41 protein-coding genes (1 of these 41 running past the window's edge) are annotated in these 57,671 nt (G+C 73.1%); 18 read left to right on the plus strand and 23 right to left on the minus strand.

The annotated features are described in order from the left end of the window. Positions 1–107: 107 nt before the first annotated feature. Together hpf and QOZ89_RS05185 are read right to left on the minus strand one after the other, a co-directional pair. Positions 108–989 carry a ribosome hibernation-promoting factor, HPF/YfiA family gene (hpf, locus tag QOZ89_RS05180; RefSeq protein WP_071050343.1) on the minus strand — a complete coding sequence of 294 codons (882 nt, stop codon included), beginning with the start codon at positions 987–989 and terminating at the stop codon, positions 108–110. Positions 990–1,300: 311 nt separating this feature from the next. Next, on the minus strand, positions 1,301–2,287 hold the full coding sequence (locus QOZ89_RS05185) for a phosphoribosyltransferase family protein (RefSeq protein ID WP_071050344.1): 987 nt from the start codon (positions 2,285–2,287) through the stop codon (positions 1,301–1,303). A gap of 337 nt (positions 2,288–2,624) precedes the next feature. Here QOZ89_RS05185 and QOZ89_RS05190 point away from each other — a divergent pair, with 337 nt between their 5' ends. The 6 genes from QOZ89_RS05190 (at position 2,625) to QOZ89_RS05215 (ending at position 9,712) form a co-directional block, all read left to right on the plus strand. Then, positions 2,625–3,812, plus strand: a complete 1,188-nt coding sequence (locus tag QOZ89_RS05190) for a hypothetical protein (protein ID WP_312623122.1) — start codon at positions 2,625–2,627, stop codon at positions 3,810–3,812. Further along, a complete protein-coding gene (locus QOZ89_RS05195; protein WP_312623123.1) occupies positions 3,812–4,498 on the plus strand; it encodes a DUF4129 domain-containing protein in 687 nt (228 codons plus the stop codon). The genes QOZ89_RS05190 and QOZ89_RS05195 overlap by 1 nt, the downstream gene beginning before the upstream one ends. Beyond that, on the plus strand, positions 4,495–5,964 hold the full coding sequence (locus QOZ89_RS05200; protein WP_071050346.1) for a DUF4350 domain-containing protein: 1,470 nt from the start codon (positions 4,495–4,497) through the stop codon (positions 5,962–5,964). Before QOZ89_RS05195 ends, QOZ89_RS05200 begins: the two co-directional genes overlap by 4 nt. Positions 5,965–6,365: 401 nt before the next feature. Next, on the plus strand, positions 6,366–7,334 hold the full coding sequence (locus tag QOZ89_RS05205) for an AAA family ATPase (protein ID WP_312623147.1): 969 nt from the start codon (positions 6,366–6,368) through the stop codon (positions 7,332–7,334). A 7-nt stretch (positions 7,335–7,341) separates the two neighbouring features. Beyond that, on the plus strand, positions 7,342–8,637 hold the full coding sequence (locus QOZ89_RS05210; RefSeq protein ID WP_312623125.1) for a DUF58 domain-containing protein: 1,296 nt from the start codon (positions 7,342–7,344) through the stop codon (positions 8,635–8,637). Between the two features lie 187 nt (positions 8,638–8,824). Further along, positions 8,825–9,712: a hypothetical protein gene (locus tag QOZ89_RS05215; protein WP_071050350.1), complete on the plus strand. Its 888-nt coding sequence runs from the start codon at positions 8,825–8,827 to the stop codon at positions 9,710–9,712. A gap of 287 nt (positions 9,713–9,999) precedes the next feature. On the opposite strand, the gene QOZ89_RS05220 is transcribed toward QOZ89_RS05215, so the two are convergent. From QOZ89_RS05220 to QOZ89_RS05230, 3 genes are all read right to left on the minus strand, one after another. Further along, positions 10,000–10,371 carry a hypothetical protein gene (locus QOZ89_RS05220; RefSeq protein ID WP_071050351.1) on the minus strand — a complete coding sequence of 124 codons (372 nt, stop codon included), beginning with the start codon at positions 10,369–10,371 and terminating at the stop codon, positions 10,000–10,002. After that, positions 10,368–12,923, minus strand: coding sequence for an AAA family ATPase (locus QOZ89_RS05225; RefSeq protein WP_312623126.1), 2,556 nt, complete (start codon positions 12,921–12,923; stop codon positions 10,368–10,370). Before QOZ89_RS05225 ends, QOZ89_RS05220 begins: the two co-directional genes overlap by 4 nt. Positions 12,924–13,002: 79 nt before the next feature. After that, on the minus strand, positions 13,003–13,668 hold the full coding sequence (locus QOZ89_RS05230) for a hypothetical protein (protein WP_312623128.1): 666 nt from the start codon (positions 13,666–13,668) through the stop codon (positions 13,003–13,005). Positions 13,669–13,939: 271 nt separating this feature from the next. Between QOZ89_RS05230 and QOZ89_RS05235 the strand changes: the two genes are divergently transcribed. From QOZ89_RS05235 to QOZ89_RS05250, 4 genes are read left to right on the plus strand one after another with little or no spacing between them, the layout of a single operon-like run. Next, positions 13,940–16,333 (plus strand): hypothetical protein, encoded by a 2,394-nt coding sequence (locus QOZ89_RS05235; protein ID WP_312623129.1) that lies wholly within the window; start codon positions 13,940–13,942, stop codon positions 16,331–16,333. A 54-nt stretch (positions 16,334–16,387) separates the two neighbouring features. Further along, the gene (locus QOZ89_RS05240; protein ID WP_071050355.1) at positions 16,388–18,082 is read left to right on the plus strand and encodes a class I SAM-dependent DNA methyltransferase; all 1,695 of its coding nucleotides are present in this window, start codon (positions 16,388–16,390) and stop codon (positions 18,080–18,082) included. Next, entirely contained in the window at positions 18,075–19,202 is a 1,128-nt protein-coding gene (locus tag QOZ89_RS05245; protein ID WP_083419035.1) for a restriction endonuclease subunit S, read from the plus strand. The genes QOZ89_RS05240 and QOZ89_RS05245 overlap by 8 nt, the downstream gene beginning before the upstream one ends. Next, entirely contained in the window at positions 19,199–22,432 is a 3,234-nt protein-coding gene (locus tag QOZ89_RS05250) for a type I restriction endonuclease subunit R (RefSeq protein ID WP_198543352.1), read from the plus strand. The genes QOZ89_RS05245 and QOZ89_RS05250 overlap by 4 nt, the downstream gene beginning before the upstream one ends. 9 nt (positions 22,433–22,441) lie before the next feature. Here the strand turns inward: QOZ89_RS05250 and QOZ89_RS05255 are convergent, their stop codons facing one another. The 3 genes from QOZ89_RS05255 to QOZ89_RS05265 form a co-directional block, all read right to left on the minus strand. Next, positions 22,442–23,527, minus strand: a complete 1,086-nt coding sequence (locus QOZ89_RS05255; RefSeq protein WP_312623130.1) for a DUF1152 domain-containing protein — start codon at positions 23,525–23,527, stop codon at positions 22,442–22,444. A 25-nt stretch (positions 23,528–23,552) separates the two neighbouring features. After that, positions 23,553–23,702 carry a hypothetical protein gene (locus tag QOZ89_RS05260; protein ID WP_312623131.1) on the minus strand — a complete coding sequence of 50 codons (150 nt, stop codon included), beginning with the start codon at positions 23,700–23,702 and terminating at the stop codon, positions 23,553–23,555. Between the two features lie 302 nt (positions 23,703–24,004). Continuing rightward, positions 24,005–24,538: an SRPBCC family protein gene (locus QOZ89_RS05265; protein ID WP_312623132.1), complete on the minus strand. Its 534-nt coding sequence runs from the start codon at positions 24,536–24,538 to the stop codon at positions 24,005–24,007. Between the two features lie 261 nt (positions 24,539–24,799). Here QOZ89_RS05265 and QOZ89_RS05270 point away from each other — a divergent pair, with 261 nt between their 5' ends. Then, a complete protein-coding gene (locus QOZ89_RS05270) occupies positions 24,800–27,256 on the plus strand; it encodes an alpha-amylase family glycosyl hydrolase (protein ID WP_312623133.1) in 2,457 nt (818 codons plus the stop codon). 82 nt (positions 27,257–27,338) lie between these two features. On the opposite strand, the gene QOZ89_RS05275 is transcribed toward QOZ89_RS05270, so the two are convergent. Beyond that, a complete protein-coding gene (locus QOZ89_RS05275) occupies positions 27,339–28,346 on the minus strand; it encodes a stage II sporulation protein M (protein ID WP_071050762.1) in 1,008 nt (335 codons plus the stop codon). A gap of 361 nt (positions 28,347–28,707) precedes the next feature. Between QOZ89_RS05275 and QOZ89_RS05280 the strand changes: the two genes are divergently transcribed. Beyond that, complete coding sequence (locus QOZ89_RS05280; RefSeq protein ID WP_071050754.1) at positions 28,708–29,631, plus strand: RDD family protein; 924 nt, start codon at positions 28,708–28,710, stop codon at positions 29,629–29,631. Positions 29,632–29,838: 207 nt separating this feature from the next. On the opposite strand, the gene ahcY is transcribed toward QOZ89_RS05280, so the two are convergent. Next, positions 29,839–31,149 carry an adenosylhomocysteinase gene (ahcY, locus tag QOZ89_RS05285; RefSeq protein ID WP_312623134.1) on the minus strand — a complete coding sequence of 437 codons (1,311 nt, stop codon included), beginning with the start codon at positions 31,147–31,149 and terminating at the stop codon, positions 29,839–29,841. Between the two features lie 333 nt (positions 31,150–31,482). Between ahcY and QOZ89_RS05290 the strand changes: the two genes are divergently transcribed. Further along, a complete protein-coding gene (locus QOZ89_RS05290; protein ID WP_083419139.1) occupies positions 31,483–31,896 on the plus strand; it encodes a MerR family transcriptional regulator in 414 nt (137 codons plus the stop codon). Positions 31,897–32,450: 554 nt separating this feature from the next. Next, positions 32,451–35,042, plus strand: coding sequence for a transglycosylase domain-containing protein (locus QOZ89_RS05295; RefSeq protein WP_071050756.1), 2,592 nt, complete (start codon positions 32,451–32,453; stop codon positions 35,040–35,042). A 197-nt stretch (positions 35,043–35,239) separates the two neighbouring features. Here the strand turns inward: QOZ89_RS05295 and QOZ89_RS05300 are convergent, their stop codons facing one another. The 4 genes from QOZ89_RS05300 to QOZ89_RS05315 form a co-directional block, all read right to left on the minus strand. Then, positions 35,240–36,394 (minus strand): SIS domain-containing protein, encoded by a 1,155-nt coding sequence (locus tag QOZ89_RS05300; protein WP_071050757.1) that lies wholly within the window; start codon positions 36,392–36,394, stop codon positions 35,240–35,242. A 78-nt stretch (positions 36,395–36,472) separates the two neighbouring features. Next, on the minus strand, positions 36,473–36,676 hold the full coding sequence (locus QOZ89_RS05305) for a Trm112 family protein (protein WP_071050758.1): 204 nt from the start codon (positions 36,674–36,676) through the stop codon (positions 36,473–36,475). Positions 36,677–36,684: 8 nt separating this feature from the next. Then, positions 36,685–38,043, minus strand: a complete 1,359-nt coding sequence (locus QOZ89_RS05310) for a phosphomannomutase/phosphoglucomutase (RefSeq protein ID WP_071050759.1) — start codon at positions 38,041–38,043, stop codon at positions 36,685–36,687. A gap of 281 nt (positions 38,044–38,324) precedes the next feature. Further along, positions 38,325–38,747: a DUF3499 domain-containing protein gene (locus tag QOZ89_RS05315; RefSeq protein ID WP_312623137.1), complete on the minus strand. Its 423-nt coding sequence runs from the start codon at positions 38,745–38,747 to the stop codon at positions 38,325–38,327. A 264-nt stretch (positions 38,748–39,011) separates the two neighbouring features. Here QOZ89_RS05315 and QOZ89_RS05320 point away from each other — a divergent pair, with 264 nt between their 5' ends. Together QOZ89_RS05320 and manA are read left to right on the plus strand one after the other, a co-directional pair. After that, positions 39,012–39,512, plus strand: a complete 501-nt coding sequence (locus QOZ89_RS05320) for a metallopeptidase family protein (protein ID WP_241841958.1) — start codon at positions 39,012–39,014, stop codon at positions 39,510–39,512. Further along, entirely contained in the window at positions 39,509–40,915 is a 1,407-nt protein-coding gene (gene manA / locus QOZ89_RS05325) for a mannose-6-phosphate isomerase, class I (protein WP_312623138.1), read from the plus strand. Before QOZ89_RS05320 ends, manA begins: the two co-directional genes overlap by 4 nt. A 56-nt stretch (positions 40,916–40,971) precedes the next feature. Here the strand turns inward: manA and QOZ89_RS05330 are convergent, their stop codons facing one another. The 5 genes from QOZ89_RS05330 to QOZ89_RS05350 form a co-directional block, all read right to left on the minus strand. Beyond that, positions 40,972–42,942: a DUF5719 family protein gene (locus QOZ89_RS05330; RefSeq protein WP_312623139.1), complete on the minus strand. Its 1,971-nt coding sequence runs from the start codon at positions 42,940–42,942 to the stop codon at positions 40,972–40,974. Then, positions 42,939–46,277: a glycosyltransferase gene (locus QOZ89_RS05335; protein ID WP_312623140.1), complete on the minus strand. Its 3,339-nt coding sequence runs from the start codon at positions 46,275–46,277 to the stop codon at positions 42,939–42,941. Before QOZ89_RS05335 ends, QOZ89_RS05330 begins: the two co-directional genes overlap by 4 nt. Before the next feature lie 147 nt (positions 46,278–46,424). Next, complete coding sequence (locus QOZ89_RS05340; RefSeq protein ID WP_198543480.1) at positions 46,425–46,640, minus strand: WhiB family transcriptional regulator; 216 nt, start codon at positions 46,638–46,640, stop codon at positions 46,425–46,427. Between the two features lie 1,102 nt (positions 46,641–47,742). After that, complete coding sequence (locus QOZ89_RS05345; protein ID WP_312623141.1) at positions 47,743–50,475, minus strand: bifunctional FO biosynthesis protein CofGH; 2,733 nt, start codon at positions 50,473–50,475, stop codon at positions 47,743–47,745. A gap of 283 nt (positions 50,476–50,758) precedes the next feature. Then, positions 50,759–51,076, minus strand: a complete 318-nt coding sequence (locus tag QOZ89_RS05350; RefSeq protein WP_198543479.1) for a hypothetical protein — start codon at positions 51,074–51,076, stop codon at positions 50,759–50,761. 420 nt (positions 51,077–51,496) lie between these two features. Here QOZ89_RS05350 and QOZ89_RS05355 point away from each other — a divergent pair, with 420 nt between their 5' ends. Then, positions 51,497–52,033 (plus strand): TetR/AcrR family transcriptional regulator, encoded by a 537-nt coding sequence (locus QOZ89_RS05355; protein ID WP_071052117.1) that lies wholly within the window; start codon positions 51,497–51,499, stop codon positions 52,031–52,033. 595 nt (positions 52,034–52,628) lie between these two features. Here QOZ89_RS05355 and QOZ89_RS05360 read toward each other — a convergent pair. From QOZ89_RS05360 to cofD, 3 genes are read right to left on the minus strand one after another with little or no spacing between them, the layout of a single operon-like run. Continuing rightward, positions 52,629–53,390: a thioredoxin-like domain-containing protein gene (locus tag QOZ89_RS05360; protein ID WP_312623142.1), complete on the minus strand. Its 762-nt coding sequence runs from the start codon at positions 53,388–53,390 to the stop codon at positions 52,629–52,631. Positions 53,391–53,416: 26 nt separating this feature from the next. Beyond that, positions 53,417–54,772: a coenzyme F420-0:L-glutamate ligase gene (locus QOZ89_RS05365; protein WP_312623143.1), complete on the minus strand. Its 1,356-nt coding sequence runs from the start codon at positions 54,770–54,772 to the stop codon at positions 53,417–53,419. Then, positions 54,765–55,739: a 2-phospho-L-lactate transferase gene (gene cofD, locus QOZ89_RS05370; protein WP_071052120.1), complete on the minus strand. Its 975-nt coding sequence runs from the start codon at positions 55,737–55,739 to the stop codon at positions 54,765–54,767. Before cofD ends, QOZ89_RS05365 begins: the two co-directional genes overlap by 8 nt. A gap of 267 nt (positions 55,740–56,006) precedes the next feature. Between cofD and QOZ89_RS05375 the strand changes: the two genes are divergently transcribed. Next, positions 56,007–56,447, plus strand: coding sequence for a nitroreductase family deazaflavin-dependent oxidoreductase (locus QOZ89_RS05375; protein WP_312623144.1), 441 nt, complete (start codon positions 56,007–56,009; stop codon positions 56,445–56,447). Positions 56,448–56,771: 324 nt separating this feature from the next. On the opposite strand, the gene manB is transcribed toward QOZ89_RS05375, so the two are convergent. Continuing rightward, positions 56,772–57,671: the 3' portion of a mannose-1-phosphate guanylyltransferase gene (manB, locus tag QOZ89_RS05380; protein WP_312623145.1), read on the minus strand. Its footprint extends 174 nt past the window's final position; 900 of the gene's 1,074 nt are visible here — the last part of the coding sequence; its start codon lies off the right edge, out of view — the gene reads right to left on this strand; its stop codon occupies positions 56,772–56,774.

A 57,671-nucleotide genomic window follows, 5' to 3' on the forward strand; every position in this document is an offset into this window, starting at 1 on the left:
GAAGCCGGACACGAGCCGGCCCCCTGGGCAGCCCCGACCGGGCACTCCAGCGGGCCGGCGCGGCGGGCCGGCCAGGCCGGCCCGCCGCGGGCGTTCCGTGGGACCTCCTACGACGTCGTTCCCATGGGCTCACGCTCCTCGTCCGAGGCCGCCGCCGGGTCCTCCGGGCCGATCAGGTGGATGACGCCGTAGTCGTAGCCTCGCCGGCGGTACACGACACTCGCCTGCCCGGTCACCTGGTCCTGGAAGAGGTAGAAGTCGTGACCGACGAGCTCCATGTTCGACAGCGCGTCGTCCAGCGTCATCGGCGCCGCCCGGTGCGTCTTGGTACGCACGATCATGGGCGAGCGGTCCGGCTGCTCGTAACGGTCCACGTCGATGCCCTCCAACTCGCGCTCGAACTCGCGCTCGCCGCCGGCGGGCCGGGCGCCGTTCGAGGCACCCGGGGATCGCTGGCCGGTGCCAGCCGTGCCGCGCCTGCCCACGGCGGCCGCGACGTCGGCCGGGGTGACCACGCCACCGCCGGAAGGTGCCGGTGCGCCCGTCGTCGCCGAGCCCTGCCCGGGCAGGGCGGACGCCGCCCGGCGCTCGTTCTGCTCCGACGCGGCGGGGCCACGGTCCCCGCGGCCAGTCAGCGGCGGCCCGACATAGGCGCGCCCGTGGCCCTGACCGTGGTTACCGTGCTGGTGGTCGGCGCGGCGCTCGGCCGCCCGGCGCAGCCGTTCGGCGAGCTTGTTCGTCGCCCCGTCCAGCGCGGAGTAGGGGTCGGCGGCGGCGGCCTCGGCGCGGATCACCGGACCACGGCTGTAAAGAGTGAGCTCGACCCGCTCGCGGACGTCCGACATGCGGGGGTTGCGCTCCCTGGACAGCTCGACGTCGACCCGGATGACCTTGCCGTCGTACCGTTCGAGCTTCGCGAGCTTGCTCTGGACGTGCGTACGGAACCGTTCTGGAACCGCCGTGTGCCGGCCCTTGACCACGATGTCCACGCGATCCACCTCCCGTTCGCCGGCCGGGTGTCCCGTCCGCGGTGCGGCGGCTTAGCTCCGCATCCGGGACGGAGCCCGGCGCTCCGGTGCTGGCACGGGCCCGAGCGGGCCCGACCGAACCGGGTCTCGTCGTCGTACTGGCTGTCCCCCATCTCAGGAAAAACGCGCGCCTGTCGCCGCTGTGCGGTCTCGATCGGTCCTGCCTGTCGGTCCGCTCCTCTCGTCTCGCCTGGTGTGGCGGATGTCGGCGCCCGCCTACCGGAGCGCGGGTGGTCGGACGACCCGCCCGTTCACCGGTAGGCCATCTAGTTTCACCCATCCGGTACCCGCGTGGTGGGCAATCGGACACGTGGGCGTGCCGGAGTGCCGCCGGCCGCCGCGATGACGGCCGTGGCCAGCACCGGCACCCCGGCCTGGCGAAGCGCCCGTACCGCCTCGGCGAGCGTGGCGCCGGTGGTCGCCACGTCGTCCACCACCACGACGTCGACCCTGTCGGTCGGAACTCGGCCCGGCCGGCCGCCGGCCGGGCCGGGCTGGCCTCCGCCCGCGCGCAGGCCACCGTCTGGCCCGCCGGCCCGGGACGGCCCGTCGGCGGGCCCGGTCCGAACGGGCCAGACAGGGCCGCGTCCCTCCTGACCGGCGGGACCGGCCTCCCGGCAGGCCGCCGCCACCCGGGCCGCCACCGCCGGCCGCGCCGCGAACGCCCCGGCGACGTTCGCGGCCCGCGCGCGGGCCCCGAGCCCGGCCTGGTCGGCCGTCCGGCGGACCGGGCGCAACAGCGGCGCGACCCACGTCGGCATGCCGGCGCGGGTCGTCACCCGGGCGGCGGCCGCCGCCACCCTGGCGACATGGTCGAACCCTCGCTGGCGCAGCGCCGCCCCGCTTGCCGGCACCGGTACGAGCAGGACCACTCCGGTGCCCGGCCCGACAGGCGGGCGCGTGACGGCGAGGGCCGCGCTGACCGCGGAGGCCAGCGCACCGCCGAGCGGGCCGGTGAGATCCAGGCGGCCACGCTCCTTGTACGCGATCACCAGCGAGCCGGCCGGGCCGGCGTAGCGGGCGGCCGCGACGCATGGCGGCGGGCCTCGCCGCCCCGGGGTGGCCGCACTGCCCGGGGCGGCGAGAATCGGGGGACCGGCCAGCACCGCGGCGCAGGCCGCGCACACCGCGGCGCCGGCGCGCCCGCAGCCGGCGCAGGCCCGCGGCAGCACCAGGTCGGCCAGGGTGCCGAGCGCCGAGCGCGCCGGCCCACGAGCGGTCTGGTGCACCCACGCGCCGCGGCGCCGTGATCCGGTCACCCGCGCAGCATCGGCCAGCGCCCTCGCCCGCGCCAGCCCCGGCGTCCGCCCTGTGGACAACCCACGCCGGCGGGCTGTCTCCGGCCCGGCCTCCCGGGATGAGCACGGAGTGTCCGCGGCGTCGGCCGCCCGACGGCGCCGGTACCGCTCCGGCCCGGCTCTGAAAGGATGAGCCCGATCATTCGGGACGACGGGAGCGCGCATGGCCGTAGGTGGGCCGGTCACTGGCCCGTATCCGCCGCCGCCCCCATACGGTCCCGGCCAGCCCCCGCCGCCCCCCTACGGCCCTGGCCAGCCCCCGCCGGGCCCATGGGGACCCGGTCAGTGGGGGCCCGCCGTGCCGGCGGGGCCGGCGGGCCCGGCACCGGGAGCGGCGGGATGGAGCCCGGTACCCGCGCCGAGCCCGGGCGGGCAGGGACAGCACGCTCCCGGGGCCTCGACGGCTGGCTGGTCGGCTCCGGGTTCCGAGCTCGCCGGTGGTGGCGGCGCGGGCGGCGGCGCCCGCCGCGGCGCCTTCCGCCGGCCGGCGGGGCGACCGGTCGGCGCCGCGACGAGCGTGGTGCCGTTGCGGCCGCTGAGCGTCAGCGAGATCCTTGACGGCGCGTTCGTCACGATGCGGACGAACCCGGGCGCGACGCTCGGGCTCACCCTCGTAACCGGAGCCGTGTTCGAGACCGTGGGCGCGATCGTGACGCTCGCCGCCCAGGACGCGTCGTTCGCCTTCTACACGCTGCTGCAGGTCGTGCTGCGCGGGCTCGACTTCATGCTGGTGATCCTGCTGGCCGGAGTGCTCGCGGTCGTCGTCGCCGAGGCGAGCCTCGGCCCGGGGCCCGCCGGCAGGTCCCGGATCGGCCTCGGGGCGGCGGTCCGCCGGGTCGCGCCCCGGTTGCCGGGGCTGGTGAGGCTGGCCCTGCTGCTCACGTTGCTGATGGTCCTCGGCCTGGTCACGCTCGGCGCGGTGTCGATCTGGCTGGGGGTGCTGTTCTGCTTCGCCACCCCGGTGTACGCGTTGGAGGGCGGGACGGTCACGGGCGCACTGCGCCGGTCGCGTTACCTGATCCGGGGCACCTGGTGGCGAACGTTCGGCATCCTGCTACTCGCTGGGGTAATCGCCGGAACGCTGGTACTCGTCGTGAGCGTGCCGGTCGCCCTGTTCACGGCGCCCGCATCGTCGTCGCTCACCGAGTCGTCCGGGAATCCAAGCACCACCGGCCTCGTCGTCCAGGCCCTGGGGAGCCTTCTGATCGTCACGATCGTCACCCCGGTGCTCGCCGGCGTCATCGCGATCCTCTACATCGACCGGCGGATCCGCAGGGAGGCCCTCGACGTCACCCTCGCGCGGGCGGCGGCCACCGGCGCCACTGACGCCGTCGCCGCGGCGGCCGCCCCGCCGGCCGCCGGCTTCCCCACGGCTGGCTTCCCTGCCGCGGGCATCCCGGTTCCTGGTTTTCCGGCGGCCGGTGCCCGCCCGCCGGCGCCGCCGCCGGGCCAGAGCGGATGGCCGCACCAGGGCGGGTGGTCCTGATGGCGACGCTCGGCGGCGCGGTCACCCGCGAGGGCGCCCAGGACGAGGCACGCCGGGAGCTCTCACGCGACATCTACGGCCGTCAGGACGGGCGCCACTCGCCGGGCTGGCTACACCGGGCCGTCGACTGGATCAACCACAAGTTGAGCCAGCTCTTCGACTGGCTCGACCCCAACGTCCACCAGCCTGGTGGGAACTACACCGGGCTCGGCATCCTCGCCGTGCTGCTGGTGCTGGTCGCGCTGGCGATGGTGCTGCGGCTGTGGCTCGGCCCGGTCCGCCGCTCGGCCAGGGACCGCTCGCAGGAGACCGACCTCGCGAGCGCCCTGTCCGCACGGGCGCTTCGCGCCGAGGCGGAGGGGCACGCGGCTGCCGGCCGCCACGCCGAGGCGGTGCGCTCCCGGCTGCGCGCCGTGGTGCGGATGCTGGAGGAGAAGGGTGTCCTCGACCCGAGGGCAAGTCGCACCGCCGGCGAGCTGGTCATGGAGATGACGGCGGTCACGACGACCGGCATCGGCGAGCTGCGCGTCGCGGTGGCCGTGTTCAGCGATATCTGGTACGGCGGCCGTCCGGCCGGCCCCGAGTCGTACCAGGCGGTCGTGCGGGCCGACGACGCACTCGCGGACGTCCGCCGGCCGGCACACGAGGACCGCCCCTCCGGCCCGAGCCACGCGGTGCCCGCATGACCGCCCCGACGGCCCCCGCCCCGGCCCCGCCGGGCCAGCCGGCCGGCACGCCTGGCGCGGGCGGGCCGGGCGGGCCCGGGCCGACCGGCTCGACGTTCCAGCAGAGCGGTCCGCGCCCGGCCACGCGGCGACGGGTGACGATCGCGCTCGCCGTCGTCGGCGTGGTCGTCGTCGCCTACTCCCTGCTCGCCGTGGCGATCGGCCAGCCGTCGAGCGGCGGCAAGGAGTCCCTGGACACCAGGTCGCCGGCACCAGCCGGCACCATGGCGCTCGCCGAGATCCTGCGCCACCGCGGCATCGACGTCACCCCCCGCGACCATGCGTGGGACGCGCTGACCGCGCCGGGCGACGCCGCCGACCTGACGATGGTCGTGATCAGGCCGGGCCGGCTCGACCGCTACACCCTCGGCAACCTGCGTCAGCTTGCCGAGGACGGCGCCGACGTGGTGCTGGTGGGAGCCAACGCCAACGTGCTGGCCGCGCTGGACGTGCCCGTCGACACCGTCGACACGGTCACCCTGCCCGGCGCGAAGACCCCGGCCTGCGAGCTGGCCGAGGCCCGCACGGCGGGCCGCACGACGATCTCCGGCTCGGTCCACTACGACCGGCCCACCGAGGCTCCCGAGGGGCCGGCGGCCGGCGTCACGGCCACGTTCTGCTACGCGCCGCCCGCGGGCGGCGCGCCGCTGGCCGTGGTGACGGCGCCGAGCTGGGCCGGGCGGCTCGTGCTGCTCAGCGGGGCGGGCTTCCTCACCAACGCCGATCTCGACCGCGAGGGCAACGCCGCACTCGCCCTCGGTCTGCTCGCCCGCCACTCCCACCTGGACTGGGTGATCCAGGAGCAGGTCCTCACGGACCCGGCCGACCGCGACAGCGTCGCGGACCTGCTGGGGCCCGGCTTCTGGCTGACCTGCCTGCAGATCCTCGTCGCGCTCGTCCTGCTGGCGCTCTGGCGCGGACGGCGGCTCGGCCCACCGGTGCCGGAACCGCTGCCCGTGGTCGTGCGCGCCGCCGAGACCACGGAGGGCCGCGGCCGGCTCTACTCGGCGGCCAGGGCGCGCGGCCTCGCCGCCGAGGCGTTGCGCGCGGGCCTGCGCGCCCGGCTCGCCGACCGGCTGGGCCTGCCGCCGCACAGCGCGCCCGGCGCTGGTGGCACAGTGCGTGCCGGCGCCGTGGCGAAGGAGATCAGCGGGCCGGACCCGGCGGCCCTCGTAGCCTCGGTCGTCGCGCGGACAGGCCGCCCGCCGGTGAAGATCTGGGCGCTCCTGTACGGTTCGGGCTGGTCGCCCGCGGCCCAGGCCGCGCCGCCGGCCGCGGTCATGCCGGCGCCGGGGGCCTGGCCGGCTCCCCCCGCCGGCGGGCCCCCCGCGCCGGGCCCCCAGCAACCAGAACCGCTGGACGACGCCGCGCTGGTTCGGCTCGCTAAAGCACTCGACAAGCTCGATCGGCAGGTGGGTGGAAGGTGACAACTCCGTATCCCGGCGCCTATGTCCCCGGTGTTCCGGCGCCGGAACCTGGCGCGGCCGGCGGCCAGGGCTACCCTGGCGCCGCCAGGCCGTCCGCAACGACGGCGCCGCCCGGGACCACGGCGCCGCCCGAGGACCCGGCACTCGAGGACGAGGCAGCCGGTGAGGTCACCATCGTCGGGGGCGACACGATCCGGGCGCCGTTCGGGCCCCCGCCGCCGACCGCGCCGGCCCCGCGGCCCTCGACGTCCCCGCCGTCGGAACAGCCACCCCCACCGCCGACGCCGTGGCCAGCCGCGCCCGCGCCGGTCACGGGCCCGGCGCTGACCGTCCCGCCACCGTCACCGCCACCCCCGCCGCCCGTAACGCGGCCGGCGCCCGTGGCGGCGGCGCCCGCCGGCATGCCGTCCGCGCAGGAGCAGGAGGCCGCGAGGGCGGCGCTGGTCCGGCTGCGTTCCGAGGTGGGGAAGGCCGTCATCGGCCAGGACGCGGCCGTCAGCGGCCTGGTGGTGGCGCTGCTCTGCCGCGGCCACGCGCTGCTGGAGGGCGTTCCCGGCGTGGCGAAGACCCTGCTGGTGCGTACCCTGGCCAGGGCGCTCGCGCTGGAGACCAAGCGGCTGCAGTTCACCCCCGACCTGATGCCCGGCGACGTCACCGGCTCGCTGTTCTACGACAACCGGAGCTCCGAGTTCGCCTTCCGCGAGGGCCCGGTCTTCACCAACCTGCTGCTCGCCGACGAGATCAACCGCACCCCACCGAAGACCCAGGCGGCGCTGCTGGAGGTCATGGAGGAGCGCCAGGTCAGCGTCGACGGCAAGCCCAGGCCGCTGCCCAGCCCGTTCGCCGTGCTGGCCACGCAGAACCCGGTCGAGCACGAGGGCACCTACCCGCTGCCCGAGGCCCAGCTCGACCGGTTCCTGGTCAAGGTGACGCTGCCGCTGCCGTCGCGCGACGACGAGGTCCGGGTGCTCGCCCACCACGCGGCGGGCTTCGACCCCAGTGACCTCGACGCCGCGGGCGTGAGGGTGGTCGCCGGCCCGGCCGAGCTGGCCATCGCCCGGGCCAGTGCCCGCGCCGTCCAGGTCCGTCCCGAGGTGCTGGCGTACATCGTCGACCTCGCCCGGGCGACCCGCTCCGCGCCGTCGGTCCTGCTCGGGGTGTCGCCGCGAGGCGCGACGGCGCTGCTCGCGACGTCGAAGGCGTGGGCGTGGCTGTCCGGCCGCGGCTATGCCACCCCGGACGACGTGAAGGCGCTCGCCCGCGCGACGCTGCGGCACCGGATCAGCCTGCGCCCGGAGGCCGAGCTGGACGGTGTCACCGCGGACGTGGTGCTCGAGCAGGTGCTCGCGACCGTTCCCGTCCCCCGCTGAGCAGCCGATGGCGATAACCGGGCGGGCGGCGGCATGCGCGTTCCTCGGCGCGGTGGCGGTGGCGCTCGCCCCTGTCCCCGGCGTCGTGATCCTGATCGTCGACCTGCTGATCGTCGGGCTGGTGCTGCTCGACGTGGCGCTCGCCGGCTCGGTCCGGGCGTTGGAGTTCTCCCGGAGCGGGCCGCGCGGCGCGCGGCTCGGCCAGCCAGTGCCGCTGGTGCTGACCGTCAGCAACAACGGCACCCGGGCGGTGCGGGCCAGGATCCGCGACGCGTGGCCGCCGTCGGCCGGCGCGCGGCCGCTGACCTACAGCGTGACCGTTCCGGCCGGCGAGCGACGCTTCCTGGAGGCGACTCTCTACCCGACGCGGCGTGGTGACCGGGAGCCGTTCCGGATCACCGTCCGCTCGCTCGGCCCGCTGGGCCTGGCCGGGCGGCAGGGCCGCCACCACTGCCCGTGGCAGGTCCGGGTGCTGCCGCCGTTCCACTCCCGCCGTCACCTGCCGTCGGCGCTCGCCCGGCTGCGCGAGGTCGAGGGCCAGGTGGCCATCCGCGGCGGCGGGGCGGGCTCCGAGTTCGACAGCCTGCGCGACTACGTGATCGGCGACGACGTCCGCAACATCGACTGGCGCGGTACCGCCCGGCGCGGCTCGGTCGTCGTGAAGACGTTCCGCCCGGAACGCGACCGCAGGGTGGTCTGCGTGCTGGACACGGCCCGCACGTCGGCCGGCCGGGTCGGCGACGCACCTCGGCTCGACCATGCGCTGGACGCGGCCCTGCTGCTGACCGCCGTCGCGCTGCGCGCCGGCGACCGGGTCGGGCTCGTCGCGCATGACAGCGAGGCGCGCCTGGTGCTGCCCGAGTCGAGCGAGGGGAACCTGCTGTCGCGGATGAGCGAGGCGATGGCGACGCTGGAGCCGGCGCTCGTCGAGGCCGACCACGAGGGCATCGTCTCGACGGTGCTGCGCATGACCCGCCGGCGCGCGCTGGTCGTCATCTTCAGCGAGCTGGTGCCGGCGGTGATCGAGGAGTCGCTGCTGCCGGCGCTGCCGGCGCTGACCGCCCGGCACACGGTGCTGGTCGCCGCCCTGCGCGACCCGAGGCTCGCCGAGCTCGCCACCGGCCGCGGCGACGTCCGCGACGTCTACGCGGCCGCCTCGGCCGAACAGACCCTGCTGCGCCGCCGCCAGCTCACCGAGGAGCTGCGCAGCCGCGGCGTCGAGGTCGTCGACGCCGCCCCCGACCGCTACGCCCCCGCCGTCACCGATGCCTACCTGTCCCTGAAGGCCCTCGGCCGCCTGTAGCTGGCCGGCTGAGGCCGCCGCGAGCCTCATCGTGGCAGGCGATATCGGGGTCAGGGACCGAGGACCGCCGGGTCAACCCAATATCGCCTGTCTCAACGCGGCCGCTCGCTGGCGGCGTCGCCCTCCGTGGATCCGGGGGTGCACCACCCGAATCCGACCTGTCGGACCCATCAGGCATGGTGGCGATATGCCCACCTCCGCCCACGAGACGCCGCTCGAGCTGCTCCGGCTCGACCCGTCCCTGCCCGACTGGGTGCAGACCGAGCTGCTCGGCGACGACGCCCCGACCTTCGACCACGCACGCCTTTACGACCCGAATGTCCGCCCGCGGACCTACCAGGCGGACGCGATGGTGCTGTACTGCGGGAAGGACGACCTGCCGCTGCGGGCGACCGTCTACGAGGTCCAGCGCGGCCGGGATCCGGACAAACTCGGATCCTGGAAGCTGTATGTCGGCCATATGGAGACCGAGTTCCGCGTCAAGGCCTCGCTGGTGGTCTTCGTCCCCGACAAGGCGGTGGCCGACTGGTACCGCGACCAGGTCGCCCGGGACACCCGCAGCGGCGCGTGGCTGCGGCCGTGGTTCTTCACTCCCGCCGACGTGCCGCCCATCGTCGATGACGAGCTGGCGGCGATCCGGCCGGCGCGGGTGCTGTTCTCCGCGATGTGCCACCTCGACGACGCCAGCGTCGAGGACATGTACCCGGCGCTGCTGGCCGCGCTCGCTACATTGGAACCGACGGCGAAGATCTTTTACCATAACGTGACAGTGGGTAGGCTGCCCGCACCGGCTCGGGCCCGATGGGAGGCGTTTCTGATGACCACGACCGTCGGTAAGCGTTACTACGACGAGATACTCAACGAGGCCGACGCCCGTGGTGAGGCCCGCGGCGAGGCCCTCGGGGAGGCCCGCGGCGAGGCGAAGGCGGTGCTGCTGGTGCTCGAGAGCCGCGGTGTACCTGTACCTGACGCGATCCGTGAGCGGATTCTCGCCAGCGTTGACACCGCGCAGCTCGACCAGTGGCTTCGCCACGCGGCCACCGCGACCACCGTCGAGGACGTCATCCGGGGCTAATGCCCCACGGCGGCCCTTGCCGTTGATGTCGGGCGGAAGGCGCTCGGCTCTGAGCCATCACCGCCGCGAGCGCATCGCCACCGGCCGCCAGGCCCCCGCCGTCACCGACGCCTACCTCTCCCTCAAGGCCCTCGGCCGCTGTAACTCGCGCGTCCGCCGCCCGAGGCCGCCGCGAGCCGCATCGAGGCAGGCGAATTGGGGTCAGGACCGCCTGGCGAACCCCAGTATCGACTACCTGGACGCCGCCGGTGCCGGGCGGGTCGGGTCGGGTCGACGCCTGGTGCCTGTCAACCGGTAATACGGGCGTTGAGGGCGACGACCAAGCCGTAAACGTCGTTGTGCCAGCCGCGGAGTTCGGAAGCAGTGGGAGAAAGTTCGTAAGGGTGGTAGTGGCCGGCACGGGACAGGCAGGCCCACAGATAATCGGCGCGGGCGGGAACTGTCGGGTCCAGGCCGCGCAGGATGCGGAGGCTGAGCAGCTGGGCCCGCATCGAGACCGTGGCCACGGCCGGGTGCTCGCGGTTCCACAGGTCGCGCAGCGCGTCCTCCAGCGCCAGACGCAGCAGCCAGGCACAGGCACGGGGCCACCGGCCGGCGGTGTCGGGAAAGCTTTCCCGAAGCAGGCTGTCGACCGTATCCAGGTAGCGTGGCGCGGTCACCGCAGGGCCTCGAACTTGCGGACCAGCGCGCGGGTGTCCTTGACCAGTTCCAGGTAGTCGCCGCCGTACGGCTGATGGCCGCTCACATTGGCGACCTTCAGGGTGTCCCCGTACGACGATCCCCACTGCCTGTTGACCCAGCCGAGAACACCGCTGTCCTTCGACCGGTCGAGGTGGATCGCGAGCGCCGCCCGGGTGATCGTCCTCTTCGCTTCCTCCAGCTCCTTCTCCACCGCCGGGTGGCTGGCCCCGCTCGCCAGCCGCCGGCGCCGAAACACATCGGCGCAGACGGCGTCGACAGCCGACTTGCACAGCGCGGGGATCAGCCCGGCCTTGACGTCGTCCGGAAGGCTGTCGGTGCGCGCGAGCGCGTCGGCGTCCTTGAGGCACTGCGCCGCCGGGTCCAGCGCGGTGCGCGGCTCGACGACCGACCCCTCCCGGCGGAAGACCTCGACGCGGCGCGCCATGTCGTCAGGCTTGCTGAACCGCCGGACCGCGTCCGCGAGCCGGTCGTCGTGGGTGAACACCACGACCTGGCGCTGCTTCGCCTTCTCCAGAAGGACCTGGGCGAGGCCGTCGACCTTGGCGGGGTCCATCGCCTGCACCGGGTCGTCGATGACGACGAACCGGAACGGGCTCTCGGGCCGAGTCGCCCGGGGCAGGAACATGGCGAGGCCCAACGCGTGCAGCTCGCCCTGGCTCATCACGCCCAGCGCCTCACCGCCGACCCCGTCGACCGTCGCATCGATCCGAAGCCGGCGCCGGGTGGACGTACCCTCCAGGCTGATCGGGCCGAGGTCGACGTTGCTCTCCTGCCGGAGCCTGGTCCAGATCTCCCGCAGTTGCTCGGCGAACGGAGCCAACCGCTCATCGCGAAGCCGCTTGGTCAGAACTCCGAGGAACTTGCGAGCGTTCTCGATGGTCGTGAGCAGCGGCTGCCGCTCCTGGACGGGTCGGGCTTCGGCCACCCACTCCAGGACTCGTCGCGCCAGTGGCGTCCACGCCGTCTCGATCTCCGCCAACCGAGCGGCCGCGATGGCACGCAGCGCGTCGACCGCGGCGGTGAGCGGCTGGTAGCGGCGGCCGAGCTCGTCGGCAAGCTGACCCGGGGTGGTGACCTCCCGCATCCGCGACCAGTCCCGCCAGGCGGCCAGCGCCTGGGCCGTCAGCTCGTCCAGCTCCGCGGCGGCGCCGGCCTCGGCCCGGTCGGCGGCGATGTTCGCGCGAGCGAGCGCCGGCGGGCTGTCGGCAACCAGCGCGAGTGCCGTCCGGGTCGCGGCGTCGAGGCCCACCACCGCGGCGTCGGCCTCGGTCGCGAGCCCTCGTAGTCGGTTCACCTCGGCGGTGGCGGCGGTGCGCCAGGCACCGTCGAGCGTGCCCGTCCCGCATACCGGGCAGGGGCCGTCACCGGTCGTGTGGTGATGGTCGAGCCCGGCTGTGAGCAGGGACGCGAGCCGGCGGGCCTCGGCGGCGGGGGTTCCGTCCAAGTCCGCCACCCGCTTGACCGCGGCGCGCAGGCCGTCGGCCCGCGCGGCCACGTCGGTGGCGGCTGGCACGGTGAGTGCCGCCAGGTCACGCAGCCGCGTGACCTCGTCCTCGGTCGGCCCGACGACACCGGTGACCGGGTGCGCGGAAGGGCTGACGGGGCCACACGCGGCGGTCGTGGCCGCCTCCAGGTCCCAGCGGTGCGGGGATGCCTTGGAAAGCGCCTCGATAACGGTCGCGGCGCGCGGGTCGTCGGACGGGGTGAGCGCCGCGAGCAAGGCTGTCCGGCTGGGTCCGGCGGCCTTGGCCGCCGCCTTGATCGCGCTATGCGTCTTCTGCAGGCGCTGGTCGGCGTCGGTAAGATCGTCGAGCCCGAGAATCGGCGCCAACGCGTCGAAGATCTCACTGTTCGGATTGGTGATCAGGCCGCTCAGCTCGCTGTACGCGAGGAAGGGCCGGTAATCCGTCAGCGCTGTGTGCCACGCCAGCTCGGCGAACGGCCGCGGCGACTCGCTGTGGACCAGGACCTGGGTCGTTCCGGCCGTGATGTCCCTGTTGTCCGCCGGCCACTCCCGGACGACGGTGTAGCTCCGCCTGGAGCCTTCGACCGTCAGCTCCAGCTCGATGCGGGGCGCCTCGGTGCGGTGCACGTTGCGCCATCCGTCCCGCCACACCTTCCCGCGTTCCGCCCGCTCGGTCCGGTTGGTGAGGACGAACTCGGCCGCCTCGGCGAAGCTGGACTTCCCCGAGCCGTTGCGGCCGACGACGAGGACCAGCCCACGCCCTGGCTGCAGATCGAGCGTGGCGGTCGGCCCGATGCCGCGGAAGCCGCGGACCGAGATGGACTTCAGGAACACTCCCGGAATCTGGCCGGGATCTGGCCGCGCCAGGCGGAGCGGCTCGGCCCGGACGACGGCGGCGCCACCGAGCGCCCGCTCCAGTTCCTCGGCCCCTTCGAACGCGGCCAGCACCAGGTCCTTGACCTGGTCAGAAAGGCTGTCGGCCTCAATCACCGCGTCGAACAGCACCTCGTACAGCTCGTCCCGCGCGACGGTCGGCTCGGTCATCGCGGCACACTCCCTTCTTTCGCCTGCTTCTTTCACCTGATGTCGTGGTTGGGTCGGCTAATCGCGAAGGCAGGGACGGCTACTTGAGGGCGAAGAAGACACGGTTGTCGTCGAGGGCGAATGACTCCTCGACGATCCAGGCACCGCCCGCGACCTGGTCGGCGGGGACGGAGACGCACTCGTTGCCCGACCCGTTCGCACCGGGGAACATCTCGCCGAGCTCGATGAGGTCGTGCGGGACGACGCCGCAGCTGTCGTTCGGGCCGCCGCCGAAGGTGTTGCCGCCCGCGCCGTAGAACTTGATCGACAGGTTGACCCACGCCGTGCCGGACTCGGTGCCGGTGTAGGTGACCTGGACGGGCACCAGGACAAACTGACGGCCGGTCGCGGGCGGGGCGTTGAACTGGTTCTCGGCCGCGACCTGGTCGTTCGCGTTGAGGTTCGTAAGCCCGAGCGCTACTTGCCAGTCGCCGATCTTGACGGTGGTGCCGGCGAGAACCGGGTTCCGGCGGGTGCCAGGCGCACCATCGGCGGCCGCGCTGGCACCGTCGGCGGCGGCTGGCTGGCCCGATTGGCCCGACTGGCCGACGACGGTCGCTCCGTCCCCGTCCGGGTCGGAGACCGTGCACGCGGTCAGCGCCAGGGGCAGGGCCAGCCCGGCGACCAGGGCGCGGACCATGGCCCGGCCCGCGCGCGGTCGGCGCGACGGAGTGGTCGTTACGGATGTCGTCGCCTGCGTGGTCATCGCGGCGCCTCCTCAGGTGTCTGCTCGGCGCCGCGGCCCGGTGACGGGTCGGCGCCAGCCGTGTGATGGACAGGCGCCGGGCGGCCCCCCGAGCCGCCCGGCGAGAGATCACGTTAGGAAGGCGACGACGAAACAGCGAAGGCATTCACTGATAACCCGGGTTATCAGATCTCAACATCGGAGAGACGCTAGATCGTCGCTATGCTGGCGGAACCCGATCAGGTGTGGCTGGCCGGGCGAACGTGCGGGCTGGAGGCCGAGAGAGATGTCGATGTCATCGGACGCATCGCTCATCTCCATGCCGGAGATAGCCGAGCTCGCGGGGGTGCGGCGGCCAGTGGTGACTACGTGGCGGCGCCGGTTCCCCGATTTTCCCGCGCCAGTGCGGGCGCCCCTCGCGCGGACCGGCTCACCGCTTTTCGAGGCCGACGCCGTCGTGGACTGGCTGGTGGCGACTGGTCATGGCGCCCGTCGGGTCGACGCCGCCGAGCTGCGGCTTTACCAGCTACGGACGCTCGCCGAGCGAATGCCCGCTCGGCTTCTGGTCGGCACCGCGACCGCGCTGATCTGTCTGCGTCACCTCGACGATGACGAATCGCTCGTCGACGGGCGGCAGGCCGACAGCGACAGCGATGGGGATGACGAGGGCCGTGCGCTGGTGGCCGGCCTGCTGGCCAGGGCGCGGCGCGTGGACCCGGACGACCGGCTACTGCTCGCCGAGGTCGAGGCCCTGCGCCCCGCCGACGCGGGCTGGCTGGTGCCCGCGGTCGACGAGCTGGTGGAGGCGGCCTACAACACGGCCGACGCGTTCGAGCGGCTGTTGGCGGTCCGGCACCGGTTCGACATCCCCGAGCTGTATGCCGAGGCGGTCGTCGGCGAGCTTGCCTGGCTGGCCGTGAAGCTCTCCGGCGTGGTGGAACGGCTCGTCGAGATCGAGGAAGCCACGCAGTCCGGCACCCTCGAAACCGGGGCGGCGAGGCCAGGTGCCGTCCGGGTCGCGGACCCGGCCGCCGGCGGCGGCGACCTGCTCCGGGCCGTTGTCGCCGCCGTCCAGCACGATGCCGAGGAGATCGGGGACGAGGGGGAACTGCGGCTTTCCGGCGTCGAGCCCAGCCGCTTCCTTGCCCGGCTGGCCCGCCGGCGGCTCGTGGTCGCCGGGCTCGCGGCGCGGTTCGTCGACATCCGCGCGTCGGCCGGACGCCGGCTGGCGGGCACCGGGCAGGGCGCGGGCAAGCCCGCGGGCTCTCGGCCGGCCAGTGGCGCGGATGTCGTCGTCACCTGTCTGCCCTTCCAGCCCGCCGAGAGCCGCGACGGCGCGGACGTGCTAGTTGCCGTGCGCGGGATCGCCGAAGGGCTGGGGCCTGGGCAGACCGCTGTGGTTGTCGGGCCGTCCGAGGTGCTCGTTGACGCGCTGCCAGCGAACCGGTCGGCGACCCGCCGTCGCGACGAGTTGCTGGGGACCGGGCTGGTCGAAGCGGTGGTGGCGTTGCCAGGCGGGATGGTGCCGTTCCGCCCGGGATACCGGACCTCGCTGTGGGTGCTGCGCCGCGACGACGCCGCGCCGGCGCGTGGCCGAGTGCTGCTCGCCGACCTCTCCGACCGGGAGCTGACGGCGCAGGTCGTCGAGTCGCTGGCGGTCGACGTGACGACCTGGCGGCGTGATGGCTACCGGCCGGAGCTGCACGGGCGGACGTTTGCCAGCCAGGCGCTGATCGCCGACCTGGTGTCCGCGCCCGGCCGGCCGCCGATGGCGCTGACCGCTCCCCGGCCGGCGGGCGAGCCGACCCGCCGGGCCGCCCATGCGGTCGCCCGCGTCCGCGAGCTCGAGCACCAGCTCGCCAGGCCGGCCGACGCCAACGGAATCGGCGACGCGGCAGCCGATATTGGGGTCGAGGACGTCGGGTCCACCCCAGTATCAACCGCCTCGTCGCCCCTCATCGCCGAGCGGGACGAGCCGCGGCCGGTCCCGATCGTGTCGCTCGGGCGGCTCTCGCGCACGACCGGGCCCGACGGCCCTGTGCTGAGGATCTTTCCGGGCGCGCGGATCGCGGCAGCCGATGTCGTCGTCGGGCGTGCCGGGTCGGGACGCGGGGATCCGGTAGCCCACCCGGTTGTCGGGTCGTCAGAGCTAATCGGCGGGGCGCGACTGGGTGAGCGGCGGATCGGGCTCTATGTATTGGCCGACGGATACCCGCGGGCCGGGTTGACCGAGCCGGGCGACGTAATCGTGACCTTGACCCCGCGCTTCGGCGCTTTGGTCGATGAGGCGGGCTCGTCCGTCGTGGAGTTTCCGGCGCGGGTCCTGCGGCTGACGCCGGCTGGGCTGGAGACGATCACCCCGCACGTGCTGGCGGCGTTGCTCACCGCGGCCGCGCCGGCCGCGCGGACACCGGGTGCGGTGCGCGGGCCGCGGAAGCTCGCGGATCTCCAGATCGCGATGCTGCCCGCCGCTGTGTCCGGACGGTTGGACACGCTGCTCGCGGCGGCGAACGCACGCCGGGCGGCGGCGCTGCGCGAGCTTGACCTGCTGGACGAGCTGGGCCGGATCACGGTGGGTGGGCTCGCGGACGGCACACTGACCCTGATCCCGCCGATACCAGCACAGCCCGCCAGTCCGCCCGCCGGCCGTAAGCGGTCCGAGGCCCGAGCCCATCCACGTTCCTGACCCTGACCCCGCCCAGTCCCAGCCCGAACCGACGTTTCACCCCCAAGGAGCACCATGCCCCCGAGGAAGAAGGCCGCCGCCGGCCCTCCGACGATGGCCGACCTGCGCGAGACGCTCTGGAAGGCGGCCGACAAGCTGCGTGGCTCGATGGACGCCGCCCAGTACAAGGACTTCGTCCTCGGCCTCGTCTTCCTCAAGTACGTCTCGGACGCCTTCACCGAACGGCGCGAGGCGATCCGCCAGGACGTCCTCGCCGACGGCGTCCCCGAGTCGCGGGTCGAGCAGTTCCTCGACGACAAGGACGAGTACCTCGGGCAGGGCGTCTTCTGGGTTCCTCGGCAGGCCCGGTGGGACGAGCTCGCGGCGAACGCGAAGAGCGCCGGTATCGGTCAGCTCCTCGACGCCGCGATGGACGCCATCATGCGGGAGGAAGGGAACGAAGCGCTGACCGGCGTCCTGCCGAAGATCTTCAACAGCCCCAGCGTAGACCAACGCCGTCTGGGTGAACTGGTCGACCTCCTCGGCGACGCCCGCTTCACCGGCCACCGACTGACCGTCCCGGCCCAGCCCAACACGGCCCCCAGCGACGACGGTGGTCTGTTCGCCGAGCCGGCGCCCGCGGTTCCGGCCGAGGCCGCCACGCGGTCTGCGCGGGACGTGCTCGGCGAGGTCTACGAGTACTTCCTGGAGAAGTTCGCCCGGGCGGAGGGCAAGCGCGGCGGCGAGTTCTACACGCCAGCGAGCGTTGTTCGACTGATGGTCGAGATCATGGAGCCCTACCAGGGACGGGTCTACGACCCGTGCTGCGGCTCAGGCGGCATGTTCGTCCAAGCCGAGAAGTTCATCGACGAGCACCAAGGGCGCCGCGACGACATCTCGGTCTACGGTCAGGAGAACAACGAGCGCACCTGGCGGCTGGCGAAGATGAACCTCGCCATCCACGGCATCACCGGCAACCTGAGCGAGAAGTGGGACGACACGTTTCGCGTCGATCGCCACCCGGACCTGCGCGCCGACTTCATCCTCGCGAACCCGCCGTTCAACATGTCCGACTGGGCGCGCCTCACCGACGATCCGCGCTGGCGCTACGGCGTCCCGCCGGCCGGCAACGCGAACTTCGCCTGGATGCAGCACATCATCTCGAAGCTCGCCACGAACGGCGTGGCCGGCGTGGTGATGGCGAACGGCTCGATGTCGTCGAACCAGTCGGGCGAAGGTGAGATCCGGGCCGCGCTCGTCGAGGCCGACCTGGTCGCCTGCATAGTGGCCCTACCGCCGCAGTTGTTCCGCACTACTCAGATCCCCGCTTGCCTCTGGTTCTTCGCCAAGAACAAGACCCCGATGGGCAGCAAGGTGCTGACCGACCGCCGTGGCGAGACTTTGTTCATCGACGCCCGGAGCATGGGCACGATGGTCGACCGCACGGAACGCGTCTTCACCGACGACGATCTAGCGAAGATCGCCGGCACTTACCACGCCTGGCGCAGCACCCGCTCCGCCCGGGGCGCGGGTCTGGCCTACGCCGACGTCCCCGGCTTCTACTACTCGGCGACGACCGACGAGATCCGCACCCACGACCACGTGTTGACCCCTGGCCGCTACGTCGGCGCCACTGAGGTTGACACGTCGGGGGACGAGCCGATCGCCGAGAAGATCGAACGCCTCACCAAGGAGCTGCTCGCCCACTTCGAGGAGTCCGCCCGCCTCGAAAAGGAAGTCCGCACCCAACTGGAGCGCCTCGATGTCTGAGTGGGAGACACGAAGCCTTGGCCAGCTATGTGAACATATTACTGTTGGCCATGTCGGTTCGATGGCTTCTCGATATGTCAACTCGGGCGTCCCATTCCTGCGATCCCAGAATGTTCGAGCGGGCCGTCTCGACCTTGAGAATATCAAGCATATCCCGCGAGATTTCCATCAAGAGCTATCGAAGTCAAAGCTCCGCGCGGGAGACGTCGTCATTGTCCGTACTGGCGAGCCCGGCGCTGCCGCGAGGATTCCGGATGACTTGGGGGAAGCGAACTGTTCTGATCTTGTGATCGCGAGGCCGACGTCCACGGTCGACTCCCGGTTCCTCTGCTACGCGATCAATGTAACTGCAAGACACTACATCTCCGCCCACACCGTTGGAGCCGTTCAACAGCACTTCAATGTGGGGGCCGCGAAAAATATGCTACTTAAGGTGCCTTCATTGGCAGACCAAGCGGAGATAGTGGCAGTTCTCGGAGCACTGGATGACAAGATTGAGGTCAACGCCCAGTGTGCCAGGACAGCTAGCGAGCTTGCCCGAACCCAGTTCCAGGGCTGTAAATCTGGGTCTGGCATGGATGTGAGCCTAGGAGATCTTGTCGACCTAGTTTATGGCAAGGCACTCCGCGAGCCCGATCGCCGCGACGGCAGGTTTCCAGTGTTCGGCTGCACCGGCCAGGTCGGTTGGCATGATACTCCGCTTAGCCGGGCCGCCGGCGCCGTGGTGGGTCGCAAGGGCGCGAATGCGGGAGCCGTGTCCTGGTCTCCGCAACCCTGCTGGGTTATAGACACCGCATTCTACGTTGAACCACAAAGCACTAAAGTTACACCCGAATTCGCATACTTCCTCTTGCAAAGCGCAGGGCTGGAAGGGCTCGTTGGGGACTCCGCAATCCCGGGATTGAACCGAACGGCGGCACTATCAAGATTGGTTCCAGATTTCGATGGCGGTGTGATTAGTCGGCTCACTCATACGGTTCGCCCGTTGCTCGCGTTGGTTGATACAGCGGAGCGTCAGAATCGGACGCTAGCCGAGCTGCGCGACACCTTGCTGCCAAAACTGATGTCAGGTGAGATCCGGGTCCGCGACGCGGAGAAGGTTGTGGAGGATGTGACGTGAACGTCGGGTCGGGGGGCATGGCCGAGCAGGACTGGGAGGCCGACGCGGTCGAGACGCTCGAGGAGCTCGGGTGGGAGCACATCCCGGGGCGCAAGCTGGCGCCGGGCACCGGTGAGCGCCGCTCGTGGGCGGAGCCGATCCTGGTCGAGCGGTTGCGGGAGGCCGTCAGCCGGCTTAACCCAGACCTACTGGCGGCCACCGTCGACGACGCGGTCACGACCGTGCTCGGCGCGTCGTCCCGGGATGCGATCACGGAGAACCAGCGGCTACACGAGTTCATGACCCGGGGCATCCGCTCGGTCCCGGTGGTCGATGAGTACGGGGCCGAGGCCTGGCCGACGATCCGGCTGGTCGATTTCCGCGACCAGGTGATGAACGAGTACGTCGTCGCGAACCAGGTCCGGGTTGACGGGGACCGGACCGACCACCGGCTCGACGTCGTTCTCTACCTGAACGGCCTGCCCGCCGCCGTTCTGGAGCTGAAGAGCGCGAGCGCCGAGAGCACCGGTATCAAGGACGCGCATCAGCAGCTGATGAACTACGTGGACGCGTTGCCGCTCGCGTTCCGGGCGACCGCGCTGTTCGCCGTCTCCGACGGGGTGACCGCCCGCTACGGCACGCCGTTCACCCCGTTCAACCACTTCGCACCCTGGAACGTCGACGACGAGGGCAACCCGCTGCGCCCGCACCTGCCCGGCGGGGTGCCCGAGCCGCGCGAACTCGGCGACATCCGCTACGACGACGCCCAGGACGTCCTGCTGCACGGCCTGTTCGACCAGCGCCGGTTCCTCGACCTGCTGCGCGGCTACATCACCTTCGCCAACGTGCCCAAGACGGGCTTGGCGAAGCGGATCGCGAAGCCGCACCAGTACTTCGCGGTCAGCCGCGCCGTCGAGAAGACCGTGGAGGCGACGCGGAGCAACGGCAAGGCTGGCGTCGTCTGGCACACGCAGGGCTCCGGCAAGTCGATGGAGATGGAGCTTTACGCCTACCAGGTCAGTGTGGACCCGCGGCTGGCGAACCCGACGATCCTGGTGCTGACCGACCGGATCGACCTCGACGACCAGTTGTACGGCGTCTTCGCCCAGAGCACCCTGCTGCCCGGCGCCCCCACCCAGATCGCGACCCGCGACGATCTGCGGGCGGAACTGTCCAGCCGGGCGACCGGCGGCATCCTGTTCAGCACTCTGCAGAAGTTCGGCCTCACCCCGGCGGAACGGGACGCCAAGCGGTCCCATCCGCTGCTGTCGAACCGCACGAACATCATCATCATTGTCGACGAAGCGCACCGCAGCCACTACGACGATCTCGACGGCTATGCGCTCCGGCTGCGCGAGGCCCTGCCCAAGGCCACGTTCATCGCCTTCACCGGCACGCCGATCTCGGAAGCCGAGCGCAACACCCGGAAGATGTTCGGCGACTACATCGATGTCTACGACCTGACCCGCGCGGTCGAGGACGGAGCCACGGTCCGCGTCTTCCACGAGGCCCGGATCATCCCCGTCGAGCTTCCCGACGGCATGGACCCGGAGATGATCGACGACGAGGTCGCCCTGATCACGACCGGTCTGGACGACGCGGAGAAGGAACGGCTCCAGCGCCGGGTCGCGGTGCTGAACGCGCTGTACGGCGCGCCCGCCCGACTGAGGACGCTCGCCGATGACCTGGTCAAGCACTGGGAGCATCGCTCCGAACAAATGCGCCCGCTCATTGACGGCCCGGGCAAGGGAATGATCGTCTGCGCCACCCGGCAAATTTGCGCGGACGTCTACCGGGAGATCGTCGCCCTACGCCCCGGCTGGCACGACGACGCGGCCGACAGAGGGAAGATCAAGGTTGTCTACACCGGAAGCAGCGCGGACAAGGGCGAGATCTTCAAGCACGTCCGCCGGCCGGCGCAGAACAAGGCGATCCAGCAGCGGCTCAAGGACCCGAACGACCCCCTGGAGCTGGTGATCGTCCAGTCGATGCTGCTCACCGGCTTCGACTCGCCGCCGCTGCACACCCTCTACCTGGACAAGCCGATGCGCGGTGCCGCGCTCATGCAGGCGATCGCCCGGGTCAACCGCACCTACCTGAACAAGGACGCCGGCCTGCTCGTCGGCTACGCCCCGCTCGTCGACCGCCTGCGCGAGGCACTGGCCGAGTACACGGGCGAAGACCAGGCGAACGAGCCGCTCGGCCGCGATATCGACGAGGTCCTCGGCAAGGTCCGCGACCTGCACGACGTCATCGTCGCCATCCTCCACGGCCACGACTGGCGGGCCGCGCTGGCCGCCGGCACCAAGACCGCGTACAAGGACGCTGTGCTCGGCACCGTCGAATACCTACGCGACCCGACCACGCCGGAGAACGTCGCCACCGAGGAGGGTGGCACGCTCCCGCTGGCCGCGCGGTTTCGAGACAGGGCGTCCCAGCTGGAACGGGCCTACGCGCTGTGCTCCGTCTCCGGCCAGCTCGACGACCTGCGCGCCGACATCGCGTTCTTCCAGGCCGCCCGCGTCTGGATGGCCAAGATCGACGCCGAGGAGCGGCGCGCCGCGGGCAAGCCGGTACCCGACGAGATCGAGATCCTGCTACGCCAGCTCACCGCCGAGACGATCGACGCCGGCCTGCCCACCGACATCTACGAGGCCGCCGAGCTGGACCGTCCCGACCTGTCCAACCTCGACGAGGCATACCTCGCGCGGATCCGAGCGTCGAAGACCCCGAACCTGGCGATCGAGGCGCTGCGCCGGGCGATCGAACAGACGATGCGCGCCGTCACGAAGCACAACGTCGTCCGCCAGCGCAGCTTCTCCGAGCGGTTGGCCGATCTGATGAACCGCTACCGCCAGCAGCACCTCACCTCAGCCGAGATCCTCGCCGAGCTGGTCAAGATGGCCAAGGACGTCAGCGCCGACGCCGACCGCGGCAAGGACTTCACCCCCGCGCTCTCCTACGAGGAACTGGCCTTCTACGACGCCGTCGCGGACAACGAATCTGCGATCACGGAACTCGGAACGGACAAGCTCGCCGACATCGCCCGCGACCTGGTCATCCAGGTCCGCAAGGGCGTCACCGTCGACTGGGCCGCCCGCGACGACGTCCGCGCCCGCCTCCGCAGCACCATCAAGCGCCTCCTCGCCCGCCACGGCTACCCGCCCGACGCCGAGCAGCGCGCTATAGACCAGGTCCTCGATCAGACCGCCCACTTCGCCGAAGACTGGTCCACCGAAACGAATCGCTGACCAACCGGATCAGCTGGTTGGCCAAAGGGGTAGCTGTGGCTGGTCCGTGTCCGACGGGCCAACGAGGTGCTGTCGATGCAGCGCGCGGATGTCGCCCGGGCTGACGTCGAGAACTTCGGCCAGGCGGCGGAAGGCCAGATAGGCGACGCCCCGGGCCCGGGCATCGACGCAGTACTTCTCGGCCTCCCGCAGCAGGGTGGCAGCCGACCTGGCTGATCGCGACGAGCGCATTGCCGCCGCCTTCTTACGCTCGTAGTCGATCTCCGAGAAGCCCCGGACGCGTCGAATGACTTCCTCCGCCTCATCCAGGGTCGTGGTGTCGGCGAGCGCGGCGACGTACGGCGCGTTCTCCGCGAGGGAAGTCAGACCGACGACATGGACCTCGGCGCTACGAGGGCCGAGGTCAAGGGCCAGGCCCTGGTCACGGATCTCGACTCGGCCGCGGATGCCGAGGGCAGACGCGACAAGAAGGGCTGTCACCTCGCTGGGATGCCAGGCGAGCAGGGGCACCGCGAACTCGACGTCTGACCTGGTCAGTGTGGTGAGGTGGCGGCCTCCCAGCGCGGCGACGCGGCCGAGCACCTCGGTTTCGGACAACTCGCCGTCCAGGCCAGGCCCGGCGGCGAGGACCTTGACCGGCACTGGCATTCCCAGGGCCGCGGCGGCAACCAACCCGTCGGCCAGTGGGCTTCGCAGTCCAGGCTCGTGGCCCGAGGCCATGACGTCACCGCCGACGTCGACGATCCACACCTCGTCGGCCGCGGTCACCTCGATCTGTTCGGCCAGCTGGCGGTGGAGGCCACCCGCACCGCCAGCCGGGTCAAGAAGGATGAGGCGCGCGGACGACTCGCCGGCGAGTCTTGGCAGCATCGACCGGCCGGCGGGCACGGTGTCGCTGGCGGGGGTGATCTCGTGGCTATGCCGGCCGGCGGCGAGCAGGCCGGTGAACCCTTCTGGCCCGCGTGGCCCTGGCAGTGGATCGACCCGCAGCCGTTCCCAGGCGTATGTGAGCACGACGGGCGGCGGATCGCCGGACCGAAGGGCGCGATGCACCATCGCCGCCGCGAGCGCATCGCCGCCACCACCAGCTGCCACGAGCAGCACACCCACGGCGTGAAGGCTACGCGGAGATCACCCCGGTCCCGCGGAACGCGGAGATCACCCCGGTCCCGCGGAACGCGGAGATCACCCCGGTCCCGCGGAACGCGGAGATCACCCCGGTCCCGCGGAACGCGGAGATCACCCCGGTCCCGCGGAACGCGGAGATCACCCCGGTCCCGCGGAACGCCGTCGGGCGCTGGGCGCCCTCGGCTGGTGATGAGCTAGACCACTTCTAGTGGATCTTTGTTGGCCGGGCGTCGACGTCCGATCTGGGAGGCGGACCGTACCTTGATCGCGAGCCGGGTGCGCATCAATCGGACACACGAGGGTCTGGTGCGCTGCTCCCATACCCACCTGGCGATCATGCGCCGAGTTTCGCCCGTCGAGGACGAGTGATCGCTCGCTAGGTATGGGGCCTGGTGTCTGGTGGATCGGCGGGAGCCACTCCCGACAAGATCCGCGGGAAGGTCTCTAGGTCTGCTCGCAGCGGCGCTTGAGGCTTTGGGCTTCGGTGTCGACGTAGCGGCGGGTCTGGCGGCCGGTGAGTAGGCCGACCAGCGGGGCGAGCGGGCCCGACTGGCGGATGCTGAGCGTCACGGTCACCCCGTCCCCTGGGGCGCCCGTCGGATCGGCTAGACCTATCCGGGGAGTCGGGACGTCTTTGGCGTCCCCAGCGTCCCCCGCGGCCTTCGCCTCCTCGATGCGGTGGTCGGCGACGGTCCGCACACCCCCGCTGGACGACGCCCAGGAGAACGAGTGGGCTGGGTTCCAGTCGACGATGGTCCAGCTCAGCGTCGGCAGCTTCGGCTGCTTGATGCTGACGACGTCGCCCTTGGCCAGTTCGCCGGCCGGGCCGTCGGCGCCGGGGACGTACTCGGGCGCGGACTCGACCCGCAGCACCTGGCTCACCGTCGGCGTCCACTCCGGCCAGCGCTCGACGTCCCGCAGCACCGCCCAGACCTTCGCCGCGGACGCGGCGATCCAGACGGATGTCTCGTAGTACACGGCGTCCTCCTGGTTCACTGCCCGCCCGGCGGACCGCCGGTGCCGCGGTGCGGGCCATGTCGTACCGCCGATGATCCATCGACGACGGGCCATGGCACTCCTACTACCCTGCTCGGTCGCGAGCCGTACGCGGACAGGCAGTCCCGGCCACCCCGGCCGCACAAGGGCCACAAAGGGTCGCGAACCGCTACGACCTACGCTGATGGCCATGGGCCACACATCTGTCGCTGACCGCGACCACGCGCGCGGCGCGACAGCCCAATGACCCGCGTCGACATCGAGTACCGCACCGGCGTGCGCGGGCGGATCGCGGCGGGGGCTCGGCTGGTCGGGAGCTGGGACGCGGACGGCCGGCCGAGCGACGCGTGGGCCTCGACGCCGATGGTGGCGACCGTCGGACCGGATGGCTGCACGGCGTTCCGGGCCAGTGTGACTCTCGATGTCCACACGCCTACCACCTTCCGCTGGGGCGTGTGGCTGGTACGCGACGATGGGTCGCAATTCTGGGGAATCCCCGGTGAAGTAGCGGACCCGGCCTCCACGGACCAGGTCCGTACGCTTGCGCTCGGGCCGGACGCCCCGGCTGAGGTGAGCACTACCTTCACGCTCAGCGGTCATCACTTCCTTGGCGCCGTTCCGGTCACCGTCCCCGCCGACGACGTGCGGGACGGCGCTGCCGGGGGTGTCGGGGGCGAGCACGGGAGCGACGGCGAGAGCGAGAGCGAAGGCACGGGCCCCACGGCGGACGCGGAGCGAATCCTGTTCCGGGTCTGGGCGCCATACGCCAGGGCCGTCGAGGTCGCGTTCGGCGGCGAGAGCGGCTACATCGCCGACGACGGCCATGGCGAGGACGCGGCCATCGCCCACCTACCGATGCGGCCGGGGCCGGACGGGGTGTGGGAGGCCTCGGCGGAGGGATTCGCCGACTGGGCGGGACGGCGTTACCTCTACCGGGTTACCCGGGAGGACGGCTCGGTTGCCTGGCGCACGGATATGTACTCCCGCCAGCAGTGCGGAGGCGGCGACGTCAATCCGCGCGGCGCGCACTACGACGGGACGGCGGCCGACCTGGACGGAACCGTCAGCTGCTCGGTGGTCGTCGACGCCCGGCCCCAGCCGGCGGACTTCTGGGCCGACGAGCTCGACCCGGCCCGCCCGGTGCCGCGCCGGGTCGAGGAACTGGTCATCTATGAGCTGCACGTCGGCGCCCTCGGCTTCGGGGAGACGCGGGCGGGCACGTTCGCCGACGCGGTCGCCTTCGTCGACTATCTCGCCGACCTCGGCGTCAACGCCGTCGAGCTGCTGCCGGTGCTCGAGTTCAGCGGCACCCGTTCCTGGGGATACGGCACCTCGCATTTCCTCGCCGTGGAGAAAAGCGCCGGCGGCCGGGAGGGGCTTGCCGGCTTCGTCCGCGCCTGCCACCGCCGCGGCATCGCGGTTCTCGTGGACCTCGTCTTCAACCACTACACGCAGGACGCCGAGCGGGCCGCCTGGATGTACGGCACCACGACGCCCAGCCACAACGCGTACTACTGGTATGAAGGCACCGACGCCGACCACGCCGGTTTCCCGGACGGCGGTTACGTCGACAACCTCTCCTCCGGCTACGCGCCCCGCTACCGCGAGGAACAGGTGCGCGCGCTGTTCGTAGCGAGCGCCGTCGCGCTCCTCGAGGAGTTCCACGTGGACGGCTTCCGGCTGGACCAGACGACGTCGATCCACCTGTATAACGCGCTGCACGCGGACGGCCGGCCGGCCGCGGCGACGAACGTCGCCGGCCGCAAGTTCCTGCGCGAGCTCTGCCAGACGCTGAAGACCGTCGCTCCGGACGTCATCCTCATCGCCGAGGACCATTCCGGCTGGGACGCGGTGACCCGCCCGGCGCCGGCGGGCGGCCTCGGTTTCGACGCCCGTTGGTATGTGGACTTCTACCACCACCTGATCGGGGACAAGGGCGAGGGACCGGAGTATGCGCGGCTCCTCGAGACCGCCGGCAACGACCTCACCGGCCCGCTGGCGATGGGCCTTTTCGCCGGGGCGCTGGCCGGCGCGGCGGACAGGACGGTCGTCTACCCGGAAAGCCATGACGAGGCGGGAAACTCGGAGCACTCGGAGCGCAACATACTGGTCGCGGTGAACGACGCGCCGCTCGTCGGGGAGACCCGCTGGTACGCCGAGGCGAGAATCCGCTGCGTCACCGCGCTGTCCCTGCTCGCCCCGGGCACACCGATGTTCCTCATGGGCGACGAGGTCGGAGCCACCAAGGCGTACACCTACGACCATTTCACCGAGGACAAGGAGGATCTCCACGGGCTGCGCGAAGGAACCGGCGCGGGCCTGTTCGCCGCCCACCGCGACCTGGCCGGCCTCCGGCTCGCCTCGCCCGCCGCGAAGTCCCGCGACATCGAGATCCTGCACACGAACGACCCCGCCCGGCTGATCGCCTTCCGCCGCTGGTCCGGCCCGGCCGGCGAGAGCCGGGGCGAGGAGCTGCTCGTCGTCGTAAGCCTGAACAACGCCCCGTTCCCGAGCTACCTGCTGCGTCACCCGTCGTTGTCGGGCACCCCCTGGCGCCTACAGCTGAACACCGACGCCGCGATCTACGGCGGCCGAGGCGCTCCGGCGGCCGAGGCACTCGCCCCGACGGCCGACGGCACGGTGGACCTTGCCCTGCCCGCCGTCGCCGCCCTGGTCTTCGAGCGGACGAACGCCGGCTGAGGACCCGCTCGCCCTTGTTCTCCTGGGGACGGTGGCCGCCGGAGGTGCGAAGGAAGAACATTTTCGCACCTCCTTTGGCCCTCTAGGTGACGGGGGCGAGGTCCGCTCGTAGCGAGGCCTCCAGGTCGCCCTTTTCGCCATGGGAAGCGGCGCGGGAGCCGTAGATCCAGACATAGGCCACGAACAGCCCCCAAGCCAGCACGCCGATGCCGATCCGGACGGCGGTCGGCAGACCGGACGGCGTCACGAAGGCCTCGATCACGCCCGAGAGAGCGAGCGCGACCGCGAGCCCGATCGCGATCGACACGGCCGCGCGGCCCTCCGCCGCGAGCGCCTCCGACCGGCGCCGGCCGCCCGGCGCGATGATCGACCAGCCGAGCCGCAGGCCGACCGCTCCGGCGACGAAGACGACCGTCAGCTCCAGCAGCCCGTGCGGCAGGATCAACGAGAAGAACTGGCCGCTCTCGCCGCAGCTCGACATATAGCCGCCGACGACGCCGAGGTTCAGCGAGTTCTCCAGCAGGACGACCAGCGTCGGCAGGCCGAGCAGCGCCCCGAGCGCGATCGCCTGCGCGGACACCCAGGCGTTGTTCGTCCAGATCTGGCTCGCGAACGAGCCCGCCGGGTTCTCGCTGTAGTAGGACGCGAAGTCGTGACGGCACAGCTGGGCCACGTCGTCCGGCGGGACCAGCCGCGCCTGCGCCGTCTGGTCGTAGACGACCCACAGCGCGCACGCCAGGGCGAACAGCAGGCAGAGGGCAGTAGTCGCGATGGCCCACCACCTGCGCGCGTAGACCGCGGCGGGGAAGGTGATGGTGAAGTAGCGGGCGACCACGTGCCAGCCGGGGTCGGCGGTGCCGGTCACGGCCGCGCGGGCGCGGATCACCAACGCGGAAAGGTCGTCGACCATGGCCTGGTCGCGCGAGCGGCTCCTGATCACCGACAGCTGGGTGGCAACCCGCTGGTAGAGCTCGACCAGCTCCTCCAGCTCCTCGCGCGGCATCTTGCGGGGCCGGTTCGCCTGGTCAACGAGGTAGCGCAGCCGAAACCACTCCGGCCGGTGGACAGCGACGTATGCGTCCAGGTCCATCAGTCTGCCCACTCTTCCCAGCCGCCGCGCCGTGTGAGACGTCAGCCATCCACGATCCTCGACCGTCCGTGCTCCACGGTCACGGCCACCGCCACAGCCACATCCGTCCGCGCGCGCACTCACCCCGAGCACCGAAATACTGTCAGACCCCTTGCCGCTCCTGACGACCCCCGTCGCCCACCCGACCCGCCGGCACCGGCGACCGGCCAGGGCCACGAGGCCGGTCGAGAAAGCGACCCAGGGGGTGGCGGGCGGCGTCGATGGACGACGATGTACGGGCGCCGGCCAGCGATGACGGCGGTCGGCAGAGCGGAAGGAACCCCACCATGGGCGAGCATCGGGGCGCGCGGGGCGCGGCCGGATGAGCCAGGTCGTCACCGGCGAGGCGGTCGCCATCGACCTGCGGCCGGCCCAGCTCGGCTCCCGCATGATCGCCGGGCTCGTCGACCTGTTCATCCAGCTGTTCGTGCTTTACAGCGTGCTGGTGTTCACGCTGGTGGCGGTCAACCCACAGGACGAGGCCCTGGCCGTCGCGGTCGTCATCGTCGTCTACGTCGCGACGATGCTCGGCTACCCGGTGATCTTCGAGACGTTCCTGCGCGGCCGGACCGTCGGCAAGATGCTGATGAAGCTGCGCGTCGTGCGCGACGACGGCGGGCCGGTCCGCTTCCGCCACGCGTTCGTCCGCGGGCTCATCGGGGCGGTCGTCGAGCGGCCGGGTGCCCTGTTCGGGCTGCCAGCGGTCATGGCGATGCTGTTCTCCCACCGCTCCAAGCGGCTCGGCGACCTGTTCGCCGGCACCGTCGTGATCCACGAAGGGGTGCCGTCGATGGCCGGGGTGGTGCCAGCGGTGCCGGCGCCGCTCGCGGGCTGGGTCGTCGGGCTGGACCTCACCGGCCTCGACGACGAGCTGACCGGCACCGTGCGCGGTTTCCTCGGCCGGGTGCACGAGCTGTCCCCCGAGGCCCAGGAGCGGATCGGCGCGGACCTCGTCGCCCAGGTCCGCGCCGTCGTCACCCCGCCGCCCCCGCCGGGCACTCCCGGGTGGGCGTATCTGTCGGCGGTGCTGGCCGAGCGGACCCGCCGGTCCTACCGCCGGCTGCGCGCGGTCTCCCGGGCCCGGTACGGGCCGGGAGAGATCCCGGGCGTGCCGCTCCACTACTACCCGGGGCACCTGCTGACGCCCGAGGTCCTCGCCCCGCCCCCGCCGCCTGCCTACGTCGGGCCTCAGCCGCCCGGTGGCTACCCGATCCCCGGCCCGCCGTCCGGCAGTCCGTACCGTTGATACGAGCCGGCAAGGCTGACATCGTCATGGCAGAATTTCGGCCGCGCTTGCCCTGGAAAATCCGATCAACCTGACAAGTTGATGTCAAGGCCTCCCTCCACCGATTGACCAGGTGAGAGCTACGGCCCACCGGCACGCCCGGCCCTTCCACAGCCGGTAGCCAATCTGCGGGAACCCCGCGGAAGGTCGGCGCGGAAGGGCACGGGTTCAGGAACCGTGCCGCCACGAGTTCAGATACTCGACCTGGGTCGGCGTGAGCCTGTCGATCTCAAGGCCCATTGTCTCGATCTTGAGGCTGGCGACCCGCTTGTCGATCTCCACCGGGACGTCGTGGACGCCCGGCGCGAGCGACCGCGCGGCCTTCGTCAGCCACTCGGCGGTCAGCGCCTGGTCCGCGAACGACATGTCCATCACGGCCGCCGGGTGGCCCTCCGCCGCGCCGAGGTTGACCAGCCTTCCCTCCGCGAGCAGCAGCACCCGCCGGCCGTCGGCGAGCACGTACTCGTCGGTGCTCGGCCGGACGCGGCGCGGGCCATGGGTGGCAAGCGCGGCGAGCCCATTGACGTCGACCTCCACGTCGAAGTGCCCGGAGTTCGCCAGGATCGCGCCGTCGCGCATCAGCTCGACGTGCTCGGGCCGGATGACGTCCCGGTTGCCGGTGACCGTAATGAAGACGTCGCCTACCGCCGCCGCCTTCGCCATCGGCAGCACCCGGAAGCCGTCCATGGCCGCGTCGAGGGCCTTGGTGGGGTCGATCTCGGTGACGACCACGTTGGCGCCCATCCCCTTGGACCGCGACGCGACGCCTCGGCCGCAGTAGCCATAGCCGGCGACGACCACCGTCTTGCCCGCGAGCAGCGTGTTCGTGGCCCGGAAGATGGCGTCCAGGGTGGACTGGCCGGTGCCGTAGCGGTTGTCGAACATGTGCTTGGTGTCGGTGTCGTTGACCGCGACCACCGGGAAGCGCAGGGCACCCTCGGCCGCCATCCGGCGCAGCCGGATCACCCCGGTCGTGGTCTCCTCGCAGCCCGCGAGCACGCCGTCGAGCACGTCCTGGCGGGCGGTGTGCAGGGTGTTGACCAGGTCGCAGCCGTCGTCGAAGACATAGTGCGGGGCGAGATCGAGGGCGGCGTCGATGTGCGCGTAGTACCCGTCGCGATCGACCCCGTTGCGGGCGTACGTCGACACGCCGTACTCGGCGACCAGCGCCGCGGCCGTGTCGTCCTGGGTGGACAGCGGGTTCGACGCACACAGCACCACGTCGGCGCCGCCGGCGACCAGGGCACGCATCAGGTTCGCGGTCTCGGTCGTGACGTGCATGCAGGCGGCGATCCTGGCGCCGGTGAAGGGCCGCTCGCGGGCGAAGCGGGCGCGCATCTGGCGCAGCACCGGCATGGCCCGGTCGGCCCATTCGATGCGGGCGACGCCCTGCTCGGCCAGCGAGAGGTCGGCGACATCGTGCCTGGGCAGGCTGGTCGCGGGCGCGACCGAGGCGGCGGTGGAGGTCGTCGCGGTCATGGTGCTGCCGCCTCTCGTCTCGGTCAGTCACGCGCTCCGGGCGGGCGAAGCCTAGGCGGCCGGAGATCCGCTCCAGGGGGTCAGGCACGGCGCCGGCCACGCCGGCACGGCGGGCACGGCTGGGCACGGTGGGTTGTGGCGCGGCGCCGTACCGGAGACGACGATCCAGCCGGGAGGCGGGAGCTGTCAATGAACCTGACAGAGAGCTGTAAGTTTCCGTGCCAACGAAGGTTGAACCCGGCTACGCTTCGGCCCGTGGTCGCTCCTCAAGCCGGCGCAAACCGGGCAGCCTCATGGCCGGCAGGTCCGCGACGGGCCTTCATGGAGGCCCAGGTGCGGGAGGAACGGTTCGTGCGGGAGGTGCTCGACCGGCTGCGAGCGCGCATCCGGCTACGGCCGGAGCAGCGGCTGCCGATCGCCAAGGCCGCCGACGTGCTGGACACGACACCGCGGATGCTGCGTTACCGGGAGTCGCTCGGGCTGGTGACACCCGCCCGGTCGCCGGGCGGGCACCGCGAGTACGGCGAGCGCGAGCTGCTCACCGCCGCCTACGCCGACGAGCTGGAGCGCCGCTACCAGATCAGCCCCAGCGATCTGGCATTCGCGGTGCGGGTGCTGGCCGAGCCCGCCGTCGCGGCCGACGTCCGCCGCCTCGGCGAGCTCACCCGCCGCATCAACACGCCCCCGCCGGTCGCCGCCCTCGACTTCGAGGCCCAGAAGGCCCGCCGCCTCCTCGACCTCCCCTGAGGCGGCGGGCGCTGGACGCGCCGCCCTGCCTGTCGGACGCTGAGCGTCCTCCCAGCGTGGTACCGGGCACAGGCGTATGACCGTGGTGATGCGGGTGCCGAGCTGAGGACGTGGCCGAGTTGGCGCTGCGCTAATGGCGCCGTCACTGTCTTGTGGCTGGGTAGCGCTGACAGGTTGCCGGCGTGGCGTTGCGGCTGCCGGGCGCGTCAACGGACCCACGCCCAGCGGTGGCTGGGCGCGCATGGCTGTCGGGGCCGCGGGTCTCGGGCGGACACACCGAACATCCCGGCGGCAATGGGGGACCATCAGGCGGGCAACCTTATGACCCATAGCTAGGCACTTACGGTGACGCGCATGCAGCCTTCCGTAGTCGACAGGCCCGTCCGGTACGGTTGTCCTTGCTCGCGACGAACCATTTGCGCGGGCGCGGACCGGCCAGCGGGCACCAGCCCATCCACGCGTCGGCCGGCCGTGGACCTGGCCAGCCGACGAGGCCGGACAGGGCAACGGCCACCAGACTGGACGCCGTACGGCGACCTTCCGGCGGCTCGCGCATGCTTGACAGGTCCACCGACACGTCCCCGGCCTCGCCCGGCCGGGCCGACGTCACTGATCTCCTGCTGGGGGTGACGGCCACGGCTGCCGGACGGGACACGCAGACTCCGGTGACGCCGACTGGGCGGGCCGCGCGCCGCGCCGCGGGCACGGCGCCAGCACGCCGGCACGCCGGCCGCTCCGCCCAGAACGGCGGCACCGGGCCGAAGGGCCGGACCGCGCGAGACGGCCGGGTCGCCCGGGTGGCGGGCCGGGGCGGCGCGGCGGGCGGGTCGAGCAGCCTGAGCGGCCTGCTGGAGGATCCGGGGCCGCCGGAGCCACCGCGCCGGAGCCGGTCGTGGTTCGCCAAGCGGGGCGTGGTCCTCTCGTTGTCGATCGGCCTGGTCATGGCGCTGTTCGCGCTGCCCGTGGTCGCCGGTGCCGGGCTGTTCGCGAAGGCGTCGGCTGACCACTTCATGGGCCTGCCGGCCGACCTGCTGACGCCGCCGCTGCCGCAGAACTCGCAGATCCTCGCGGCCGACGGAAGCGTGATCGCCACGCTCCACGGCGAGCAGAACCGGGTCCTCGCCAAGCCCGAGGAGATCCCGCAGGTCATGCGGCAGGCGATCGTCGCGATCGAGGACTCCCGGTTCTACGAGCACGGCGGGTACGACTCGAAGGGCATGCTGCGGGCGCTGCTGCGTAACAGCGAGTCCGGCGACGTGCAGCAGGGCGCCTCGACGCTGACCCAGCAGTACGTCAAGAACGTGCTACTGCAGAACGCGCGCACCCCTGAGGAGCGCGCGGCGGCGATCGACACCTCCGTGTCCCGCAAGCTCCAGGAACTGCGCTACGCGACCACGCTGGAGAAGGAGCTGTCGAAGGACGAGATCCTCGTCCGCTACCTCAACATCGCCTACTTCGGCGACGGCGCCTACGGCATCGGCACCGCCGCGCAGCACTTTTTCGGCGTCAACGTCTCCAAGCTGACGCTGGTGCAGGCGGCGCTGCTCGCGGGCCTGGTGCAGAGCCCGTCGCGCTACAACCCGGTACTCAACCCCAAGGACGCGATGACGCGGCGCAACGACGTCCTCGACCGGATGGTCACGTCGAAGTTCATCTCGGCGACGCAGGCCGAAGGCGCCAAGCAGATGCCGATCACGCTGAACATCACCAGCGGCAGCTCCGTCGACTCCTGCGCCGAGGCGTCCGTGACCGCACCGTTCTTCTGCGACTACGTCCGTACGCAGCTCCTCGCGAGCAAGGCGCTCGGCGATACCCAGGACGAGCGCGACCGCCAGGTCTACGAGGGCGGCCTGCAGATCCACACCACCCTGGACCCGAAGGTCCAGGCGGCGGCACAGGCCGCTGTCGACGCCACCGTAGGCAAGGGGAACCGGGTCTCGGCCACCGAGGTCATCGTCCAGCCCGGCACAGGCAACATCCTCGCGATGGCCGTCAACCGGGACTTCGGTGACGACGCTTCCAAGTTCCAAACGAAGATCAATCTAGCGACCCACGAAAGCTTTGAGCCCGGATCGACCTTCAAGGCGTTCACGATGGCCGAGGCGCTCGAGGAGGGCTACGGCCTGGGGACCCAGTTCTACTCGCCGGCCTGCGTCATAGTCGACGAGTTCCCACTCGCGGGCCGCGGCGAGGAGGGCGGCGACGACTGCGCGAACAAGGGCTACTCGAACGCCGAGCCGAACGAGGCCGGTACCTTCGACATGAGCGAGGCGACCTGGAAGTCGGTCAACACCTACTACATCCAGCTGCTGGCGAAGGTCGGCGTCATGCCGACAGCGGCCCTGGCGAAGCGCCTCGGTATCCCGGACAGCGCGTATAAAGACCTGCCGAACGGGCTGGGCCCGTCCTTCGGTGGCCTGACGCTCAGCCAGCAGATGAAGATCTCCCCGCTCGTCATGGCCAACGCGTACGCGACGTTCGCCGCCGGGGGGATGTACTGCAAGCCCAGGTACGTGACGGCGGCGACCGACTCGTCCAACAAGAAGGTGGACATCGCGCCGGCACCGGACTGCACACAGGCCATCGACAAGAAGATCGCCGATACCGTCGCCAGCGTGCTTGCCGGCGTCGTCACCAAGGGCACCGGTACGAAGGCGGCGATCGGTCGGCCCGCGGCCGGCAAGACCGGGACGAACGACGACTTCACCAGCGCCTGGTTCATCGGCTTCACCCCGCAGATGTCCTCCGCGGTGGCGGTCGGCGACCCTCGGGGCAACTCCGTCCAGAACGCGCTGGTGAACGTCCAGGCGGACGGACAGACGTGGCTGCACGTGTTTGGCGGCGACCTGCCGGCGATCATCTTCAGCCGCACGCTGAAGCCGGCGCTGCAGGGCGTACCGGTCGAGCAGCTGCCGAAGGCGGACCCGAAGACCGCGCAGGGCACGAAGAGCGGCCTGCAGAACCCGGACAAGGTGCCGGCGCCCACCGTCACCCCCGGCCCCGGGATCATTCTCGGCCCAGACGGCCAGCCGCTCCCCGGCCAGCCCACGATCACCCCCCAGCTCCCTGGTCAGCCCAGCGACGGCCAGCCCAACCCCTTCGAACAGGGCCAGGGCGACAACGGTCAGGGGACGGGCGGCCAGTGACCCCGTCGCCCAGGCGTGGGCGTCCCACACCCTGACCCGGACTCGTGGGGGGCCCGCCGGCCACCGCGGGGGCCCCGGGGGGGGCCCACCACCCGCCCCCCCGCGGGCGCGCCCCCCCCCGCCCCGGCGGCCCCCGACGATTCGCTCCACACTCCGGGCACAGTCAAGATCTAAGTAGTGTCAGCCGAGTGGGCCCGTCAGCGGACGCGGTCGAGGTCGTGGATGGCGGGTTCGAGGCTCGGGTCGATGCCGATCAGCATCGCCAGGTAGACCGAGGCATAGTCGAGCAGGCCGACCAGGGACGCCAGCCGCTCCACGGGATGGGAACCCGCCGCCGAGAGCTCCGTGACGCCGACGCCGCGCTCCGCGGCGACCCTGACCCCCGCATCGGCACGCCGGCTCACGTCCGGGTGCTCGCTGCCCGGGTCGCGCAGCAGGATCAGCCGCAGCCGGGTGGTGAGCTGGTCGTCGACCCGGTCGCGGAAGAAGTCGTCGAGGCCGTCGTCGTCACTGCTGGCGGCGGCGGCCGCGCGCGCGCCGAACACGCCGTCGAAGGCGGCGATCTGATAGATCGCCGGGTGCGGCAGACCGCCGTGCAGCACCGGGTACTTGGCGGTGACGGCGAGCTGGGTCGCCGCGCGGCTGGCCGCCGCGGCCGTGGCCGGCGACGTGCCCCAGATCATCGGCAGCGTGCCGGCGAGCTCCAGGGCGAGCAGCTTCGCCGGGTTGACGAACGACTCGCTGGACGGGCGGCTGCGAGTGGCGATCTCCTCCAGCCGCGCCGCCGCCGCCTCGGCACCCACGGCCGCGTTCCGGCAGACTCCGAGGGCCGCGCCGGCCACGAGCAGCGGGGTGGCCAACGCCCACAGGCTCGCTCGTTCCGGCCTGGCACCGTCGATCGCGACGAAAGGAGCCCTCGCCCGCTGGGCGAGGTAGTGCAGCGGTGTATCGGCCGGGCCGACGGCCAGGATCCGGCAGCCGCGCCGGTCGGCCTCCTCGACGGCGTTCAGCGTCAGCGGTGACCGGCCCGAACCGGAGATCGCGAGCACCACGTCGGCGACACCGACCCAGCCGGGCAGCCCGTGGTCGTGGTGGCCGATCACCGGGACCGGGCTGGTCGCTCCGGCCGCGGCGGCGAGCACGTCGGACGCGCCGGCCGCCGCGCCCGTGCCGACGACCAGCACGGCCCGCGGGCGCCCGTCGGCGCCCAGCCGGCCGGCGCCCGCCTCCTCGGCGAGGCGCCAGGTCTCACGGATCTGGCGGCCACCGGTCGCCAGCGCCCGCAGCAGCCCGCCGGGGTCGGCGGCGGCCAGTCGTTCCGGTTCGTCCAGGACGTGCTCGTCGACGTACACGTTGGTCGTCAACCGCTCTCGCGTCCCCAGCAATCCGGGGACCTCTCCGAGCCGGCGAACCCGGCCTCGCCGGGCATGTCAGGACGAGGCTGGCGCGGCGGGTTCCGGGAAGGGCGTCGCCTCGTCGAGCAGCATCACCGGAATGTCGTCACGCACCGGGAATGCAAGGTTGCAGGCGGTGCAGACGAGCACCGGGGCACCAGCCAGGGTGTCCTGGCGCAGCGGCGCGTGCTGCGGGCACGGGCACGCGAGAATCTCCAACAGCAGCGGATCGAGGCTCATCTTGGCAACTAGTCCCTTCCACCACGGATGCTGGCCAGGACCTCGTCCCGGAGCCGGCTCATGGTGTCATCATCCTCCGCCTCCACGTTGAGGCGCAGCAGCGGTTCGGTGTTGGACGGCCGCAGGTTGAACCAGGAGCCGTCCGCGAACGACATGGTCAGCCCGTCCAGGCGGTCGATGTCGGCCGCCTTGTCCGCGTAGGCGGCCTCGATCGCCGTCATCGACGCCTTCGCGTCGGCGACCTCGGAGTTGATCTCACCGGACGCGGCGTAGCGGGCGTAGCCGTCCAGCAGCGCCGACAGCGGCCGGTCCTGGCCGCCAAGCGCGGCGAGCACGTGCATCGCGGCGAGCATGCCCGAGTCGGCCCGCCAGAAGTCGCGGAAGTAGAAGTGCCCGGAGTGCTCGCCACCGAAGACGGCGCCGGTCCTGGCCATCTCGGCCTTGATGAACGAGTGCCCGACGCGGGTGCGCACCGGAGTACCGCCGAGCCTGATGACCAGCTCGGGGACGGCCTGGCTGACGATCACGTTGTAGATGATCGTGCCGCCCGGATCGCGGGCGAGTTCCCGCTCCGCGACCAGGCCGGTGATCGTCGACGGGGACACCAGCTCGCCGCGCTCGTCGACGACGAAGCAGCGGTCGGCGTCGCCGTCGAAGGCGAGACCGATGTCGGCACCGCTCTCCCGGACGGCGGCCTGCAGGTCGCGCAGGTTCTCCGGCTCGATCGGGTTCGCCTCGTGGTTCGGGAAGCTGCCGTCCAGCTCGAAGTACAGCGGGACCAGCTCGACGGGCAGGCCGGCGAAGGCGGCCGGGACGGTGAACCCACCCATGCCGTTGCCCGCGTCCACGGCGACCTTCAACGGTCGGATGCCGGACAGGTCGACGAGGGCGCGCAGGTGGGCGACGTAGGCGTCGCGCAGGTCGACCTCGCGCACCGCGCCCCTGCGCCCGGCGGGCTCGGGGACGCCGTTCGCGACCATGTCGCGGATCTCGGCGAGGCCGGTCTCCTGGCCGATGGGCGCGGCGCCCGCGCGGCACATCTTGATGCCGTTGTACTTGGCCGGGTTGTGCGACGCCGTGAACATCGCGCCGGGGATGTTCAGCGAGCCGGCGGCGAAGTAGAGCAGATCCGTCGAGCCGAGGCCGGCGAGCACGACGTCGGCGCCCTGGCTGGTCGCGCCGTCGGCGAACGCGCCGGACAACGGAACGGACGAGTCCCGCATGTCGTGGGCTATGACGATCTCGGTGGCGCCGGTCAGCCGGACGAACGCCGCGCCGGTAGCGCGCGCGATGTCAGCGTCGAACTCGGACGGCACGACTCCGCGCACGTCATACGCCTTGAAGATCCGGGCGAGGTCAAGCCCCATTGCCCTCCACCTTCCGCACCCCGTCTCGCGGTCGGCGCTCTCCGCCGCGGCTGGCTGTCTCTGTATGCGCGCTGTACGCGCTGCTGGTGCCCGGGCGGTCCCCGGCAACGCGACCGACCCTATCGGGCAGGTCCGGCCACTCCGCCAGGCACCCACGGACGGCCAGCCAGAACGCCCGGCCGCGCCGGGCACGCCAGCCGCCGCGCCGCCCTTCAGTGCTTCTGGGGACGGGGGCCTCCGGAGGTGCGAAGGAGGAGCATTTTCGCACCTCCTTTGGCCCTCTAGGAGGTGCGTACGGCTCGCAGATGACCGCGGCGGCCCCCGCCGGGGTCATCCCGCGGAGGCTCCTCGGTCCCGGCCTGCACCGGGCCGTGGCCGGGCACTGGGCCATACCCGGGAACCGGGCCATAGCCCGGTGCCTCACCAGGCAGCGTCCCGGGCCTGGCGACCTCGCGGACGACGTCCGCGAGTGCTTCCAGGTCGTCGGTGGCCGGGTTCCGCGGGGGTTCCGGATCGAGGCGCACGACCGCCCAGCCCCGCGGCACGGTCAGCCGGTCGGCGTGCGGGCCGCACAGGTCGTACGAGTGAGGTTCCACGTACGGCGACAGCGGCCCGAGCACCGCGGTGGACTCCGCGTAAGCGTAGGTGAGCGTGGCAACCGCGACCGCGGAACAGGCCGAGCGGGAGCAACGCCGGGGCTTCACGTTCCGGACGGTAGACCCCGGAACGGGCGGCGGCCACAACCGCCCGCCGTGTCGCGCCCGAGACGGGGCGACTGTGACTTAACCTGACCCGATCCATCACTTTCCGTTGCCCAACAGCGGCATCCAGCAATAGCACAAGGTATTTAACCGATCACCCGGAGTCCCCGACCCCCTCGCGGTCACGCCGACGCGCCCACCTCACCCACATGCACCAGGAGAACGCCCAAAGACCGACAGCCGGGCGCGCGGCGTTACGCTGGGCCGGTGGTGGACGAAGCGCCGGCGCCCGAGCCGCTGCCCGCCGTGCGCTTTCCGACGCCCATGCGGCGGGCGATCCCCGCACGCCGCCGGCGGGACCGGCGTGGCCGCGGCATGCGCGGGACCCTGTTCCCACCGGACGTGCCGGCGTACTCGACCCGCGGCGAGCGGTTCGACGACCTCGTGCTCGACGCGGTCGAGCACCTCGACCTCCGCTGGTCCGACCAGCTCGCCGGGGTGGAGTTCGCGGTCGAGGACGTGCCTCCCGTGGGCGTCTCCGACGACGTCGTCCCGCTGGCCCTCTACCAGCCAGGCACCGGCCGCGGCCGGTCCGCGACGCCTCGGCGCATCGTGGTCTACCGCCGCCCTCTGGAGGCCCGCGCCGTCGACACCGAGGATCTCGCCGAGCTTGTCCTCGACGCGATCATCCACGAGGTGGCCGACATGCTCGGCGTCGACCCGGCCGTCATCGACCCCGAGGGCCACGGCTGGGGCGAAGAAGAGTGATGACAGACGCCCACGCCCAAGGCGCCGTCGTGGCGGGTGCTCACGTCCCCGCGTCACCCGAGCCCAAGGCCGCGAGCGACCCCGCCGGCGCCGGCCTGGCCTCCGGGCACGCGGCGGGCGACGTCGTGGCGGTGGCGCGCCTGCTGCCGGTGTACGGGCACGTGCAGCACTATGCGTGGGGCTCGCCAGACGCGATCTACGACCTGCTCGGCGAGGCGCCCGCGGGGCAGCCGGCCGCCGAGCTGTGGCTCGGCACCCATCCGGTCGCCCCGGCGGAGGTCGACGACGCCGGCCGCCGCCGCCCGGCCGCCGAGCTGATCGGCGCGCTGCCGTTCCTGCTCAAGGTGCTGGCCGCCGAGAAGGCACTCTCCCTCCAGGTCCACCCGGACCGGGGGCAGGCCCGCGCCGGCTTCGACGCGGAGGAGCGGGCCGGCGTCCCGCTGGACGCGCCGCGGCGCCGCTACCGCGACCCCAACCACAAGCCCGAGCTGATCGTCGCGCTCACCCCGTTCCGGGCACTGGCCGGGATCCGCGAGCCGGCGCGGACGCTCGCCGTCGTCAGGGCGTTCGGCGTCGCGGAGCTCTCGGCCGCGTTCCGGCCGCTCGACGCCGACCCTGCCCGCGGCGCGGCCGCCGTCCTGCGCACGCTGCTGACCCTGCCCCGCGAGCGCGGCCGGGCGCTCGCCAGCGAGCTCACCCGCGCGGCGTCAACCGTGGCGGCCCGCGGCGACGATGACGGGGACGTCGCTCGGGCTGCGGACCTGGTCGGCCGGCTCGCCGCCGCGCATCCCGGAGACGTCGGCATCGCCGCGGCGCTGCTGCTCAACGACGTCACCCTCAAACCGGGTGAGGCGCTGTTCCAGCCGGCGAGGCTACTGCACGCCTATGTCCACGGCGTCGGCATCGAGATCATGGCGACGTCCGACAACGTGCTGCGCGGCGGCCTGACCCCCAAGCACATCGACGTCGACGAGCTGCTGCGCCTGCTCGACCCGACGCCCTCGGACGCCCCCGTCCTCACCGCGAAGATCCTGCGTGCCGGTGGGGGCGGGCTGGTGCGCTACTGGCCGGTGCCCGTCGACGACTTCGTGCTCGCCGAGGCCATCTGCGCCGGCGGCGAGGTCACGCTGAACCGCCCGACGGTACTGCTCGCCGTCGACGGCACCGTGGACGTCCACACCACCGGCGACACCGCGGCCGGATCCCCGGCCGAGCCCCCGGCGGAGGCCGGACGGGCGGGAGGCGGGACTGGTGGCGACGGCCCGGCCGCCGCCGGCACGTCGATCCGCCTGGCCCGCGGGCAGGCGGCGGTGCTCACCGCGCCGGTCACGGTCACGCTGCGCGGCACCGGCCGTGTCTTCGCCGCCCGCCCCGGCACCCGGCCAGCCCCCCGGCCGGCCTAACGCCTCGCTCGGGCTACATCCCACCGGCGGTGGGCCGCCGCCGGCGCGCCGGGCGCCTACCGCGCGGCCGACGGGTCCGCGACCAGGACGGCGGGGCCGACGGGATCCGCGGGGATGAGCGGCAGCACGGAGCTGACGGTGCGCAGGCGCGGGCCGTCGGCGCTGGGCTGGCCGTCCGCGGCGTCCCCGCCAGACGGCGGGCCGGCCGGTTTCCCGAGCAGCTCGGTCACGCCCACGGGGCCGCCGGAGACGGAAAGGGTGCCGCCGGAGTAGCCGGCCGGAAGCGCGACGGCGACAGCGCCTCCGCCGGGAACCATCACCGCGTGGCCGTCGAGCCGCGCCGTCGCCGGGCCGGCGGGCGCCGCGAGCAGCAGCGCGCCGGCCGTGCCCGGCGGGATGGGCGGGACATCCAGATAGGGCACCAGCGAGTGGTCCGCAAGCGAGGAGCGGGCGGTGGCGGACGCCGCGACGCCGGGTGCCTGCCCATCCGCGGGCACCGGGGTGCCGGCGACCCAGACCCCACCGTCCGCACCCGCACCCGCGGCCGTGCCGTCGGCCGCGCGGCCGCCGTCCGGAGCGCCGGACGGCAGCCGCAGTCCGGCGACGACCGGGGCCGGGCCCGCCGTCTCGACCAGCACACCGACGGACTCACCGCGGGGCAGCGTCAGCGGGATCGACGTCGCCTCGCCTCCGGGCACCGCCACGGCGTCGAGGCCGGCCGGACTGGTGGGCCTGCCGCTGGCCGTCACCAGGCGGACGCGGACCCGTGCGTCCGTCGCGGGAGCCGCGACGACCAGCTCGGCGGCGGCCCCACCGGCTCCCGGCGGGGCCAGCACGGGGCCGACCAGCACCGCGCGCGCCGGCGCGGCCGTGCCGGGGACCGGGGCGAGATCCCAGGCCCCGCCGTCGCTCGGCCGGTCGACCAGCCAGGACGACACCCGCCCGGCCCTGACCTCGACGCCGACCACGGCCGCCGCCGCCTCGGGCGCGACGGCCGCGAGGCGCTGGCCCGTGGTCTCACCGGGAGGCACCACTACCTCGGTGACGGTCGGCGCCCTGCCGGGCGCGAGGGCATGGACGGCGAGCCGGGCCGGCGCCGAGCCCAGATTCGCCAGGAAGAGAAACGGGTCGTGACCGGCCCCTGTCGCCGGGCCGGCGAACCAGGCCCAGCCGGCGGACGGCCCGCACAGGTCCCGCACCGGCCCCGCCGGGCCGCCAGGCGCCGTCACCGTCGCCGACAGGTTCGCCACGGTGCTGCCCCGCAGCGCCACCGGCCGGCCGGAGGAGACCTCCAGCCGCATCAGCCCGGCCTGGTCGGCCGCTGACAGCCCGGCGAGCGCCGCGAGGCCGGGCGGAGGCTGCGGCGCTGGCGCCGCGGCGAGCCTGGCGAGCCCGGCCTGCTCCCCGGGCGGCAGTGCCGCGAGCGCCGCCAGCGCCTTCGCGTCAGCCTCCGACTTCAGGGCGGACAGCGCCTGGCGGGTGTCCGGCGCCAGGCTGGCGAGCCCGGAGAGGTCCGACGGAGCGGGGCGCGGGGCCGCGACGGGCGGCGGCTGGGCGCCGGGCACCTCCAGGTGGCCTCGGCGTGCGTCGCCGCGCAGCACCGCCGTCGCCGGCGGGTGCCACGCGGACGGCCCGTCCGTGCCCGCGGCGCCGCTCCCCGCCGCCTCCTCCCCCGCCGCCTGGTCGGGCGAGCCGCCGTCCTCGCTGCCTGGGGCGGCGCCGCCCCCGTCGCCCGCGACGAGGGCCGCGGCGACCTGGCCGCGGGTGTCGGAACGGGCGATGTCGATCCGGGTCGGCGCCCGGCCCGCCGAGCCGAGGTCAGGGCAGACCAGGGCGCGGCTGCTCGGCGGGGCGCCCACCCGGTAGGCGGTCTCGGCGGCGACCGGCTCCCCTGGTGGCGCCAGCATCGGCAGCTTGTCAGGCACCAGCACCGCCGCGGTCGCGATCACCGCCATCCCCGCCACCGAGGCCGTGACCGCCGCGGGCACCGGCCCCCACCGGCGGCGGCGCGCCCTGTCGTCGCTCATCCGCCCGCCCACCAGACCGTGGCGCCGCCCCGGCGGCGCCGCCAGGCGCAGGCCCTGGTCGACAGGGCGGCCAGCGCCAGGGCGCCGACGATCGCCGCCTCGACGACGACGAGCGCGCGGTGCGGCGTGTGGTCGTAGCGCACCTGGACCTCGCCCGCCGGGCCCCCGGGCACCTCGAACGCCTGCGCCCAGCCCCAGGCGGCCACGGGTGTGAGCGGGCGGCCCGCCAGGGTCGCCCGCCAGCCGGGGTCCGCCGGCTCGGCCAGCACCAACAGCCGCCCGGCCGGTCCCGCGGGCAGCAGGCCGTCGGACGACGTCTCGAAGGATGACGCCGACGCACCCGTGCGCGCCTCGGGCCGGGAACGCGCGAGCGCCGCGCCGGGACCCATCACCACCCGCCCGACGGCCGCGGCGCGGACCGCCGCGACGCCGCCCGTCCCCGGGTGGCCGGATCGGCCGACGGGGCCGGAACGGGCGGCGACGGCGAGCCCAGGGGGCAGCAGCCGCGCCTCGGCGGCGGCGCCGAGGCCTGGCGCGAGCCGCCAGTAGTAGCCATCGAGCCTGGTCTGGTCGCGTTCGAGACCGTCGGAGGCGTCGAGCGCGCCGGCGAGCCGGCTGGTCGCGTCGGCCGGGACGTGGGCCGCGTCTCCGGGCCGGCCGCCGTCCGCCGGAACGAACACGGCTCCGGCTCCGAGAGCTGGGAGCGCTGAGGCGCCCCAGCCGCCGCCCACCGTCAGGTCCGCCACGGCGAAGGAGAGGAACTCGGCCGCGGGCCGGGACGAGCCGCCCGCCGCGTCGACGATCGTCGGGCCATGGCCACCGGTCAGCGTGTACGTCACGCCACCGGCCGACGGGCGCAGTACGAGGGTGCGGCCCGCTCCCGACTGGGCGGCGACCACGGCGTCGGCGGCGTCGCCGAGCGGGCCCTCGTCGGCCCAGCCGGCGGGATCGGGTGGGGTGCCGAGCGCGCCCGCGGCCCGCGCGAACAGCAGGGCCGGCGCGAGGATGACGAGGGCGGTGAGCGCCACCGCGCGGCTGCCCGCGAGCCGCCTGGCCGGCGCCGCGCCGCCGGCACCCGCGTTCGCTCGCCCGGTACGTGAGCCCAGCGATGCCGCCCAGGCGGCCCCGACGGCCCCCAGCAGCGCGGCGGCGGTGAGCGCGTCCTGGCCGGTGACCCAGCCGGCGGCGGCGACCAGCCAGCAGGCGCCGATCGCGGGCCGCGCGGCGCGGCCGCCGACGGACGCGGCCAGCACACAGGTGAGCACGAACGCGACGATCGCGTACCCGTCACCGCCGCGCGGCGACGGCTCGTCGACCAGAACGGACAGCAGGCCGGCCTTCCCGGCGCGCGCCCCCACCCACAGGGCGGGCAGCAGCGGCGCGCAGCCAGCCGCGACAACGATCGCGACGCGCCCGGCCCGTCGCCGACGAACGCGGCTCGCACCCGCGGCCGTCAGGCCCCGGCCGCCAGGGGCGCTGGGAGCGCCGGCGCCGGCGCCGTCGGCGGCGCCAGGGGCACGTGGGCGCGCGGCGAGCGCGCCCGCGACGAGTCCGACGGTGGCGACCAGCAACAGCCGTGGCGAGCAGGCGACGCCCACGATCAGCGCCGCGGCGAGCGCCCACACACGCGACCAGCCATCAGCCACCCCGTGGATACCCCGGATGCCAGGCCCCGCGGCGGCACCGGTGGACGCGGCGAACAGCCGGACGGCACCCCCGAGAATGAGCGGAGCCGTCATTGAGGCGCCCAGCGCCGCCAGGTTGCCGGCCAGCGCCGCCGTGGTCACCGGTGGCGCGAACGCGTAGCAGGCGGCCAGGCCGAGACGCGCCCACGGCGTCAGCGCGCCTATCGCTCGGGCCGCGCGATAGGCCGCGAGCCCGGCCAGCGCCGGAGCGGCGACGAGCAGGACACGCGCGGCGAGCTCGGGACGACCGCCCAGGGCCGACGACAGCGTGGCGAGCAGCGGGGTCCAAGAGGGTGCGGGTCCCGGCCCGCCGGGCAGCCCGCCGGCCGGGCCGACCCAGCCAGACCACACCGCCGCCCACAGATCGGCCGCGCCGGGTGGCAGTGGCGCGCCCCGGCCGCCGATCCGGCCCATCCCGGTGAGCGCCCAGCCCGCGGCCACGCCCAGCAGCACGAACAGGATCGCCGGCTGGCGGGGCACTCGGCCGGTCGCCGTCGGCCGCGGGTCCGCGCTGGCCGCGCGCGTCTCGGCCCCACCCGCTCTCCAATCCGCCGCGGCCGGCGCCACCGTGCCGCCCGCCCTCCCCGCCGCGTCCTTCGGGACGGCTCCGCCGGTGGTCGAGGTGACCTCGGCCGGAGCGATGGCATCGGCCGGCGGGTGGCCGGGGTGAGACAGCAGCCCGCGCAACGCGCGGGCGGGCACCTGGCGCGTCTGGCGGCAGCGCCCGGCCAGCCGCCACAGCCGCGCCGGGTCGGCGAGCACGCTCGCGAGCACGAGCGCCTCGGTCACCGCCGCGTGCCCCCGGCCGCGCGCGAGCGCGAGCGCGGCCCGGCCGGCGCCGGCGAGGACCAGGCCGGCCACGGCGGTGGGGATGCCCAGCGCGCCGGACTGCGCGAGCCGGACCCGCAGGGCGTCCGCCCGCTCGACGTGATCGGCCCGCCCACGGGCCGGTGCGCCGACGCGGAAGCCTTCGGGCTCGGCACCGGTGCCACGCGGCGCGGCGGGCACGGCGGGAAGGAGGCGGGCCGACGGGACCGCGACGACGCGCAGCCCGGCGCGCCAGGCGCGCCAGCACAGATCGAGGTCGTCGGCACGGCCGGCGAGCGGGTTCGGCCCGTCGAGCAGTCGCCAGGCGTCCGCACGGACCAGCGCGCCGGCCCGCTCGACGGCCAGCACGTCGCGGACCGCGAGCGCGTCGCCCGGCGCGGGTCGGCGCCGCCCCGCCCGGTCCACGGTCACGCCGACCGGGCCAAGCACCGCGGCCCCCGGGTCGAGCGCCGCGCAGGCGAGCAGGCGGTCGAGCGCGTCGGGCTCGGGTCGGGTGGACCCGTCGAGCAGCCAGACGAACCCGCCGTCTGGTGGTGCCGCACCGCCCTGGCGCAGCGCTCGATCGATCGCGCCGGCGGGCGAGGGACCGGCGACCGGGACAGGGACGACCCGGTCCACCGGGCGGACCTGGCCGGCGACCGCCGCGAGCGCGGCGGCCGGGACGGGTTCCTGGGACGGCCCGCCCTGCGCGGGAATGGCGACGCCGCGTCCTCTGGAGGAGGCGGGCAACGTCACGACCGCCACGACGACCGGCGATGTGCCCGGGCCTCCGGAAAGCTCCCCCAAGCCCTCCGAGCCGGCCCGGACACCTGCGCTTGTCATATCGCCCAAACCGGTCGACGGTTCCAAGCCACCCGTACGTGCGGTTCGGTGCGATGGCGACGAATCGCCCTCGCTGGCCGCGCCCGGCGGAGGTTCGGTTGAGCCCGTCTGGCCCACCGCGGTCTCCACCGGGCGCCCGCGGCCGCGCTATACGGCCCGGCGGCGCTGCTTGCGCCGTTCGCGCTCGGACATGCCGCCCCAGATGCCGAACCGCTCATCTTTGGCGAGTGCGTACTCCAGGCACTCGGCGCGGACCTCGCAGCCGGAGCAGATGCGCTTGGCCTCCCTCGTCGAGCCGCCCTTCTCCGGGAAGAACGCCTCCGGGTCGGTCTGGGCGCACAGCGCGCGTTCCTGCCACTCCATGACCTCACCGAGCAGGTCACCCAGCCCGATGTCGATCACCTCGGCGAGCGGCGGACGGCCGGCGTCGCCGGCGAACGGGTGATGGCCCTGGCCATCAACCGGCACCCCCGCCGCGACCAGCTCGTCGCCGCCGTCCTCGTCGTCCTCGATGTCGGCGTCGTCGTCCACGTCGTCCCCGTCGTCCACGTTCTCGTCGTCCGCGTCGAGGGCGTCGGCCGCCCCGGACGCGGCTCTGGGCACGGCGGCCTCGTCCGCGCGCTGGGGGGCGGCATGGGCGAGGCCAGCCGCGGCGGCGGGCTGAGGTACGCCGCCCGGCGCACGCGGGATGTCCAGGGGCTCGGGCGCGACCCGGCCGGTGCAGGCCGCCAGAGTAGCGGGCACGCGCAGCTCAGCGCGGGCGTGCGAGTCCGCGGGTGCCCTGGGCACCGGCGGGCGCGGCATGCCGGGGACGCTGGGCCGCTGCGCGAGCGGCGGCGTGGGCGGCCCGACCGCGACGTCGTGGCTACCCGCCAGGTGGTCGACGGGACGTGTGACATCGGCGAAGACCCGGCCGGGCGCGTGCTCGTCGGCGCGCGTCCGCAGGCCCACAGGCGGCGTCGCGCGGACACCCGCGTCGGTGTGTTCCATCAGGGACCCCTCCAGACCCGTCGCGGTGCGGTCGGTCACCCCCCGGGCGCCGGCGCGCAGGTAACTGGTGTCCACACCGACAGAATCGCCATTACCAAAACGGCCCCGTCGGCGGGGGGAATGACACGCCGGTAATTACACGTGCCGGAGTCGACTTGCGTCAACCCTACCGGCGCAACATCTTCTACAACCAGCGACCTGACCATAGCTCACAGTCACTGGGCGCCGTGACGGAGGGTCCCCTCATTGAGGCACCCCGTTACGCGCAGCAGTAGCGACCCACTCAGGATCGCCCGGCTATCGTCGAGCCGTAGTCCCCCACATACGCTGCGGAACCGGACCCCGCACACCAGGGGACAACAGGCGCGTACCCTCCCGGACCACCTTGCAACCACACGGCGCAGCCAGCAGCCAGTTACGGGATGTAGTGACTCCAGTGGGTCGCCGCGTGGGGGGTGGTCTCGGGACCTCGGCCTCAGAAGACGAGGGGGAGGGCGGTGCGGTGGGGCTCCGCCCTGGCCGTGTCCAAACGCTCCCGCGGGACCTCCCCATAGGTGGTGGTCCGCTGCCGCGCCGGGCGGCCGGCCAACGCCGCGACCTCCTCGAGCTCCTCGATGGAGCGCCGGGAGCCGTGCTGGGAGCCGGCCATCCGGCTGATCGTCTCCTCCATCAACGTGCCGCCGATGTCGTTGACGCCGCCGGCGAGCACGGCCCGGCAGCCCTCGGTGCCAAGCTTCACCCACGAGCACTGGATGTTGGAGATCGCGCCGTGCAGCAGGATCCTGGCCATCGCGTGCACGGCCCGGTTCTCCTGCGCGGTCGGCCCTGGCCGGGCGACACCGGCCAGGTAGATGGGCGCGCTGTGGTGGACGAACGGCAGCGCGACGAACTCGGTGAACCCGCCGGTGTCCTCCTGGATCGAGCGCAGCAGCCGCAGGTGCGCCACCCAGTGCGCCGGAGAGTCGACGTGGCCGTACATCATCGTCGCCGACGAGCGCAGCCCGACCCGGTGCGCTGTCGTCACCACCTCCACCCAGGCGGAGGTGGGCAGCTTGCCCTTGGTCAGCACCCAGCGGACCTCGTCGTCGAGGATCTCGGCCGCCGTACCGGGGATCGTGTCGAGGCCGGCCTCCTTGGCCGAGGTCAGCCAGTCGGCCACCGACAGGCCGGTCCTGCTGACGCCGTTCATCACCTCCATCGGCGAGAACGCGTGTAGGTGCATCCCCGGCGCGGCCCGCTTGATCTCGCGCGCGAGGTCGAAGTAGGCCGTCCCTGGCAGGTCGGGGTGGATGCCGCCCTGCACGCACACCTCGGTGGCGCCGATCTCCCAGGCCTCGGTGGCGCGCGTGCCGACCTCGGCGAACGACAGCGTGTAGGCGTCGGCGTCGTCGCGGCGCTGGGCGAACGCGCAGAACCGGCAGCCTGTGTAGCAGACGTTGGTGAAGTTGATGTTGCGGTTGATGACGTAGGTGACGTCGTCGCCGACGGTGTCGCGGCGCAGGTCGTCGGCGAGCGCGCACAGCGCGTCCAGCTCCGGCCCGGCCGCGCCGAACAGCGCCAGCGCCTCCGTGTCCGAGATCCCGGCCGGGTCGGCGGCGGCGTGCCGCAACGCCGCGAGCACCTCCCGGTCACCGCGCCGGGGTGTCGGAAGGGCCGGCCTTCCCAGACCGGCGGGAGCCCCCGCCTCGGCGGGCACCTCCGGCGACGCCGCGCCCCCGCCGTTCGCCGCGGCGGCGCGCGAGCCGGTGCCGATGACCCCGTCCGCGCCCGTGCCGGCGGCGCTGACCTGGGCGCGAAGCGTGGCCCAGTCGCCATAGACGCTGTCGAAGTCCGCCCGCCGGTCGGCTTCCCGGCCGGTGGTGTCGATCGTCGCGTGCAGGTCGGCCCGCCCGCTGCTGTCGGCGAAGCCGCCGTCCGGCTCCTGCCAGGGCAGGCCGACGGGCGCGGCTCCCGGCGCGAGCAGCCCGTCCGGCCCCGCGAGCGCCCCGACATGCGCGGTCAGCCGCGGGTCGAGCCAGGGCTCGGACTGGTACGGCGGGTACACGGTCAGCCTGGGGCGCAACTCGAAGCCGGCCGCCCCGGTGGCCGCACGCAGGACGTCGAGCGCCGGCCACGGGCGCTCGGGGTTGACGTGATCCGGGGTGACCGGCGAGACCCCGCCCCAGTCGTCGATGCCGGCGGAGATCAGCAGCGCGCACTCGTCCGCGTCGACCAGGTTCGGCGGGGCCTGCACCCGTGCGCCGGGGCCGAGCACCAGCCGGGTGACGGCCACCGCGGCGGCGAGCTCCTCGGCGCCCACGTCCGGGTCGCCGCGCATCGCGGTGTCGTCCTTGGCCCGGAAGTTCTGGACGATCACCTCCTGGATCGAGCCGTAGGCCCGGGAGACGCGGCGCAGCGCGAAGATCGTCTCGGCCCGCTCGGTCCTGTTCTCGCCGATGCCGAGCAGCAGGCCGGTGGTGAACGGGACGCCAAGGCGCCCGGCGTCCTCCAGCACGCGCAGCCGGACGTCCGGATCCTTGTCCGGCGAGCCGAAGTGCGGCCCACCCTGCTCGGTGAACAGCCGGCGGGCGGTCGTCTCGAGCATCATCCCCATCGACGGGGCGACCGGCTTGAGCCGGGCGAGCTCGGCCCAGCTGAGCACCCCCGGGTTCAGGTGCGGCAGCAGGCCGGTCTCCTCCAGCACCGCGACCGCGGCGGCCCGCAGGTAGGCCAGGGTGGAGTCGTAGCCCCGCTCGTCGAGCCACTCCTTGGCCGCCGGCCAGCGGTCCTCAGGCCGGTCGCCCAGCGTGAACAACGCCTCGGCGCAGCCGGCCGCCGCGCCGGCGCGCGCGATCTCGAGAACCTCCTCGATTTCCAGGTAGGCGGCGGGAAGCCGGTGCGGGACCGTCGCGAACGTGCAGTAGTGGCATCGGTCCCGGCAGAGCCGGGTGAGCGGGATGAACACCTTCGGTGAGTACGTGACCACTCCCGGGCGGCCGGCCGACGCGAGCCCGGCGTCGCGGACCCGGGCCGCGGAGGCGGCCAGATCACGCAGGTCGTCCCCCCGGGCCGCCAGCAGCACCGCCGCCTCCGTGACGTCCAGCGTCGCCCCGTCCCGCGCCCGGCGCAGCGCCCGGCGCAGCGCGGACGCGGACGGCGGTGGCTCCGGCGGGCCGGCGTGGAGGGCCGGCTGGCCGTCGGTACGGAGTGAGGAACCGGTGCTGGTCAATGCGTCCACCTGGTGATCGAACGGCCCGCCCGGGTCGGCCGCGCCCGGCACCGGCAGGTGGCCGGGCGGGCGCCGCCGGGGCGACGGGTGCGGTCAGGACTGTGCAACACATACCGTCGCCCGCGCCAGAGAACAGGACCGGACCACCCGGTACGCGAGCAACCCATGCTCACGCCCTTCAACCACCCCCTGCGCCCCGGCCATCCCCGGATCCAGGGCGGCGAAGCTGATCCGGGAAGATCCACGACCGGCGGCGCGGCGACGAGGAGCCGAGCCAGTCGAGCTAGCCGGGCGCGCGGCCGGCGCCGCGGGCTCTCGCGCCCGCGCCCGCGCCGCGGCGCAGGCCGTCGAGGGTGCCGAGCAGGAAGTTGGTCCGCCGTCTCGCGGCCACGGCGGCGCTGCGGGCCGCGGCGCGCCGGCCACTGGCGTCGGACAGGTCGCGGTGGATCTGTTCCTGGCGCTCCGCGGCCACCTGGGGGGCGCGGGCACCGGCCAGGGCGCGGTTCATGGATGCTGACAGGGAGTCGAGGCTCTTCGCGCCGCTGTTGGCGGCGCTGGAGGTGCTGGAGCTACTGGTCCTGGCGTGACGGCTCTCGGACATGGCAATCCCTTCAGCGAACCCGGCGTCGGCCCCACTGCCGCGAAGAGCCGTGATGCTGTTGCTCACCCACCGAGCCCGTGCCGGGCACCCGTCGGCCCGCCGCGGCGGATCGACGGAGCAGCCTGGATCGGTGGGGTCCCTGGCGGGCACTGGCCTGGATAGTTCCAGTGGAGATCGGTGGAGCCGCGCCGACATGACTGTTGGATTCAGCTCCACTCTCACAGGTCTCTCGGAGAAGAATCAAGAGGTTGTGACGGCAATGGCAAAGCTCTCCAACCGGCCCAATCCGGCCGAGCCGCCAGCCATCGCCCACGGCCAACCCCAGCGTCCACGTTTGTTCAGGCAGGCCCGGACAGACAGGCACGCGGCACTCCTCCATATACGGCCTCTGCCCAGGCCGCATGTCGTTACCCTGATCGGGTGCCACGAAACCGCCAGGAGGTCCCGCGCGAGGAACGGATAGATGCGCTCCTCGCCGTCGCTGAGGAACAGTTCCTCGCCCGTGGCTTCGCCGGAACATCCGTGGCGGAGATCGCGCGTGCCGCCGGCATCGAGCCGGGCTCCGTGTACTGGTACTTCCGCACGAAGGACCACGCGTTCGCGGCGGTGCTCAACCGGCTGCTCGACGGGGAGATCGACCGCGTCGGCGAGCTTCCGGGCGAGCCGGCCGACCGGCTGTTCGCCGCGCTGGACTCGGTCGAGCGCCGCCGCACCCTGCACCCGTGCGTCGCCGAGCGGGCACCGCACGCGCCGCCGGTGATGGAGTACCACGAGCGGCTGCACGAATGGCTGCACGGACTGGCGCTGGCCGCCGTCACCCATCTGGTGCCGGCGCCGGACCGGGAGACCGCCGCCGACGCCGTCGTCGCGACGATCGAGGGCGGCCTCGCCAACCCCGCGCCCACCCGCCCGACCAGCTCCCTCGTCCGCTACCTGCTCGCCGCACTCGCCGCCTAAGGCGGTCGGGCCGGGGTTCCTGCCGGATCGGCGGAGCTTGCGGACGGGGTCCCTGCCGGATCGGCGAAGCCGATCTGGCAGGTCGTGATCTGGGAGGTCCGGGACGCGCCGCCCCGCCATCGGACGCTGAGCGGCGTGCGGCGCTGGACGCGCGCCCTGCCTGTCGGACGCTGAGCGGCGTGCGGCGCTGGACGCGCGCCCTGCCTGTCGGACGCTGAGCGTCCTCCCCACGTGGTTCCGGGCCCTGGCATATGGCGGTGGCCCGGCTGATCTCGCTCGACGAGGTGGCCGGGTTGGCACTGCGCTGAGGCGCCGTCGCCAGCTGTGGTTAGGTAACGCGCGTTGCTCGCCAGGACGTGGCCGGGTTGGCACTGCGCTGAGGCGCCGTCGCCAGCTGTGGTCGGGTAACGCGCGTTACTCGCCAGGGCGTGGCCGGGTTGGCACTGCGCTGAGGCGCCGTCGCCAGCTGTGGTCGGGTAACGCGCGTTACTCGCCAGAACGACAGCGCCCGCGACCTTGGGTCGCGGGGCGCTGCTGGTGGTGATCAACGATGCAATCTAGGTCACGGACAGGTGCCGCCCATCGTCGGCGACGCCTACGGGGTGGTGGTGTCGCCACCGTTCATGACGAGCGGGCCGTTCTCGGTGACGTCGAGCGTGCCGCCGGAGGCGCCGGACTCGGGCGCGGTCGGCGAGTCCCAGGTGGCACCCTCCAGATCCGGGTTGGAGTACTTCTTCACGAACTCGAAGACGGCGTCCGAGGAGACCGTGCCGCAGCGCTGGGTGCGGTCCCAGGCGGTGAGCACGAAGTGCCGGTTGTCGGCGAAGTCCGACCGGGTCCACGGGACCGCGATGAACCGGCTGCCAGCGGCGGCCGCGACGTTCTTCAGCTGGGTGATCTGGTCGCTCGGCAGCTTGGAGTCGTACCAGCCGATCACGAAGCCGTGCTCCAGGTTGTGTACCGCCCGCTCGATGCGGATGCCCGAGTCCGGGTTGTAGAAGCGGATCGCGTCCGGCAACGGGTCGCCGTCGTGGTTGCCCGATGACGGCGGGGTCTGCTTGTAGTCGACGGTCTGGTCGGCGGTCACATGGGTCTGGCCCTGCTGGGCCTGGTTGAGCACGCCCGTGCAGTTGGCGGCCGTCGCCGCCGCTGTGGGCGCGGCGACGTAGCCAACCTTGTGGGTGGACGCCGCCTTGTGGTTGCTCGAGATCGTGATGATGAGGACCACGGCAAGCAGCACCACCGCGAGGGTGCCGGCCGTGCCGTAGATGAGGATGGCGCGCCGGCGTTCCTTGCGCTTCTGCTCGCGGCGCAGCGCCTCAAGGCGGGCGTTGCGCTCGGCGGTCTTCTTAGCCACGGTCGAATCCTACGAACTGTCAAATGTCAGCGGTGGAGGAGGAAGGTTCCAGCGTCGCGCGGCGGGCGGGGAGCCGCCCGCACGGCCGGGTGGCCGACGGCCACGGCGCCGAGCGGCGACCACCCCGCGGGCAGGTCCAGCACGCGGCGGACCACGTCGGGGCAGAACAGGGTGCTCGACACCCACGCCGAGCCGAGCCCCTCCGTGGCCAGCGCCACGAGGAAGTTCTGCACCCCGGCGCCACCGGCGACGGCGAACATCCGTTCCTCCGCCTCGGCCCGGCGAGCGTCCGGGTAGACGTGCGCGCCGTCGTCGGTGACCAGGGGCACCACCAGCACCGGGGCGGCGGCGAGCACGTCCCCGCGCCGCAGCCGCCGGGTGACGGCCCCCTCGTCGAAGCCGTCCCGCCGCAGGTCGTCGGCCCAGGCGGCCCGCATCTCGGCGAGCAGCTCGGCCCGCCGCTCGGTCACGACGACGAACCGCCACGGCGTGGTGTGGTGCGGCGCCGGGGCCGTCACGGCCGCCGCCACGGCCCGCTCGATCGCCGCCGGGTCGACCGGGGCATCCGTGAACGCCCGCACGGTGCGCCGCTCGGCCAGCGCCGCCCGCCGGGCCTCGAGGGTGCCAAGCCGGAACAGGTCCTCGGCCGGCGGGCGGACGACCGACCGCACGCCCCGCCCGTCGTCCGGCACGGCCGCGAAGCCGCGCACCAGCGCGACCGGGGTGCCGGTGAGCTTGCCCTTCACCAGCTCCGCCGCCGCGGCGAGCTGGTCGGCCTCGGCGACCTCGGTCATCCCGAGCTCGTTGCCGTAGCCGTCGACGTCGCCGATGTGGCTGCGCAGCGCCGCCATCCCGGCCAGCCCGATCGCCTGGTCGACCACGCCACGCCGCCAGGGCCGGCCGGCGGTGTCACTCACGACGACGGCCACCTCGGCGCCGAGGCGAGCGGCGAGGCCGGCGCGCAGCCGCCGCGCGCTCTCGTCGGCGTCGAGCGGCAGCAGGGCAAGGCTGTCCTTGGCGATGTTGGATGCGTCCACACCGGCCGCGGCCAGCACGAAGCCGTGGCTGGTCTCGACGATCCTGGTCGGCCCGCGGCTGGCGACGTCGCGGACAGTCTCGGCCTCGACGGCCGCGAGCCGGGCGGCCTCGCGGTCACCCGTCACCCGGACGATCCGCCCCTCCGCCTTGGACACGATCTTCGAGGTGACGACGAGCACGTCACCGTCGACGAGGACGATCCCGGCGGCGGCCGCGGCGGTGGCGATCGCCGCCGCGAGGTCGTCACCCGGGCGGATCTCGCCGATACCCGGCACCGGGATGATCCGCAGCTCGCCGCGCTCCGGGTTCACAGCGCCCGCGCGCGCGCTCCTGTGCTCAGACACCGGCCAGCTCCAGCGCGGCGCGCACGATCGCGACCGTCGCGTCCAGGTCGCTCATCAACAGCGGGTGCGCCGTCACCCGCACCCCCGGCACGGTCACGCCCGCGTCGACGGTGTCGACCAGCCAGCCGTCGAGCAGGCCGTCGGCCCGGGCGGGTGGGGCGCCCTCGCCGGCCCGGCGGGCTCCGTAGTGCCGGCCGACGGCCTCGGCGGACGTCTCGACGCCGATCGCGCGCAGGCAGGCGTCCGCCATCCCGCGCACGGGGCTTCCGCCGATGATGGGCGACACCCCGACGACCGGAGCCGCCGTCTCCCTCAACGCGTCCCGGATGCCGGGCACCGACAGGATCGAGCCGATCGAGACCACGGGGTTCGACGGCGGCAGCAGCACGACGTCCGCCTCGGCCAGCGCGTCGAGCACGCCGGGTGCCGGCTTCGCGTCCGCCGCCCCCACCGAGACGATCGCCTCGGCCGGCACCTCGGCGCGCAGCCGCAGCCACCACTCCTGGAAGTGGATGGCCCGCCGGCCCGCCTCGTCGGAGATGACGACGTGCGTCTCCACCCGGTCGTCGCTCATGGGAATCAGCCGGATGCCGGGCCGCCAGCGCTGGCAGAGCGCCGCGGTGACGTCGGAGAGCGAGAAGCCGGCGGCGAGCATCTGGGTGCGGACCAGGTGGGTGGCGAGGTCCCGGTCGCCGAGGCCGAACCAGGCGGGGCCGACGCCGTACTCGGCGAGCTCGGCCCGCACGGTGAAGGTCTCGTCCTCGCGCCCCCAGCCCCGTTCGGCGGAGATACCCCCGCCCAGGGTGTACATCACCGTGTCGAGATCGGGGCTGATGTTCAGTCGATGCAGGATGATGTCGTCGCCGGTGTTACCGACGACGGTCACATCCGCGTCCGCGAGCGCCGCCTGTACCCCGCGCAGGAACCGCGCGCCGCCGATGCCCCCAGCCAGAGCCGTCACCTTCACGTCTCGAAAGGCTAGTACCGGCCGACAACGGGAGCCGCCGCTGTACGCCGAGCCGTGTCGTCTCCAAGCGGACGATCATCGAATCGCGACCTGCCAGCACGAGCGGCGACGAGCCCGACCCCGCATGTGGTGCCTGTCCCGAGGCCGACTGGCGGGGCGGACCGCTGGCCGGTCGCCAGACGGACCCGACTCGTTACTATTCGCGCTATGAAGATCGGGCCCGAAACCCGGGCAGGGCGGCTTGCGCAGCGTTTCTCACTGCATCCGATGTTTCAGCGGTTCGGGCCGTCGATCGTGCCGCCGATCGACCGGGCGCTGCACAAGGTCAGCGGTGGACGGCTGATGATCGGGCAGATGATGCTGCCCATGGTGATGCTGGAGCACACCGGTGCCCGCACCGGCCAGCCGCGGCGCACGCCGCTGGCGACGATGCCCGACGGTGACGGCTACTGGCTGGTCGGCAGCAACTACGGCCGGTCGGGCCACCCGGCCTGGACGGCGAACCTGCAGGCCCATCCGGACGTCGCCGTGGTGCACAAGGCAAAGCGGCGCGAGCTGCGGGCCCGTCTTGTCGACGGTGCCGAGCGGGACGAGATCTGGCCCAGGCTGACGACCTTCTGGCCCGGCTACGCGGCCTACGCGAAGATCAACGAACCCGCGCTCGACGGCGGCCGCGTCCTGCGCGTCTTCCGCCTCGACCCCCGCTAGAGACGCCACACTGGCGAGCGCCAAGCGCGACCCCGCGCACACCGGTGACAGCGCCTCAGCGCGGCCGCGTCCTGCGCATCTTCCGGCTCGACCCCCGCTAGGGAGGTCTTCCGCCCGACCCTATTAGGGACGTCCCGCTGGCGACTTCCAAGCGCGGCCTTGCGCACACCAGTGACAGCGCATTAAGCGCAGTGCCAACCTAGCCACGTCCTCAGCCCGGCACCACGTCAGCCACGGCCATACGCCTGTACCCGGCACCACGCACAGAGGACGCTCAGCGTCCGACAGGCAGGGCGCGCGTCCAGCGCCGCCCGCCGCATGCCCTTAGCTCTGGTCGGAGCTGAAGCGGACGCAGCCGGACGGCAGGATGCTGCCGGGAAAGACCCGCACGCCGGCGCGCAACTCGTTGCCCGGCTCGATGCGGGCGCCGTCGCCGACGACGACATCATCCAGCACGACGCCGTCGCAGATCACCGCGTCCCGGCCAACCACCGAGTCGCGGACCACCGCGCCGCAGCCGACGGCCGCGCCGTCGAAGAGCACAGCGCCGTCCACGGTCGCCCCGCCGCCCACCGCGGCGCCCGCGCCGATAGTGGCGCCGCCGCACAGCTTCGCGTCGGCGGCGACGGTCGCCCCGTCCAGCACCAGCGCCTCGCCGACCGGCCCGGGCAGGGCGGAGGACGCGATCCGGCCCTGTACCAGGTCGCGGGAGCCGCGGACGAAGGCGGCCGGGGTACCCAGGTCCAGCCAGTAGGTGCTGTCCGGGTAGGCCACGATCGGCACGCCGGCCGCCAGCAGGCCGGGGAAGGTCTCCCGTTCGACCGACACTGGCCGTCCAGCCGGGATGTCGTCGATCACCGAGCGGCGGAACACGTAGCAGCCGGCGTTGATCAGATTGGTCGGCGGCTCGAGGGTCTTCTCCAGGAACTCCTTCACCCGGCCGTGCTCGTCGGTCGGCACGACGCCGAACGCGCGCGGGTCCTCGACCTCGGTGAGGTGCAGGGTGACCGCGGCGCCGCTGTCGGTGTGCCGGGCGATGAGCGCCTGGATGTCGAGCCCGGACAGGATGTCACCGTTGAAGATGACCACCGGGTCGTCCGGGCCGCAGCGCAGGAAGCCGGCGACGTTGCGGATCGCGCCCCCGGTGCCCAGCGGCTCGGTCTCGGTCACATATGCCAACTCGAGGCCGAGGGCCGACCCGTCGCCGAAGTACTCCTCGAAGAC

Origin of the sequence: Pseudofrankia coriaricola (assembly GCF_032027725.1) — a bacterium.
Taxonomy (GTDB): domain Bacteria; phylum Actinomycetota; class Actinomycetes; order Frankiales; family Frankiaceae; genus Pseudofrankia.

Coding starts and splice junctions, on each gene's coding strand:
- ahcY (WP_312623134.1), bottom strand. CDS start 31,149: ATGACCGCGACGACCTCCACCGCCGCCTCGGTCGCGCCCGCGACCAGC.
- QOZ89_RS05270 (WP_312623133.1), top strand. CDS start 24,800: ATGACCCGCGTCGACATCGAGTACCGCACCGGCGTGCGCGGGCGGATC.
- QOZ89_RS05305 (WP_071050758.1), bottom strand. CDS start 36,676: ATGAGCCTCGATCCGCTGCTGTTGGAGATTCTCGCGTGCCCGTGCCCG.
- QOZ89_RS05275 (WP_071050762.1), bottom strand. CDS start 28,346: ATGGACCTGGACGCATACGTCGCTGTCCACCGGCCGGAGTGGTTTCGG.
- QOZ89_RS05245 (WP_083419035.1), top strand. CDS start 18,075: ATGTCTGAGTGGGAGACACGAAGCCTTGGCCAGCTATGTGAACATATT.
- QOZ89_RS05225 (WP_312623126.1), bottom strand. CDS start 12,923: ATGACCGAGCCGACCGTCGCGCGGGACGAGCTGTACGAGGTGCTGTTC.
- QOZ89_RS05240 (WP_071050355.1), top strand. CDS start 16,388: ATGCCCCCGAGGAAGAAGGCCGCCGCCGGCCCTCCGACGATGGCCGAC.
- QOZ89_RS05295 (WP_071050756.1), top strand. CDS start 32,451: ATGCTTGACAGGTCCACCGACACGTCCCCGGCCTCGCCCGGCCGGGCC.
- QOZ89_RS05340 (WP_198543480.1), bottom strand. CDS start 46,640: ATGGAGTGGCAGGAACGCGCGCTGTGCGCCCAGACCGACCCGGAGGCG.
- QOZ89_RS05330 (WP_312623139.1), bottom strand. CDS start 42,942: ATGAGCGACGACAGGGCGCGCCGCCGCCGGTGGGGGCCGGTGCCCGCG.
- QOZ89_RS05280 (WP_071050754.1), top strand. CDS start 28,708: ATGAGCCAGGTCGTCACCGGCGAGGCGGTCGCCATCGACCTGCGGCCG.
- QOZ89_RS05195 (WP_312623123.1), top strand. CDS start 3,812: ATGGCGACGCTCGGCGGCGCGGTCACCCGCGAGGGCGCCCAGGACGAG.
- QOZ89_RS05335 (WP_312623140.1), bottom strand. CDS start 46,277: ATGACAAGCGCAGGTGTCCGGGCCGGCTCGGAGGGCTTGGGGGAGCTT.
- QOZ89_RS05205 (WP_312623147.1), top strand. CDS start 6,366: ATGCCGTCCGCGCAGGAGCAGGAGGCCGCGAGGGCGGCGCTGGTCCGG.
- QOZ89_RS05230 (WP_312623128.1), bottom strand. CDS start 13,668: ATGACCACGCAGGCGACGACATCCGTAACGACCACTCCGTCGCGCCGA.
- QOZ89_RS05310 (WP_071050759.1), bottom strand. CDS start 38,043: ATGGGGCTTGACCTCGCCCGGATCTTCAAGGCGTATGACGTGCGCGGA.
- QOZ89_RS05375 (WP_312623144.1), top strand. CDS start 56,007: ATGTTTCAGCGGTTCGGGCCGTCGATCGTGCCGCCGATCGACCGGGCG.
- QOZ89_RS05210 (WP_312623125.1), top strand. CDS start 7,342: ATGGCGATAACCGGGCGGGCGGCGGCATGCGCGTTCCTCGGCGCGGTG.
- QOZ89_RS05215 (WP_071050350.1), top strand. CDS start 8,825: ATGCCCACCTCCGCCCACGAGACGCCGCTCGAGCTGCTCCGGCTCGAC.
- QOZ89_RS05235 (WP_312623129.1), top strand. CDS start 13,940: ATGTCATCGGACGCATCGCTCATCTCCATGCCGGAGATAGCCGAGCTC.
- QOZ89_RS05200 (WP_071050346.1), top strand. CDS start 4,495: ATGACCGCCCCGACGGCCCCCGCCCCGGCCCCGCCGGGCCAGCCGGCC.
- QOZ89_RS05350 (WP_198543479.1), bottom strand. CDS start 51,076: ATGTCCGAGAGCCGTCACGCCAGGACCAGTAGCTCCAGCACCTCCAGC.